The organism is Streptomyces erythrochromogenes (genome assembly GCF_040684695.1).
Lineage (GTDB): Bacteria > Actinomycetota > Actinomycetes > Streptomycetales > Streptomycetaceae > Streptomyces > Streptomyces erythrochromogenes_C.
In genome coordinates, this window is sequence record NZ_JBFBGM010000027.1 from 1 (window position 1) to 57671 (window position 57671).

At 71.2% G+C, this 57671-nt stretch carries 51 protein-coding genes (1 of these 51 running past the window's edge); 32 read left to right on the forward strand and 19 right to left on the reverse strand.

The window, feature by feature from the left end:
- Window positions 1–137 precede the first annotated feature (137 nt).
- The 5 genes from AB0O53_RS30390 to AB0O53_RS30410 form a co-directional block, all read right to left on the reverse strand.
- A complete protein-coding gene (locus AB0O53_RS30390; RefSeq protein WP_350998283.1) occupies window positions 138–1130 on the reverse strand; it encodes a PAC2 family protein in 993 nt (330 codons plus the stop codon).
- A gap of 126 nt (window positions 1131–1256) precedes the next feature.
- Complete coding sequence (locus AB0O53_RS30395) at window positions 1257–2864, reverse strand: glycerol-3-phosphate dehydrogenase/oxidase (protein WP_350998280.1); 1608 nt, start codon at window positions 2862–2864, stop codon at window positions 1257–1259.
- Between the two features lie 41 nt (window positions 2865–2905).
- Window positions 2906–4432: a glycerol kinase GlpK gene (glpK, locus tag AB0O53_RS30400; RefSeq protein WP_350998277.1), complete on the reverse strand. Its 1527-nt coding sequence runs from the start codon at window positions 4430–4432 to the stop codon at window positions 2906–2908.
- A gap of 79 nt (window positions 4433–4511) precedes the next feature.
- The gene (locus AB0O53_RS30405) at window positions 4512–5294 is read right to left on the reverse strand and encodes an MIP/aquaporin family protein (RefSeq protein ID WP_365199941.1); all 783 of its coding nucleotides are present in this window, start codon (window positions 5292–5294) and stop codon (window positions 4512–4514) included.
- Between the two features lie 314 nt (window positions 5295–5608).
- Window positions 5609–6376 carry an IclR family transcriptional regulator gene (locus tag AB0O53_RS30410; protein WP_350998271.1) on the reverse strand — a complete coding sequence of 256 codons (768 nt, stop codon included), beginning with the start codon at window positions 6374–6376 and terminating at the stop codon, window positions 5609–5611.
- A gap of 274 nt (window positions 6377–6650) precedes the next feature.
- Between AB0O53_RS30410 and metH the strand changes: the two genes are divergently transcribed.
- The 4 genes from metH (at window position 6651) to AB0O53_RS30430 (ending at window position 14836) form a co-directional block, all read left to right on the forward strand.
- The gene (metH, locus tag AB0O53_RS30415; RefSeq protein WP_365199944.1) at window positions 6651–10163 is read left to right on the forward strand and encodes a methionine synthase; all 3513 of its coding nucleotides are present in this window, start codon (window positions 6651–6653) and stop codon (window positions 10161–10163) included.
- A 110-nt stretch (window positions 10164–10273) separates the two neighbouring features.
- On the forward strand, window positions 10274–10975 hold the full coding sequence (locus AB0O53_RS30420) for an HAD family hydrolase (RefSeq protein WP_350998265.1): 702 nt from the start codon (window positions 10274–10276) through the stop codon (window positions 10973–10975).
- 601 nt (window positions 10976–11576) lie between these two features.
- On the forward strand, window positions 11577–13181 hold the full coding sequence (locus AB0O53_RS30425) for an ABC transporter substrate-binding protein (protein WP_350998262.1): 1605 nt from the start codon (window positions 11577–11579) through the stop codon (window positions 13179–13181).
- A 71-nt stretch (window positions 13182–13252) separates the two neighbouring features.
- A complete protein-coding gene (locus AB0O53_RS30430; RefSeq protein ID WP_350998259.1) occupies window positions 13253–14836 on the forward strand; it encodes an ABC transporter substrate-binding protein in 1584 nt (527 codons plus the stop codon).
- A gap of 117 nt (window positions 14837–14953) precedes the next feature.
- Here the strand turns inward: AB0O53_RS30430 and AB0O53_RS30435 are convergent, their stop codons facing one another.
- Both AB0O53_RS30435 and AB0O53_RS30440 read right to left on the reverse strand, forming a co-directional pair.
- Window positions 14954–15625, reverse strand: coding sequence for a response regulator (locus AB0O53_RS30435; RefSeq protein WP_350998256.1), 672 nt, complete (start codon window positions 15623–15625; stop codon window positions 14954–14956).
- A 101-nt stretch (window positions 15626–15726) separates the two neighbouring features.
- Window positions 15727–16614 (reverse strand): RecB family exonuclease, encoded by an 888-nt coding sequence (locus AB0O53_RS30440; RefSeq protein WP_350998253.1) that lies wholly within the window; start codon window positions 16612–16614, stop codon window positions 15727–15729.
- Window positions 16615–16837: 223 nt separating this feature from the next.
- On the opposite strand from AB0O53_RS30440, the gene AB0O53_RS30445 reads away from it, so the two are divergent.
- From AB0O53_RS30445 to AB0O53_RS30455, 3 genes are all read left to right on the forward strand, one after another.
- Entirely contained in the window at window positions 16838–17971 is a 1134-nt protein-coding gene (locus AB0O53_RS30445) for a site-2 protease family protein (protein ID WP_381895852.1), read from the forward strand.
- Between the two features lie 18 nt (window positions 17972–17989).
- Window positions 17990–18886 carry a tRNA (adenine-N1)-methyltransferase gene (locus AB0O53_RS30450; protein ID WP_030833375.1) on the forward strand — a complete coding sequence of 299 codons (897 nt, stop codon included), beginning with the start codon at window positions 17990–17992 and terminating at the stop codon, window positions 18884–18886.
- Between the two features lie 188 nt (window positions 18887–19074).
- Window positions 19075–19683, forward strand: coding sequence for a hypothetical protein (locus AB0O53_RS30455; RefSeq protein ID WP_350998247.1), 609 nt, complete (start codon window positions 19075–19077; stop codon window positions 19681–19683).
- Between the two features lie 4 nt (window positions 19684–19687).
- On the opposite strand, the gene AB0O53_RS30460 is transcribed toward AB0O53_RS30455, so the two are convergent.
- Window positions 19688–20008, reverse strand: coding sequence for a ferredoxin (locus AB0O53_RS30460; protein WP_030963772.1), 321 nt, complete (start codon window positions 20006–20008; stop codon window positions 19688–19690).
- A 264-nt stretch (window positions 20009–20272) separates the two neighbouring features.
- Between AB0O53_RS30460 and arc the strand changes: the two genes are divergently transcribed.
- From arc to prcA, 6 genes are all read left to right on the forward strand, one after another.
- A complete protein-coding gene (gene arc / locus AB0O53_RS30465; protein ID WP_030655926.1) occupies window positions 20273–22039 on the forward strand; it encodes a proteasome ATPase in 1767 nt (588 codons plus the stop codon).
- A gap of 262 nt (window positions 22040–22301) precedes the next feature.
- Window positions 22302–23813, forward strand: coding sequence for a depupylase/deamidase Dop (gene dop, locus AB0O53_RS30470; protein WP_364860051.1), 1512 nt, complete (start codon window positions 22302–22304; stop codon window positions 23811–23813).
- A gap of 172 nt (window positions 23814–23985) precedes the next feature.
- The gene (locus AB0O53_RS30475) at window positions 23986–24198 is read left to right on the forward strand and encodes a ubiquitin-like protein Pup (protein ID WP_030016348.1); all 213 of its coding nucleotides are present in this window, start codon (window positions 23986–23988) and stop codon (window positions 24196–24198) included.
- A 46-nt stretch (window positions 24199–24244) separates the two neighbouring features.
- On the forward strand, window positions 24245–24844 hold the full coding sequence (locus AB0O53_RS30480; protein WP_350998239.1) for an endonuclease VII domain-containing protein: 600 nt from the start codon (window positions 24245–24247) through the stop codon (window positions 24842–24844).
- Window positions 24796–25635: a proteasome subunit beta gene (gene prcB / locus AB0O53_RS30485; RefSeq protein ID WP_350998236.1), complete on the forward strand. Its 840-nt coding sequence runs from the start codon at window positions 24796–24798 to the stop codon at window positions 25633–25635. Before AB0O53_RS30480 ends, prcB begins: the two co-directional genes overlap by 49 nt.
- A 43-nt stretch (window positions 25636–25678) precedes the next feature.
- Complete coding sequence (gene prcA, locus AB0O53_RS30490) at window positions 25679–26443, forward strand: proteasome subunit alpha (RefSeq protein ID WP_350998234.1); 765 nt, start codon at window positions 25679–25681, stop codon at window positions 26441–26443.
- A 79-nt stretch (window positions 26444–26522) separates the two neighbouring features.
- Here prcA and AB0O53_RS30495 read toward each other — a convergent pair whose 3' ends face one another.
- Window positions 26523–27521: a LacI family DNA-binding transcriptional regulator gene (locus tag AB0O53_RS30495; protein WP_350998232.1), complete on the reverse strand. Its 999-nt coding sequence runs from the start codon at window positions 27519–27521 to the stop codon at window positions 26523–26525.
- 135 nt (window positions 27522–27656) lie between these two features.
- On the opposite strand from AB0O53_RS30495, the gene AB0O53_RS30500 reads away from it, so the two are divergent.
- The 12 genes from AB0O53_RS30500 to AB0O53_RS30555 all read left to right on the forward strand — a co-directional run bounded on the left by AB0O53_RS30500 (window position 27657) and on the right by AB0O53_RS30555 (window position 39878).
- Complete coding sequence (locus tag AB0O53_RS30500; protein WP_350998229.1) at window positions 27657–28919, forward strand: MFS transporter; 1263 nt, start codon at window positions 27657–27659, stop codon at window positions 28917–28919.
- 140 nt (window positions 28920–29059) lie between these two features.
- Window positions 29060–30421 (forward strand): Pup--protein ligase, encoded by a 1362-nt coding sequence (pafA, locus tag AB0O53_RS30505; protein WP_031153848.1) that lies wholly within the window; start codon window positions 29060–29062, stop codon window positions 30419–30421.
- A 114-nt stretch (window positions 30422–30535) separates the two neighbouring features.
- Window positions 30536–31477 (forward strand): FKBP-type peptidyl-prolyl cis-trans isomerase, encoded by a 942-nt coding sequence (locus AB0O53_RS30510; RefSeq protein WP_350998225.1) that lies wholly within the window; start codon window positions 30536–30538, stop codon window positions 31475–31477.
- Window positions 31478–31515: 38 nt separating this feature from the next.
- Window positions 31516–31893: an FKBP-type peptidyl-prolyl cis-trans isomerase gene (locus AB0O53_RS30515; RefSeq protein WP_350998223.1), complete on the forward strand. Its 378-nt coding sequence runs from the start codon at window positions 31516–31518 to the stop codon at window positions 31891–31893.
- Between the two features lie 123 nt (window positions 31894–32016).
- Window positions 32017–32973 (forward strand): helix-turn-helix transcriptional regulator, encoded by a 957-nt coding sequence (locus AB0O53_RS30520; RefSeq protein WP_350998220.1) that lies wholly within the window; start codon window positions 32017–32019, stop codon window positions 32971–32973.
- Between the two features lie 121 nt (window positions 32974–33094).
- The gene (locus AB0O53_RS30525; protein ID WP_350998217.1) at window positions 33095–34063 is read left to right on the forward strand and encodes a helix-turn-helix transcriptional regulator; all 969 of its coding nucleotides are present in this window, start codon (window positions 33095–33097) and stop codon (window positions 34061–34063) included.
- Window positions 34064–34075: 12 nt separating this feature from the next.
- Window positions 34076–34303 carry a CpXC domain-containing protein gene (locus AB0O53_RS30530; RefSeq protein ID WP_030025910.1) on the forward strand — a complete coding sequence of 76 codons (228 nt, stop codon included), beginning with the start codon at window positions 34076–34078 and terminating at the stop codon, window positions 34301–34303.
- Between the two features lie 27 nt (window positions 34304–34330).
- Window positions 34331–34531: a hypothetical protein gene (locus tag AB0O53_RS30535; RefSeq protein WP_350998214.1), complete on the forward strand. Its 201-nt coding sequence runs from the start codon at window positions 34331–34333 to the stop codon at window positions 34529–34531.
- A 191-nt stretch (window positions 34532–34722) separates the two neighbouring features.
- Window positions 34723–35016 (forward strand): Sec-independent protein translocase subunit TatA, encoded by a 294-nt coding sequence (gene tatA / locus AB0O53_RS30540; protein WP_350998212.1) that lies wholly within the window; start codon window positions 34723–34725, stop codon window positions 35014–35016.
- Window positions 35017–35063: 47 nt separating this feature from the next.
- Complete coding sequence (tatC, locus tag AB0O53_RS30545; protein WP_365199956.1) at window positions 35064–36029, forward strand: twin-arginine translocase subunit TatC; 966 nt, start codon at window positions 35064–35066, stop codon at window positions 36027–36029.
- Between the two features lie 74 nt (window positions 36030–36103).
- Complete coding sequence (locus AB0O53_RS30550) at window positions 36104–36991, forward strand: diacylglycerol kinase (RefSeq protein ID WP_365199958.1); 888 nt, start codon at window positions 36104–36106, stop codon at window positions 36989–36991.
- A 46-nt stretch (window positions 36992–37037) separates the two neighbouring features.
- The gene (locus AB0O53_RS30555; RefSeq protein ID WP_350998206.1) at window positions 37038–39878 is read left to right on the forward strand and encodes a DEAD/DEAH box helicase; all 2841 of its coding nucleotides are present in this window, start codon (window positions 37038–37040) and stop codon (window positions 39876–39878) included.
- 117 nt (window positions 39879–39995) lie between these two features.
- Here AB0O53_RS30555 and AB0O53_RS30560 read toward each other — a convergent pair whose 3' ends face one another.
- The 4 genes from AB0O53_RS30560 to AB0O53_RS30575 form a co-directional block, all read right to left on the reverse strand.
- Complete coding sequence (locus AB0O53_RS30560) at window positions 39996–40952, reverse strand: RluA family pseudouridine synthase (protein ID WP_365199961.1); 957 nt, start codon at window positions 40950–40952, stop codon at window positions 39996–39998.
- Window positions 40953–40971: 19 nt separating this feature from the next.
- Window positions 40972–42534 carry a serine hydrolase gene (locus tag AB0O53_RS30565; RefSeq protein WP_365199964.1) on the reverse strand — a complete coding sequence of 521 codons (1563 nt, stop codon included), beginning with the start codon at window positions 42532–42534 and terminating at the stop codon, window positions 40972–40974.
- Between the two features lie 290 nt (window positions 42535–42824).
- Window positions 42825–43664, reverse strand: coding sequence for a siderophore-interacting protein (locus tag AB0O53_RS30570; protein WP_350998193.1), 840 nt, complete (start codon window positions 43662–43664; stop codon window positions 42825–42827).
- A gap of 48 nt (window positions 43665–43712) precedes the next feature.
- Window positions 43713–44618 carry a 5'-3' exonuclease gene (locus AB0O53_RS30575; protein ID WP_350998448.1) on the reverse strand — a complete coding sequence of 302 codons (906 nt, stop codon included), beginning with the start codon at window positions 44616–44618 and terminating at the stop codon, window positions 43713–43715.
- A gap of 312 nt (window positions 44619–44930) precedes the next feature.
- Here AB0O53_RS30575 and AB0O53_RS30580 point away from each other — a divergent pair, with 312 nt between their 5' ends.
- Both AB0O53_RS30580 and AB0O53_RS30585 read left to right on the forward strand, forming a co-directional pair.
- Window positions 44931–45479 (forward strand): helix-turn-helix domain-containing protein, encoded by a 549-nt coding sequence (locus AB0O53_RS30580; RefSeq protein WP_381755629.1) that lies wholly within the window; start codon window positions 44931–44933, stop codon window positions 45477–45479.
- Between the two features lie 8 nt (window positions 45480–45487).
- A complete protein-coding gene (locus AB0O53_RS30585; protein WP_350998188.1) occupies window positions 45488–46210 on the forward strand; it encodes a helical backbone metal receptor in 723 nt (240 codons plus the stop codon).
- A gap of 583 nt (window positions 46211–46793) precedes the next feature.
- Here the strand turns inward: AB0O53_RS30585 and AB0O53_RS30590 are convergent.
- Window positions 46794–47909 carry a TDT family transporter gene (locus tag AB0O53_RS30590; RefSeq protein WP_365199968.1) on the reverse strand — a complete coding sequence of 372 codons (1116 nt, stop codon included), beginning with the start codon at window positions 47907–47909 and terminating at the stop codon, window positions 46794–46796.
- Window positions 47910–47979: 70 nt separating this feature from the next.
- Here AB0O53_RS30590 and AB0O53_RS30595 point away from each other — a divergent pair, with 70 nt between their 5' ends.
- Window positions 47980–48903 (forward strand): LysR family transcriptional regulator, encoded by a 924-nt coding sequence (locus AB0O53_RS30595; RefSeq protein WP_350998183.1) that lies wholly within the window; start codon window positions 47980–47982, stop codon window positions 48901–48903.
- Here AB0O53_RS30595 and AB0O53_RS30600 read toward each other — a convergent pair.
- Complete coding sequence (locus AB0O53_RS30600) at window positions 48900–49697, reverse strand: thioesterase family protein (RefSeq protein WP_350998180.1); 798 nt, start codon at window positions 49695–49697, stop codon at window positions 48900–48902. The two genes, AB0O53_RS30595 and AB0O53_RS30600, sit on opposite strands and share 4 nt — an antisense overlap.
- Before the next feature lie 211 nt (window positions 49698–49908).
- Between AB0O53_RS30600 and AB0O53_RS30605 the strand changes: the two genes are divergently transcribed.
- On the forward strand, window positions 49909–50256 hold the full coding sequence (locus AB0O53_RS30605) for a hypothetical protein (RefSeq protein ID WP_350998177.1): 348 nt from the start codon (window positions 49909–49911) through the stop codon (window positions 50254–50256).
- A 70-nt stretch (window positions 50257–50326) separates the two neighbouring features.
- On the opposite strand, the gene AB0O53_RS30610 is transcribed toward AB0O53_RS30605, so the two are convergent.
- The 4 genes from AB0O53_RS30610 to AB0O53_RS30625 all read right to left on the reverse strand — a co-directional run bounded on the left by AB0O53_RS30610 (window position 50327) and on the right by AB0O53_RS30625 (window position 54409).
- Window positions 50327–51151 (reverse strand): hypothetical protein, encoded by an 825-nt coding sequence (locus AB0O53_RS30610; protein ID WP_350998175.1) that lies wholly within the window; start codon window positions 51149–51151, stop codon window positions 50327–50329.
- 145 nt (window positions 51152–51296) lie between these two features.
- Window positions 51297–52004 carry a gamma-glutamyl-gamma-aminobutyrate hydrolase family protein gene (locus tag AB0O53_RS30615; RefSeq protein ID WP_365199972.1) on the reverse strand — a complete coding sequence of 236 codons (708 nt, stop codon included), beginning with the start codon at window positions 52002–52004 and terminating at the stop codon, window positions 51297–51299.
- A 44-nt stretch (window positions 52005–52048) separates the two neighbouring features.
- A complete protein-coding gene (eat, locus tag AB0O53_RS30620) occupies window positions 52049–53527 on the reverse strand; it encodes an ethanolamine permease (RefSeq protein WP_350998171.1) in 1479 nt (492 codons plus the stop codon).
- A 135-nt stretch (window positions 53528–53662) separates the two neighbouring features.
- Window positions 53663–54409 carry a FadR/GntR family transcriptional regulator gene (locus AB0O53_RS30625; RefSeq protein WP_350998168.1) on the reverse strand — a complete coding sequence of 249 codons (747 nt, stop codon included), beginning with the start codon at window positions 54407–54409 and terminating at the stop codon, window positions 53663–53665.
- A gap of 77 nt (window positions 54410–54486) precedes the next feature.
- On the opposite strand from AB0O53_RS30625, the gene AB0O53_RS30630 reads away from it, so the two are divergent.
- The 3 genes in view from AB0O53_RS30630 to AB0O53_RS30640 are tightly spaced (at most 37 nt apart) and all read left to right on the forward strand, a layout consistent with a single transcriptional unit that may run on beyond the window.
- A complete protein-coding gene (locus AB0O53_RS30630; RefSeq protein WP_350998165.1) occupies window positions 54487–55857 on the forward strand; it encodes a glutamine synthetase family protein in 1371 nt (456 codons plus the stop codon).
- A 37-nt stretch (window positions 55858–55894) separates the two neighbouring features.
- Window positions 55895–57259, forward strand: coding sequence for an aldehyde dehydrogenase family protein (locus tag AB0O53_RS30635; protein ID WP_350998162.1), 1365 nt, complete (start codon window positions 55895–55897; stop codon window positions 57257–57259).
- Between the two features lie 6 nt (window positions 57260–57265).
- Window positions 57266–57671: the 5' portion of a 3-oxoacyl-ACP reductase gene (locus AB0O53_RS30640; protein WP_350998159.1), read on the forward strand. 389 nt of this gene lie beyond the right edge of the window; only the first 406 of its 795 coding nucleotides appear in the window; it begins with the start codon at window positions 57266–57268; its stop codon lies beyond the right edge, outside the window.

Below are 57671 nucleotides of genomic sequence, written 5' to 3' on the forward strand. Positions count from 1 at the left end.
GCGCTGGTGGTGGTGCTGTTCATCGGGGTGTACCTCGACGGATGTCAGTCGTGCTGGCGGTCGCTGTGGGGTCCAGCCCCGCCGGCGTTCGGCGCGGGGTGTGGGGCGGAGCCCCACGAGGCCCCGGCCCCGCCCCGCTACGTTCCCGGGGTGTCCTCGCCCGGTTCCTCCGGCGGAGCCTCCGGCTGTGGCGGGGTCACCGGCGGCTGCGGCTTCGGCGGGCGGGGGAGGCCCCCGCTCGTGTCCCGCAGGTACGAGCCGTCGCCCGGATCCGCCGCCGGGCCCGCCGCCGGGTCACGGCGGCGCAGGTACCGCTCGAACTCCCGGGCGATCGCGTCGCCCGAGGCCTCGGGCAGGTCGGCGGTGTCCCGCGCCTCCTCCAGCGTCTGGACGTACTCCGCCACCTCGCTGTCCTCGGCGGCCAGTTGGTCCACGCCCAGCTGCCACGCCCGCGCGTCCTCCGGCAGTTCGCCCAGCGGGATCCTGATGTCGATCAGGTCCTCCAGCCGGTTCAGGAGGGCCAGCGTCGCCTTCGGGTTCGGCGGCTGCGACACGTAGTGCGGCACGGCCGCCCACAGCGACACCGCCGGCACCCCGGCGTGCGTACAGGCCTCCTGCAGAATGCCCACGATGCCCGTGGGGCCCTCGTACTTGGTCTCCTCCAGGTCCATGGTCCGCGCCAGGTCCGCGTCCGAGGTGACCCCGCTCACCGGCACCGGCCGGGTGTGCGGGGTGTCCCCCAGGAGCGCCCCGAGGATGACCACCATCTCGACGCCCAGCTCGTGCGCGAAGCCGAGGATCTCGTTGCAGAACGACCGCCACCGCATGGACGGTTCGATTCCGCGCACCAGCACCAGGTCGCGCGGCTTGGCCCCGCCGATCCGGACCACCGAGAGCCGGGTCGTCGGCCACGTGATCTTCCGTACCCCGTTGTCCAGCCACACCGTGGGCCGGTTGACCTGGAAGTCGTAGTAGTCCTCGGCGTCCAGAGCCGCGAAGACCTCGCCCTTCCACTCCCGGTCCAGGTGTGCGACCGCACCGGAGGCCGCGTCACCCGCGTCGTTCCAGCCCTCGAACGCGGCCACCATGACCGGGTCGATCAGCTCGGGCACGCCCTCAAGCTCGATCACCCAGGTCTCCTTCCGAAGTTCCTTGCGTACGTGGGCCAGCCTAAGCCTTGAGGGGACACCGGCCACAGCCCACGACAGAGGGGCGGTTCCCCTCGGAACCGCCCCTCTTCCCCACCTGCGCGAGAGCTATGCCTTGCGGGCCAGCATCTCCTCGACGCGGGCCTTGACGGAGTCGTCGTCCAGGCCGCGGATCGTCACCGTCGTGCGGCGGCGCAGCACGTCGTCGACGGTCTCGGCCCACTCGTGGTCGCGGGCGTAGGCGACCTGCGCCCAGATCTCCGGACCGTCCGGGTGGATGCGCTCGGCCAGCGCCGGGTCCTCGTTCGCCAGGCGGGCGATGTCGAAGGCCAGGGAGCCGTAGTGCGAGGCCAGGTGGCGGGCGGTCAGCGGGTCCATGCGGGTGCCGGGCTCACGGTCCACCAGCAGGCGGTGCGCGACCGCGTTCGGGTTGGCGACACCCGGCAGCGCGATCCGCCGCACGAGGGACTTCACCGGCTCCATGTCCTCGGTCAGCGGGCTGCCCGGGAGCTTGGCCAGCTTGTCCATGACGACGCGGCCGATGTGGCGGTACGTGGTCCACTTGCCGCCGGCGACCGACAGCATGCCGCCCGCACCCTCGGAGACGACGGTCTCGCGCTTGGCCTTCTCCACGCCGCCGGGGCCGCCGGGCAGCACGCGCAGGCCGGCGAAGGCGTACGTCATCAGCGAGCGGTCGAGGTCGGCGTCCTTCACCGAGAAGGCCGCCTCGTCCAGGATCTGCTGGATGTCGGACTCGGTGGCGCGCACGTCCGCCGGGTCGCCCTCGTACACCTCGTCGGTGGTGCCGAGCAGCAGCTGGTCCTCCCACGGGAGGGCGAAGGTGATGCGGTACTTGTCGATCGGGGTGGCCATGGCGGCCTTCCACGGCGACTTGCGCTTCATGACGATGTGCGCGCCCTTGGAGAGGCGGATCGACGGCATCGAGTGCTTGTCTTCCATGCGCCGCAGGTGGTCCACCCACGGGCCGGTGGCGTTGAGCACGACGCGGGCGTCGATCCCGAACTCGGTGCCGTCCAGGCGGTCCCTGAGCTCGGCGCCGGTGACGCGGCCGCCGGTCTTGCGCAGGCCAGTCACCTCGGCGTGGTTGAGGACGACCGCGCCCGACTCGACGGCCGCGCGGACCGTCATGACGGCGACGCGGGAGTCGTTCATCTGGTGGTCGTAGTAGACCGCGACGGCCTTGAGGTTGTCGGTCTTCAGACCGGGGTTGTCGGCGACGGCACGGGCGGGGGATATGACCTTGCCCATGCCGTCGCCGAAGGCCGAGAGGGCGGAGTAGGCGAAGACGCCCGCGCCCAGCTTGGCCGCACCCACCGGACCGCCCTTGTAGACCGGCAGGTAGAAGGTGAGCGGGTTGACCAGGTGCGGGGCCACGTCCTTGGCCAGCACCCGCCGCTCGTGGTGGTTCTCCGCCACCAGCTTGACCGCGCCGGTCTGCAGGTAGCGCAGGCCGCCGTGGACGAGCTTGGAGGAGGCCGAGGAGGTGGCGCCGGCGAAGTCGCCGGCGTCCACCATGGCAACCCGCAGACCCGACTGCGCGGCGTGCCAGGCCACCGAGGTGCCCAGGATTCCACCGCCGATGACCAGCAGGTCGTACGTGGCCTTCGCCAGCTGCTCGCGGGTCTCGGCACGGCTCGCGTTCGCGCCGGCGGTCGGGTGCGTACCCAGGGCGGGGACGCTCTGCAGGGTGCTCATATCTCTTTCAGCTCCTCGTCGATTGACTCAGCTGGTGCGGATCAGCTGGCGTCTTCGTCGTCGACCCAGCCCATGGAACGCTCCACGGCCTTGAGCCAGCTCTTGTACTCGCGGTCCCGCTGGTCGGCGGGCATCCGCGGGGTCCACTCCGCCGCGCGGCGCCAGTTGGCGCGCAGGGCGTCGGTGTCGGGCCAGAAGCCGACGGCCAGGCCGGCGGCGTAGGCGGCGCCGAGGCAGGTGGTCTCGGCGACCATCGGGCGCACCACGGGGGCGTCCAGGAAGTCCGAGAGCGTCTGCATCAGCAGGTTGTTGGAGGTCATGCCGCCGTCGACCTTGAGGGCGGCGAGCTCGACGCCCGAGTCCTTGGTCATGGCGTCGGTGATCTCGCGGGTCTGCCAGGCGGTGGCCTCCAGGACGGCACGGGCGATGTGCGCCTTGGTGACGTACCGGGTGAGGCCGGCGATGACACCGCGGGCGTCGGAGCGCCAGTACGGGGCGAACAGGCCGGAGAAGGCCGGCACGAAGTAGGCGCCGCCGTTGTCCTCCACGGAGGAGGCCAGGGTCTCGATCTCGGCCGCGGACTTGATCAGGCCCATCTGGTCGCGCATCCACTGGACGAGCGAGCCGGTGACGGCGATGGAGCCCTCCAGGGCGTAGACCGGCTTCTGGTCGCCGATCTGGTAGCCGACCGTGGTCAGCAGGCCGCTGTAGGAGTTGATGATCTTGTCGCCGGTGTTCATGAGCATGAACGTGCCGGTGCCGTACGTGGACTTGGCCTCGCCCTCGGCGAAACAGGTCTGGCCGAAGAGGGCGGCCTGCTGGTCGCCGAGCGCCGAGGCGACCGGGACGCCGGCGAGGACGCCGTCCTTGACGTGGCCGTAGACCTCGGCGGAGGACTTGATCTCGGGGAGCACGTTGAGCGGGACGCCCATCGACTCGGCGATCTTCTCGTCCCACGCCAGGGTGTGCAGGTTCATCAGCATGGTGCGCGAGGCGTTGGTGACGTCCGTGACGTGCGCACCGCCCTGGGCGCCACCGGTGAGGTTCCAGATGACCCAGGAGTCCATGGTGCCGAAGAGGATGTCGCCGGCCTCGGCGCGCTCGCGCAGGCCCTCGACGTTGTCGAGCAGCCAGCGGACCTTCGGGCCCGCGAAGTAGCTCGCCAGCGGCAGGCCCGTCTCGCGGCGGAAGCGGTCCTGGCCGACGTTGCGGCCGAGCTCCTTGCACAGGGCGTCGGTGCGGGTGTCCTGCCACACCAGCGCGTTGTGGACCGGCTCGCCGGTGTGGCGGTCCCACAGCAGGGTGGTCTCGCGCTGGTTGGTGATGCCGATCGCCTTGACGTCGGCGGCCGTGATCTCGGCCTTGGCGATGGCGCCGGCGACGACCTCCTGGACGTTGGTCCAGATCTCGGTGGCGTCGTGCTCCACCCAGCCCGGCTTCGGGAAGATCTGCTCGTGCTCCTTCTGGTCGACGGCGACGATGCGGCCGTCGCGGTCGAAGACGATGCAGCGGGAGGAGGTGGTGCCCTGGTCGATCGCGGCGATGAAGGGGCCGGTGCTGCTGGTCATGATGGCTGCTCCTGGCAGGTCTGGTGAGTAGGCGGAATCAGGAGTGCGATGCGGATCTTACGAGCGCTGCAGATGCTGATCAGGCGAACGCGATGTTGTAAAGACCGCCGGCGAGCACGGCACCGACGAGCGGGCCGACCACCGGGATCCAGGAGTACCCCCAGTCGGAGCCGCCCTTGTTGGGGAGCGGCAGCAGGGCGTGGACGATGCGGGGTCCGAGGTCGCGGACCGGGTTGATGGCGTAGCCGGTCGGGCCGCCGAGGGAGAGGCCGATGCCGACCACCACGAAGGACGTGATCAGGACGCCGATGACGCCGAGTCCCTTGCCGCCGTCCTGCAGGCCCTGGGTCAGGATCGCCAGGACCAGGACGGCGGTGCCTATGATCTCGGTCGCCAGGTTCTGGACGACGTTGCGGATCTCGGGGCCCGTGGAGAAGATGCCGAGCACGGGGCCGGCCACGTCGTGCGGGTGCGGGTCCTCCGGACCGAGCTTGGCGTCGCGGATGTGCTCGGGGTCCGCGAGGTGGACGCGGAACTGGCCGTAGTAGGTGATCCACATCAGGACCGCGCCGAGCATGGCGCCCAGGAGCTGGCCGGCGAAGTAGACGGGCGTGTCGCCCCACTCGCCGGTCTTGACGGCGATGCCGACGGTGACCGCCGGGTTGAGGTGCGCACCGGAGAGCGGCGCGGACACGTAGGCCGCGATCAGGACCGCGAAGCCCCAGCCGAAGGTGATCGCGAGCCAGCCCGCGTTGCGGGCCTTGGAGCTCTTGAGTGTCACTGCGGCGCAGACGCCACCGCCGAGCAGAGTGAGCAGGGCGGTACCGATGGTCTCGCCGATGAAGATGTCGGAGCTGGACACCCGCGACTCCTTACGTACGTCCAGGGGTGGGCGGACACCGGGTCCCTCCGGTGGTTCCGCGCACTCGGTGAGTGCTGCACCGGTCCTTGGCCTTGTCGCATCCTAGCGCGTATTGCCGGTAGGTGTTCGACAATGCCGACCGATGAACGGCAGTTTTCCGCCCAGGTGAAGAATGCGTCAAGGGTCGGCCAGGCCAATGTGTCGGATCGTTACCAGCAGGTGCGATCAGCCAAATCCAGCCATTCGAAGGCCGAGATGTGGCGAAAAATGGGCAGATTAGGGCCAGGTGATGGCCGAAGCCTGTTAAAGGGAGGTCAGAACCGGCCTGCGCCGAGATCGCGTGAAACGGAGCGCGCACAGTCGCGCACCGAGGCCACGAGGGACGCACGGGGCTCCCCGCCCTCGCCGCACACCCGTTCCACCGCGCCCGCCACCGCGACCGCGCCCACGGGCATCCGGCGCCGGTCGTGGATCGGCGCCGCCACCGAGGCGATGCCTTCCCACGTCTCCTCGACGTCCGCGGCCCAGCCGCGCGCCCGGGTCAGGCCCAGGATCTCCTCGAAGCCGACGGCGTCGGTGACCGTACGCGGGGTGAACGCGTCGCGTTCCGCCTCCAGGGCCTCGGTGTGCGCGACCGGGTCGTAGGCGGACAGCACCTTGCCCAGGGCGGTGGAGTGCAGCGGCTGCATGGCCCCGACCTCCAGCACCTGGCGGCTGTCGTCGGGCCGGAACACGTGGTGCATGATCAGCACCCCGCTCTGGTGCAGCACGCCCACGTACACGCTCTCGCCGCTCGCCCGGGCCAGGTCGTCCGTCCACACCAGGGCGCGGGCGCGCAGCTCGTGGACGTCGAGATAGCTGTTGCCCAGGCGCAGCAGCTCGGCGCCCAGCTGGTAGCGGCCGGAGGCCGGGTCCTGCTCCACGAAGCCCTCCGCCTGCAGGGTGCGCAGGATGCCGTGGGCCGTGCCCTTGGCCAGGCCCAGCGACGAGGCCACGTCGGAGAGCCCCAGCCGGCGCTCGCCGCCCGCCAGGAGTCGCAGCATCGCAGCGGCTCGTTCGAGCGACTGGATGTTCCGTGCCATCGCGCAGCCTCCTGCTGACCTTCGTGTCTACTGACCATCTTGACGCGGTTCGACAATGCTGAACAGTATCGGTCGATGCCGACCTCGCGCACCGTCGGAGATCTGTTCGCCGTACGGTCACCGGGACACCCGCGCCACGTTCCCGCCACAGAATGCAGTCCGCCACGTGGGACACCCACACCGGGGCCGGTGCCTCACGGTTACCCTGGCCGCGTGCACCCCTGACACAGCGGGGGTGCAAAGCCGACAGCCGTCGCATCCCAGGGAGCACTCCATGGCCTCGTTGCCGAACCCGCCCGCCGACACACAGACCCGGGCCGGCGCCCTCCGGGAGGCGCTCGCGACCCGCGTGGTCGTCGCCGACGGGGCCATGGGAACGATGCTCCAGGCGCAGGACCCCACCCTCGACGACTTCCAGCAGCTCGAAGGCTGCAACGAGGTCCTCAACGTCACCCGCCCCGACATCGTCCGCACGGTGCACGAGGCGTACTTCTCGGTGGGCGTGGACTGCGTCGAGACCAACACCTTCGGCGCGAACTACGCGGCCCTCGCCGAGTACGACATCGCCGAACGCAACTTCGAGCTCTCCGAGTCCGGCGCCCGCATCGCCCGCGAGGTCGCCGACGAGTTCACCGCGTCCACCGGACAGCAGCGCTGGGTCCTCGGCTCCATGGGCCCCGGCACCAAGCTGCCCACCCTCGGCCACATCACCTACGCGCAGATCCGCGACGCCTACCAGACCAACGCCGAGGGCCTGCTCGCCGGCGGCTCCGACGCGCTGCTCGTCGAGACCACCCAGGACCTCCTGCAGACCAAGTCCTCCATCATCGGCGCCCGCCGCGCCATGGAGGCGCTCGGCGTCAGCGTCCCGCTGATCTGCTCCGTCACCGTCGAGACCACCGGCACCATGCTCCTGGGATCCGAGATCGGCGCGGCCCTGACCGCGCTGGAGCCCCTCGGCATCGACATGATCGGCCTGAACTGCGCCACCGGCCCCGCCGAGATGAGCGAGCACCTGCGCTACCTCGCGCGCAACGCCCGCATCCCGCTCTCCTGCATGCCCAACGCCGGCCTGCCCGTCCTGACCAAGCAGGGCGCGCACTACCCGCTGACCGCCCCCGAGCTCGCCGACGCCCAGGAGACCTTCGTCCGCGAGTACGGCCTCTCCCTGGTCGGCGGCTGCTGCGGCACCACCCCCGAACACCTGCGCCAGGTCGTCGAGCGGGTCCGCGGCACGGCCGTCGTCCCGCGCGACCCCCGGCCCGAGCCCGGCGCCGCCTCCCTCTACCAGACCGTGCCCTTCCGCCAGGACACCTCGTACATGGCGATCGGCGAGCGCACCAACGCCAACGGCTCCAAGAAGTTCCGCGAGGCCATGCTGGAAGGCCGCTGGGACGACTGCGTCGAGATGGCCCGCGACCAGATCCGCGAGGGCGCGCACATGCTCGACCTCTGCGTGGACTACGTCGGCCGCGACGGCGTCGCCGACATGGAGGAGCTCGCCGGCCGCTTCGCCACCGCCTCCACCCTGCCGATCGTCCTGGACTCCACCGAGGTCCCCGTCATCAAGGCGGGCCTGGAGAAGCTCGGCGGCCGCGCCGTCATCAACTCGGTGAACTACGAGGACGGCGACGGCCCCGAGTCCCGCTTCGCCAAGGTCACCCGGCTGGCCCAGGAGCACGGCGCCGCGCTCATCGCGCTGACCATCGACGAGGAGGGCCAGGCCCGCACCGTCGAGCACAAGGTCGCCATCGCCGAGCGCCTCATCGAGGACCTCACGGCCAACTGGGGCATCCGCGAGTCCGACATCCTCATCGACACGCTGACCTTCACCATCTGCACCGGCCAGGAGGAGTCCCGCAGGGACGGCATCGCCACGATCGAGTCGATCCGCGAGCTCAAGCGCCGCCACCCCGACGTCCAGACCACCCTGGGCCTGTCGAACATCTCCTTCGGCCTCAACCCGGCGGCCCGCGTCCTGCTGAACTCCGTCTTCCTCGACGAGTGCGTCAAGGCGGGCCTGGACTCGGCCATCGTCCACGCGTCCAAGATCCTGCCGATCGCCCGGTTCGACGAGGAGCAGGTCACCACCGCCCTCGACCTGATCTACGACCGGCGCGAGGGCGACTACGACCCGCTGCAGAAGCTGATGGCCCTCTTCGAGGGCGTCAACACCAAGTCCCTCAAGGCCGGCCGCGCCGAGGAACTCCTCGCCCTGCCCCTGGAGGAGCGCCTGCAGCGCCGCATCATCGACGGCGAGAAGAACGGCCTGGAGGCCGACCTCGACGAGGCCCTGGTGACCCGGCCCGCCCTCGACATCGTCAACGACACCCTCCTGGAGGGCATGAAGGTCGTCGGCGAGCTCTTCGGCTCGGGCCAGATGCAGCTCCCCTTCGTCCTGCAGTCCGCCGAGGTCATGAAGACGGCCGTGGCCTACCTCGAACCGCACATGGAGAAGACCGACGACGAGGGCAAGGGCACCATCGTCCTCGCCACCGTCCGCGGCGACGTCCACGACATCGGCAAGAACCTCGTCGACATCATCCTCACCAACAACGGCTACAACGTCGTCAACATCGGCATCAAGCAGCCCGTCTCCGCGATCCTCGAAGCCGCCCAGGAGCACAAGGCCGACGTCATCGGCATGTCCGGCCTGCTCGTGAAGTCCACCGTGATCATGAAGGAGAACCTGGAGGAGCTGAACCAGCGCAAGCTGGCCGCCGACTACCCGGTGATCCTCGGCGGCGCCGCCCTCACCCGCGCCTACGTCGAGCAGGACCTCCACGAGATCTACGAGGGCGAGGTCCGCTACGCCCGCGACGCCTTCGAGGGCCTGCGCCTCATGGACGCCCTCATCGCCGTCAAGCGCGGCGTGCCGGGCGCCACCCTGCCCGAGCTCAAGCAGCGCCGCGTCGCCAAGCGCGACACGCCCGCCCTGCAGGTGGAGGAGCCCGAGGAGACCGGCGGCCGCTCCGACACGTCCGTGGACAACCCGGTGCCCACCCCGCCGTTCTGGGGCACCCGGGTGGTCAAGGGCATCCCGCTCAAGGACTACGCCTCCTGGCTGGACGAGGGCGCCCTCTTCAAGGGCCAGTGGGGCCTGAAGCAGGCCCGCGCCGGCGGGGCCACGTACGAGGAGCTCGTCGAGAGCGAGGGCCGCCCGCGGCTGCGCGGCCTGCTGGAGAAGCTGCACACCGAGAACCTGCTGGAGGCGGCCGTCGTCTACGGCTACTTCCCCTGCGTCTCCAAGGGCGAGGACCTGATCATCCTCGACGACGCCGGCAACGAGCGGACCCGCTTCACCTTCCCGCGCCAGCGCCGCGGCCGCCGCCTGTGCCTCGCGGACTTCTTCCGCCCGGAGGAGTCCGGCGAGACCGACGTCGTGGGACTCCAGGTGGTCACCGTCGGCTCGAAGATCGGCGAGGCCACGGCCAAGCTGTTCGAGTCCGACTCCTACCGCGAGTACCTGGAGCTGCACGGCCTGTCCGTCCAGCTCGCCGAGGCCATGGCCGAGTACTGGCACGCCCGCGTCCGCGCCGAGCTCGGATTCGGCGGCGAGGACCCGGCCGCGGTCGAGGACATGTTCGACCTGAAGTACCGCGGTGCCCGCTTCTCCCTCGGCTACGGCGCCTGCCCCGACCTGGAGGACCGCGCGAAGATCGCCGACCTCCTCCAGCCCGAGCGGATCGGCGTCCACCTCTCCGAGGAGTTCCAGCTCCACCCGGAGCAGTCCACGGACGCCATCGTCATCCACCACCCCGAAGCGAAGTATTTCAACGCACGCTGAGCTCCGGCGACGTACACTTGTCGGTCCCATACAGGCCGGTCGCCTGTTCCCCGGGGGATGCCCCGCGGGAAGAGGTGACCGGCCTTCTCGTCCCTTCGAGAGGTACGCGCATGACGAGCACCGTTCCCGCCCCCGTCACCCGCACGGCCGACGGCTCGGCCCTGCAGGCGGTGCTGCTCGACATGGACGGCACCCTGGTGGACACCGAGGGCTTCTGGTGGGAGATCGAGGCCGAGGTCTTCCACGAACTCGGCCACCGCCTGGAGGACGCCTGGCGCGACGTCGTCGTCGGCGGCCCCATGAGCCGCAGCGCGGGCTTCCTGATCGAGGCGACCGGCGCCGCCATCGGCCTCGCCGAGCTGAGCGTCCTGCTCAACGAGCGCTTCGAGGCCCGCATCGCCGACCAGGTCCCCCTGATGCCCGGCGCCGAGCGGCTGCTGGCCGAACTGGCCCGGCACAACGTGCCCACCGCCCTCGTCTCCGCCTCGCACCGCCGGGTCATCGACCAGGTCCTGCTCACCCTCGGCCGCGACCGCTTCACGATGACCGTCGCCGGCGACGAGGTCGCCCGTACCAAGCCGCACCCCGACCCGTACCTGCTCGCCGCCCGGACGCTGGGCGCGCACCCCTCGCGGTGCGCGGTCATCGAGGACACCCGCACCGGTGTGGCGGCCGCGGAGGCCGCCGGCTGCCGGGTCGTGGCCGTCCCCTCGGTCGGCGTGATCGAACCCGCCCCGGGGCGTACGGTCGTCCGCTCGCTGGAGGACGTCGACCTGGCGTTCCTGCGCTCCCTCGTCGCCCCCATGAACTGAGAGTGACGAGCGGGCCGGGCCGGCGCCCGGCCCGCTCCCGGCGGGGACCCCGCTCCGCCCAATGGGACACATCGGCATGCAGTGCCCTACATCGGTATGCATCGCCACGCGCTGGAATCCTCTGAGCACGCTCCGTGCCGAATGGAACCCCGTCGGGCGACGTCCTGACGGAAGGATCTTCCGTCGCAGGCTCCGGAGGCTGAAATTCCATCCCCTCCAGGGTCGTTGCGCAGGGTGACCTTGGTCACGCGCCACACCCCCGACGGGCCTGTCCGGACGCCCCGGCGGCTTCCAATGTGTCCACATTGATCAGCCCCTGACCGAATCTGCGGAGCCCTGCCTGTGAACAGGCAGTTCCCTCCGATCACGGTGCGATTACGCCCCAAGTCCGGCCAGTTCCAGCCATCCCGCCCCGGACCACTAGTGTCGAGCCGGGCACTGCGCCGCACCCAGCCGCGTCCCGGACACACACCCCTGTTCCGGACCGCGTGGACCGATCGTCACAACACCGGCCCGATCGTTCCGCCCTGAACGGGCGACCGCCGCGAAGTGCCCTTCACACCGCTTTGAGCAAGTGCCGGTTACAGGGAGTACTTCCAGCATGAACCGCAAGACCATGGTGCTGACGGCCGCGGCCGGACTGCTCACCCCCGCGCTGGCCGCATGCGGCACCGCGAGCGGCGGAGGAGCAGGATCCGCGGCGATCGTCGTCGGGACCACCGACCGGTTCGAGGCCGCAGACTTCGCTCCCGCCCCCTTCGACCCCGCCTACGCCTACGACGCCGGCGCCTGGAACATCCTGCGCCAGACCGTCCAGACGCTGATGCACACCCCCCGCGGCGGCGGCCAGCCCGTCCCCGAAGCCGCCTCCGCGTGCCGCTTCACCGACTCCGGCAACGAGAGCTACCGCTGCACCCTGCGCCCCGGGCTCAAGTTCGCCAGCGGCGACCCGCTCACCGCCAAGGACGTCAAGTTCTCCATCGACCGCGTCCTCGCCATCAAGGACGAGAACGGCCCCTCCTCCCTGCTCTCCACCCTCGACAGCGTCGAGGTCAAGGGCGAGGACACCGTCGTCTTCCACCTGAAGACCCCGGACGCGACCTTCCCCTTCAAGCTCTCCACCCCCGCCGCCGGCATCGTCAGCGAGAAGAACTACGACGCCAAGAAGCTCCGCGAGGGCTTCGAGGTGGACGGCTCCGGGCCCTACACCATGAAGGCCGAGGTCAAGGAGAACCGCCTCGTCCGCGCCGTCTTCAGCAAGAACCCCCACTACAAGGGCGACATCAAGCTGCAGAACGACAAGGTCGAGCTGCGGACCTACCCCGACGCCCCGGCCATGGGCAAGGCCCTCACGGACGGGAAGATCCACATGGTCTCCCGCACCCTGTCGCCCGCCCAGATCACCGAACTCAGCGCCAACCCGCCCAAGGGCGTCAAGCTGGTCCCGATGCCCGGCCTGGAGATCCGCTACCTCGGCTTCAACACCGACGCGCCCGTCGTCAAGGACAAGGCCGTGCGCCAGGCGCTCGCCGCCGCCGTCGACCGCGGCGCGCTGATCTCCAAGGTCTACGGCAAGTCCGCCCAGCCGCTCTACTCGCTGGTCCCCACCAGCGTGACCGGCCACGTCAACTCCTTCTACAACAAGTACGGCGACGGCAACACGCCCAAGGCCGCCGCACTGCTGAAGGAAGCCGGCATCAAGACCCCGGTCAAGCTGACGCTGCACTACACCAGCGACCACTACGGCGACGGCACGGCCGCCGAGTTCGAGGCCCTCAAGGCCCAGCTCAACGCCACCCAGCTGTTCGACATCACCGTCCAGGGCAGCGAGTGGGCGGAATTCCGCCCCGCCCAGAAGAAGGGCGACCACGCCGCCTACGGGCTCGGCTGGTTCCCCGACTACCCGGACGCCGACAACTTCCTCGCCCCGTTCCTGGAGCAGGACAACTTCCTGGGCACGCCGTACGCCAACAACGCGGTGCGCACCAGGCTCCTCCCCGAATCCCGGCGCGCGGTCGACCGTAACGTCGCCGCCCCCGCGATCACGGAGATGCAGGACATCGTCGCCGAGGACGTACCCGTCCTGCCCCTGTGGCAGGGCAAGCAGTACGTCGCCGCACGCGACGGGATCACCGGAGTGGAGTGGTCGGTCAACGCCATCTCCGACCTCCAGTTGTGGGAGCTCGGCCGTGGCGTAAGCGGCTGAGCAAGGCAGAGACCGGCAGCGGGTGTCGCGGGCCGGAGCAACGAAACAGTTCGACTGTGAAGGACGTTCGCGTGAATCGACGTAACCAGTGGCTCGCGGCCCCGCTCGGCGCGGCCACCGCCGCCGCGCTGCTCAGCGGTTGCGGTTCGACCGATGGCTCCAATGCCGGCAGCGGCAAGGGCGTGGTCATGGGCATATCCGACAAGGTGAAGTCCACCGACCCGGCGTCCGGCTACGACCCGGGCTCCTGGCTGCTCTTCAACAACGTCTTCCAGTCGCTGCTGAGCTTCCCCAAGGGCGGCACCACCCCCGAGCCCGACGCCGCTCAGAGCTGCGGCTTCGAGGGCGGCGACAGCAAGCTCTTCAAGTGCACGCTCAAGTCCGACCTGAAGTTCAGCAACGGCAACGAGCTCACCTCGAAGGACGTCAAGTACTCCTTCGAGCGCACCCTGAAGATCAACGACGAGAACGGCCCCGCCGTCATGCTCGCCTCGATCGCCGGCATCGACGCCCCCGACGACAAGACCGTCGTCTTCCGCCTGAAGACCTCCGACGCCACCTTCCCGAGCAAGATCGCCTCGGGTGCGGGCTCCATCGTCGACCACCGCGAGTACCCGGCCGACAAGCTCCGCACCGACAACAAGGCCGTCGGCTCCGGCGTCTACAAGCTCGACTCCTTCAGCGAGAAGAGCGCCTCCTTCTCGGTCAACGAGTCCTACACCGGCAAGGCCAAGGCCAAGAACACCGGCGTCACCCTGAAGTTCTTCAACGGCGACCAGGCCGGCCTCAAGACCGTCCTGGAGAGCGGAGACGTCGACTTCGCCTTCCGCGGCCTCGCCGCCAAGGACATCGCCGCCCTCGCCTCCAGCAAGACCGGCGACGAGAAGGTCGACGTCGTCCAGGGCACCGGTGCCGAGGTCGAGCACATGGTCTTCAACATGAACGACCCGGTCGTCGGCAAGCTCCCCGTCCGCAAGGCCATCGCCTACCTCGTGGACCGCGAAGCCCTCGTCAAGGACGTGTACGCCGGCACCGCCACCGCGCTGTACTCCATCGTCCCCACCGGCATCGCCGGCCACACCACGCCGTTCTTCGACCGCTACGGCGGCACCCCGCAGCCCGAGAAGGCCAAGGCCGTCCTCAAGGCCGCGAACATCACCGGCAAGGTCAAGGTCACCCTCTACTCCACCCCGTCCCGCTACGGTCCCTCCACCGACCAGCAGTTCGAGGTCATTGCCAAGCAGCTCAACGACAGCGGCCTCTTCGAGGCCGACGTCAAGTCCGTCGAGTACGAGCAGTACGAGCAGGACATCCAGGCGGGCAAGTACGGCATCTACGTCAAGGGCTGGGTCCCCGACTACCCGGACGCCGACAACTTCACCCAGCCGTTCTTCGGCCCGGGCAACGTCCTGAACAACAACTACGACAACAAGGAGATCACCGGGACCATCATCCCGTCGACCTCCGCGAAGTCCGACCGCACCGCGGCCAACACCGACTACAACCGGCTCCAGGACATCGTCGCCGACGAGCTCCCGCTCCTCCCGCTCTGGCAGGGCAAGCAGTACGCCGTCACCCGCCAGAACGTCAACGGCCTCCAGTGGTCCCTGGACGCCTCCACCGTCTTCCGCTTCTGGGAGATCAGCAAGGGCTGATCCGGGCCGCCCCCGGACACACCACGGGGCCGCACGCACGAGAGAACCTCGCGCGTGCGGCCCCGCGGCCGTTCCCGGCACGGACCCCGGCCGAGGACGGGGCCGCGACCGCTGCGGCTACTGTGCCCCCGGACGCACCAGACCGCTCTCGTACGCGTACACCGCGGCCTGCACCCGGTCACGCAGCCCCAGCTTCGTCAGGACGTGCCCCACGTGCGTCTTGACCGTCGTCTCGCTCACGAACAGGTCCGCCGCGATCTCCGCGTTCGACAGGCCCCGCGCCACCAGCTTCAGCACCTCCACCTCGCGCTCGGTCAGCGTCCCCAGCGTGTCCGGGACGCGCTCCTCACCCGACGGCAGATGCCCCGCGTACTTGTCCAGCAGCCGCCGCGTGATGCTCGGCGCGAGCATCGCCTCGCCCGCCGCCACCACCCGGATCGCCTGCACCAGCTCACCCGCCGGCGCGTCCTTCAGCAGGAACCCGCTCGCCCCCGCCCGCAGCGCCTCCACCACGTACTCGTCCAGATCGAACGTCGTCAGCACCAGCACCTTCGCCGGACCGTCCCGGCCCGGACCCGTGATCTGCCGCGTCGCCTCGACCCCGTCCATCCGCGGCATCCGGATGTCCATCAGCACCACGTCCGGCTGCAGCGCCCGCACCTGGTCCAGCGCCTGAAGACCGTCCCCGGCCTCGCCGACCACCGCCAGGTCCTCCTCCGCCTCCAGGATCATCCGGAAGCCCGTGCGCAAGAGTGGCTGGTCGTCGACCAGGAGAACGCGGATGGCCACGGGCGAAACCTCGTATTCGTCGGACGGCTGCGGCGGACACGCCCATTCTGCCCTGATCCGACGATCAAGCGGCCCGGGCCCCGCAGGCCCTCCCGGCCCCGCTAGCCCTCCGCACCATCGGCCGGCCGCGGCACCACCGGCAACGGATACACCGGGGGAGTACCACCGAACTCCGGACACGACGCCCGGTGGTCGCACCACCCGCACAGCTTCGTCGGCCGCGGCCGCCACTCACCCGTCGCCGTCGCCTCCCGGATCGCCTCCCACAGCGCCAGCAGCTTGCGCTCCACCCGCTCCAGATCCGCCACCACCGGGTCGTACGTCAGCACGTCCCCACTGCCCAGGTACACCAGCTGCAGCCGCCGCGGCACCACCTGCTTCAGCCGCCACACCACCAGCGCGTAGAACTTCATCTGGAACAGCGCACCCTCGGCGTACTCCGGCCGCGGCGCCTTCCCCGTCTTGTAGTCGACGATCCGCACCTCACCCGTCGGCGCCACGTCCACCCGGTCGATGATCCCGCGCAGCCGCAGCCCCGACTCCAGCTCCGTCTCCACGAAGAACTCCCGCTCCACCGGCTCCAGCCGCGTCGGGTCCTCCAGCGTGAACCAGCGCTCGACCAGCGCCTCCGCCTCCGTCAGCCACTGCGCCAGCGCCGCCCCCTCGTCACCCTCCGGGAACAGCTCCGTCAGCTCCGGCCGCGACTGCAGCAGCCGGTCCCACTGCCCCGGGACCAGCCCCTTCGCCCGAGGCGCCGTCCGCTCCTGCGCCGGATGATCGAAGAGCCGCTCCAGCACCGCGTGCACCAGCGTCCCCCGCGTGGCCGCCGCACTCGGCTTCTCCGGCAGCTTGTCGATCACCCGGAACCGGTAAAGCAGCGGGCACTGCATGAAATCGCTCGCCCGGGAAGGAGAGAGCGAGGAGGGCGCCACAGCGCCCGGGCTGGCGGCTTCCGCCGCACCGGGCACGGCACCGGGGCTCGTCGTCATGCACAAAACCCTACGACCCGCCACGGACAGCACGCGCATACCATCGACGCACAGCACCCTCGCACTGCATGATCGGAGCATCACCGGGCGCTACGCACACCGCGCCGTACACGACGAGAACCCCACCTGAACCCCCAGCACCGAACGAAGGACAGACGTGGCAGACACCGACCAGACCGGCGAGCGCGATAACCGGCGCTCGGGACCGGGCGGCGGACTCCTCATGGGCCGCCCCTTCGGCGTACCCGTCTACGTCTCACCCAGCTGGTTCCTCGTCGCAGCCCTCATCACCTGGGTCTTCGGAGACCAGCTCGACCGCGTCCTGCCCGACCTCGGACCCGTCCGCTACCTCGTCTCCCTCTTCTTCGCCGTCGCCTTCTACGCCTCCGTCCTCGTCCACGAACTCGCCCACACCGTCGCCGCCCTCCGCTTCAAACTCCCCGTCCGCCGCATCCAGCTCCAGTTCTTCGGCGGCGTCTCCGAGATCGAGAAGGAGTCCGAGACCCCCGGCCGCGAATTCGTCCTCGCCTTCGTCGGCCCCCTCCTCTCCCTCCTCCTCGCCGGCGGCTTCTACCTCGGCATGAAGGCCGTCGACCCGGCCACCGTCCCCGGCGTCCTCCTCGCCGGCCTCATGATCTCCAACCTCCTCGTCGCAGCCTTCAACCTGCTCCCCGGCCTCCCCCTCGACGGCGGCCGCATGCTCCGCGCCGTCATCTGGGGCATCACCGGCAAACCCATGGCCGGCACCGTCGCCGCCGCCTGGGCCGGCCGCGCCCTCGCCGTCGCCGTCCTCCTCGGCCTCCCGCTGCTCACCCACACCGGAGTCCTCGGCAACCGCCCCCAGGAGATCGGCGGCATGGACACCGTCATGGACGCCCTCCTCGCCGCGATCCTCGCCGCCATCATCTGGACCGGAGCCGGCAACAGCCTCCGCATGGCCCGACTGCGCGAACACCTCCCCGAACTGCGCGCCCGCAGCCTCACCCGCCGCGCCATCCCCGTCGAGAACGCCACCCCCCTCTCCGAAGCCCTCCGCCGCGCCAACGAAGCCGGAGCCCGCGCCCTCGTCGTCGTCGACGGCCACGGAGACCCCACCGCCATCGTCCGCGAGAGCGCCATCGCCTCCGTACCCGAACACCGCCGCCCCTGGGTCGCCGTCAGCACCCTCGCCCAGGACCTCACCGACGGCATGAAGGTTTCCGCGGAACTCACCGGCGAAGAACTCCTCGACCACCTCCGCGCCACCCCCGCCACCGAATACCTCGTCCTCGAACCCGGCGGCGCCATCTACGGCGTCCTGTCCACCCTCGACGTCGAGAAGGCCTTCGTGAAGGCCATGGCACGGCCCCAGTCCTGAAGCCAATACACTGGTCACATGTCCGAACCGACCGGTGCCGCCCGCCGACGCGGGCCCTTCAAGGTCGGGGACCAGGTTCAGCTCACCGACCCCAAGGGCCGCCACTACACGTTCACGCTCGAAGCCGGGAAGAATTTCCACACCCACAAGGGTTCCTTCCCCCACGACGAGCTGATCGGTGCTCCCGAAGGCAGTGTTGTCCGTACCACGGGGAACGTCGCGTACCTCGCGCTGCGCCCCCTGCTCCCCGACTACGTCCTGTCCATGCCCCGCGGCGCCGCCGTGGTCTACCCCAAGGACGCGGGCCAGATCCTGGCCTTCGCCGACATCTTCCCCGGCGCCCGCGTCGTGGAAGCGGGAGTGGGCTCCGGCTCCCTGAGCAGCTTCCTGCTGCGCGCCATCGGCGACCAGGGCATGCTCCACAGCTACGAGCGCCGCGCGGACTTCGCCGAGATCGCCACCGCCAACGTGGAACGCTACTTCGGCGGACCCCACCCGGCCTGGCAGCTCACCGTCGGCGACCTCCAGGACAACCTCTCCGACACCGACGTCGACCGCGTCATCCTGGACATGCTCGCCCCCTGGGAATGCCTGGAGGCCGTCTCCAAGGCCCTCGTCCCCGGCGGCATCCTCTGCTGCTACGTGGCCACCACCACCCAGCTGTCCAAGACCGTCGAGTCCATCCGCGAGATCGGCTGCTTCGCCGAGCCGCAGCCGTGGGAGTCGATGATCCGCAACTGGCACGTCGAAGGCCTCGCCGTCCGCCCGGACCACCGCATGATCGGCCACACCGGCTTCCTCGTCACCGCCCGCCGCCTCGCGGACGGCGTCGAGCCCCCCATGCGCCGCCGCCGCCCCGCCAAGGGCGCCTACGGCGAGGACTACGAGGGCCCCGGCAGCGACCGCTCCGCGTAGGGACCCCCACCCCCCTCCGCACACCCAACACGACGGCGCTGCGGCGCAGTTCCCCCCACCCCGGGGGAACTGCGCCGCAGCGCCTTTTCGTTGTCTGCGCACCGACCTCGGACCCTGCCGTTCCACCCCCGTGTGAGGTGTGGCACGATGCTGGCTCCCCGTCACCCTTCGCACAGGAGACACCCCGCGTGCTGCACACCCCCGCCACGCTGGCAACCCCGGACACCCTGGCCCACACCCGGACCAGGCCCCTCCACTGGCTCGCCACGGCCACCGCCATGGCCGCCGTCATAGCCGCCGCGGGACTCGTACAGCCGGCCACGGGCAGCCCTGCCACCGGCAGCCCGGCCGCCACCGAGGAACCCGCCGCGAAGGGGCCACAGGCCGCCGCCCCCGACCCGGCCGCCGTCACCTACCCCCTCGACTGCAAGGGCGCGCCCCAGGCCGTCACCGCCACCGCCCAGGGCGACCTCGACGGCGACGGCCGCCCCGAAACCGTGGCGGCCGTCCGCTGCGACGCGGGCTCAGGCACCCCGCCCCACGCCATCTACGTACTCACCCAGGACCCCGCCGGGGGCTCCGCCCCCCGCGTCGTGGCCACCCTCCTGGACACCCCGCAACGCCAGACCGCCACAGAACTGACCGTCCGCGACCGAACCGTCACCGCGAGCCTCCTCGGCTACTCCGGACCCGAGGTCCCGCGCTGCTGCCCCGACAAGAAGCAGCTCGCCAAGTGGCGCTGGAGCGACGGAAAATTCCGCCAGGAGCTGACGGACTCAGCCGCCAGGAGTGTTTGAAGCGTCACTCGGCGTCCGGACCGAAGACCTCCACGCCGTCCGAAACGCGCCTTACGTGAATGCAGTCACCCGGACATTCCTTCGCCGAGTCCACCACGTCCTGGAGCAGCGGCAGCGGCACCGGAGTGGTCGCCCCGACCTCCTGCAGCAGCTCGTCGTCCGCGCTCTTCACATACGCCAGACCGTCGATGTCCAGCTCGAACACCTCGGGCGCGTACTGCGCGCAGATGCCGTCGCCGGTGCAGAGGTCCTGGTCGATCCAGACCTCGAGCGGCTCGCCGGCCCCGCCCGCGCCGCCCGTCGGAGCGTCCTGCTGCACGGTCATATCTCCTGCCGTTCCCTGCGGTGAGTGATCCATCCCGGTCACAACCCGCGACAAGTCGCACGGGCCCTGACGGGTGTTGAACACTTCGACCTTACAACCGGCGGCTTCCCGAGTTTGATGGGTGGGTATTTCCTTGGCGTGAGGGAGTACGCAAGGGTGAAGATCGGACACACCTCTATCGTCTTTGTGATCTAGGGGTTTCAATCACCACCAGCCCAGGTAGGGTCAGGAAGCGTCCAGCTCCCCTTGGAGGAGGTGAGGACCGTGGCAGCCCACGACGACGACATCAACCGCGGCATCCGGCCCGCGCGAGGGTCCGAGGACCCCGCCGGCCAGGTTGCCTATCTCGAGCAGGAAATCGCCGTCCTGCGACGTAAGCTCGCCGACTCTCCGCGACACACGAGGATTCTCGAAGAGCGGATCGTCGAGCTCCAGACAAATCTGGCCGGCGTCTCCGCACAGAACGAACGACTGGCGAATACCCTCCGTGAGGCCCGCGACCAGATCGTGGCCCTCAAGGAAGAAGTCGACCGGCTCGCACAGCCGCCGGCAGGCTTCGGTGTCTTCCTCCAGGCGAACGAGGACGGCACCGTCGACATCTTCACCGGAGGCCGAAAGCTCCGCGTGAACGTCAGCCCCAGCGTCGACCCGGAAGACCTCCGGCGCGGCCAGGAGGTCATGCTCAACGAGGCCCTCAACGTGGTCGAGGCCATGGAATTCGAGCGGGCCGGGGACATCGTCACCCTCAAGGAGATCCTCGAGGACGGCGAGCGCGCCCTGGTGGTCGGGCACACCGACGAGGAACGGGTGGTGAGGCTCGCCGAGCCGCTCCTGGACATCACCATCCGTCCCGGCGACGCCCTCCTGCTCGAACCCCGCTCCGGCTACGTCTACGAGGTCGTCCCCAAGAGCGAGGTCGAGGACCTGGTCCTCGAAGAGGTCCCCGACATCGACTACGACAAGATCGGCGGCCTGGGCGACCAGATCGAGCTGATCCGCGACGCGGTCGAGCTCCCGTACCTCTACCCCGACCTGTTCAAGGAACACGAACTGCGGCCCCCGAAGGGCATCCTGCTCTACGGCCCGCCCGGCTGCGGCAAGACGCTCATCGCCAAGGCCGTCGCCAACTCCCTTGCCAAGAAGGTCGCCGAGGTGACCGGACAGGCCCAGGGGAAGTCGTACTTCCTGAACATCAAGGGCCCCGAGCTCCTCAACAAGTACGTCGGCGAGACCGAGCGGCACATCCGCCTGGTCTTCCAGCGGGCCCGCGAGAAGGCCAGCGAGGGCACCCCCGTCATCGTCTTCTTCGACGAGATGGAATCCCTCTTCCGCACCCGCGGATCCGGAGTCAGCTCCGACGTCGAGAACACCATCGTCCCGCAGCTCCTCGCCGAGATCGACGGCGTGGAGGGCCTGGAGAACGTCATCGTCATCGGCGCCTCCAACCGCGAGGACATGATCGACCCGGCCATCCTGCGCCCCGGCCGCCTCGACGTGAAGATCAAGATCGAGCGTCCGGACGCCGAGGCCGCGAAGGACATCTTCGCGAAGTACCTCAAGGCCTCGCTGCCCCTGCACACGGACGACCTGTCCGAACACCAGGGCTCCACGGCCGGCACCGTCCACAGCATGATCCAGACCGTCGTCGAGCAGATGTACGCCGAAACCGAGGAGAACCGCTTCCTCGAGGTCACGTACGCCAACGGCGACAAGGAAGTCCTGTACTTCAAGGACTTCAACTCGGGCGCGATGATCCAGAACATCGTCGACCGAGCCAAGAAGATGGCCATCAAGGCCTTCCTCGAACACAACCAGAAGGGCCTCCGGGTCTCCCACCTCCTCCAGGCGTGCGTGGACGAGTTCAAGGAGAACGAGGACCTGCCCAACACCACCAACCCGGACGACTGGGCCCGAATCTCCGGCAAGAAGGGCGAGCGGATCGTATTCATCCGCACCCTCGTCACCGGAAAGCAAGGCGCGGACACCGGACGCTCCATCGACACGGTGGCCAACACCGGTCAGTACCTCTGAAGCGGAGCGGCTGCGGATGCCCTCCCCGGGCATCCGCAGCCGACTGCTTTACCCGACCGCTTTACCGGCCGCATTCCAGCCGGTGACAGGGCAGATTCAATGACGGAAATGATCTCCCCACGAGCGCGCAGTGGTTCTAGGCTCTTCCGTACCGCCGGACGCGCAGTGCGGGGACGGGCACCGCACAGTCACACGCACCGGAGCACCAGCGGTACTTGAGCGCCGCCCCCGGAGGGGGGCGCCGCCGGGCAAGGAGGGCCGCATGACCGTACGGCGAGTAATGGGGATCGAGACGGAGTACGGGATCTCCGTCCCCGGTCACCCGAACGCCAATGCCATGCTCACCTCGTCCCAGATCGTCAACGCCTACGCGGCGGCGATGCACCGGGCGCGACGCGCCCGCTGGGACTTCGAGGAGGAGAACCCGCTGCGGGACGCCCGCGGCTTCGACCTCGCCCGCGAGGCCGCCGACAGCAGCCAGCTGACCGACGAGGACATCGGCCTCGCCAACGTCATCCTGACGAACGGCGCACGGCTCTACGTCGACCACGCCCACCCCGAGTACAGCTCCCCGGAGATCACCAACCCGCTGGACGCCGTGCTCTGGGACAAGGCCGGCGAGCGGATCATGGCCGAGGCGGCCGTACGGGCCGCCCAGCTCCCCGGGGCCCAGCCGATCCACCTCTACAAGAACAACACCGACAACAAGGGCGCCTCCTACGGCACGCACGAGAACTACCTGATGAAGCGGGAGACCCCCTTCTCGGAGATCGTGCGCCACCTGACCCCCTTCTTCGTCTCGCGACAGGTCGTGACCGGCGCGGGACGCGTGGGCATCGGCCAGGACGGCCGCGAGCACGGCTTCCAGATCAGCCAGCGCGCGGACTACTTCGAGGTCGAGGTCGGCCTGGAGACCACTCTCAAGCGGCCCATCATCAACACCCGGGACGAGCCGCACTCCGACGCCGAGAAGTACCGCCGCCTCCACGTGATCATCGGCGACGCGAACCTCTCGGAGATCTCCACCTACCTCAAGCTCGGCACCACCGCGCTCGTCCTGTCCATGATCGAGGACGGGTTCATCGGCGTCGACCTGGCCGTCGACCAGCCCGTACGCACCCTCCACCACGTCTCCCACGACCCCTCGCTGAAGTACCTGCTCACGCTGCGCAGCGGCCGGACACTGACCGCAGTGCAGCTCCAGATGGAGTACTTCGAGCTGGCCAGGAAGTACGTGGACGAGCGTTTCGGTTCGGACGCGGACGAGCAGACCAAGGATGTGCTGGCCCGCTGGGAGGACGTGCTGGGCCGGCTGGAGAGCGACCCCATGAGCCTGTCGGGGGAGCTGGACTGGATCGCCAAGCGGGAGATCCTGGAGGGCTACCGGCGCCGGGACGGCCTCGACTGGGACGCGGCGCGGCTGCACCTGGTGGACCTCCAGTACTCGGACGTACGGCCCGAGAAGGGCCTGTACAACCGTCTGGTGGCCCGCGGCAAGATGAAGCGGCTGGTGGAGGAGTCCGCGGTGGAGCGGGCTCAGAGCAAGCCCCCGGAGGACACCAGGGCGTACTTCCGCGGCCGCTGCCTGGAGCAGTACGCGGACGACGTGGCGGCGGCCTCCTGGGACTCGGTGATCTTCGACCTCCCGGGCCGGGACTCGCTCCAGCGCGTCCCCACGCTGGAACCCCTGCGGGGGACCCGCAACCACGTCAAGGAGCTCCTGGACCGCTGCCGCACGGCGGAGGACCTGGTCCGGGTGCTTTCGGGGCAGTGAACGCGGCTGAAAGGGCGCCGGTCCGGGAATCATGAGAAGAACCGGACCGTGAAAGTACGGGGACGAATGTCGGACCATCCCTATAAGGTCCGACGTAGGGTCTGATCTTGAGAGATCCCGAATCCCGGGGTCTCTCGACATGAGCGTGCGAACCGAGCGGGGTGAGGTAGACATGGCGACCAAGGACACCGGCGGCGGACAGCAGAAGGCGACGCGCTCGACCGAGGAGGTCGAGGAGGCCGCGGTCGAAGAATCGACCGACCTCAAGGAGCGCCAGGAAAAGCTCTCCGACGACGTCGACTCCGTACTCGACGAAATCGATGATGTGCTCGAAGAGAACGCTGAGGATTTTGTTCGAAGCTTCGTTCAAAAGGGTGGCCAGTAAGGGCATTCCGCCTTCGAAATGAAGGTGGCCCTGATGTGCTGGGGCCATGTCGACGGAATCGAAACTATGTCGTGGATGCGGCCTGCAGCACCCGCTCAGTGCGTTTGCCGCGAACCGCTCCACGAAGGACGGCCTGCAGGCCCGGTGTCGCCCATGCGTCGCGTCGTACGGGGCGGAGTACTACCGGCGCCGGCAGGCCGCCAAGGGCAAGACGGTATGGGTGCGGGCGGAAGTCCAGCCGGGCTGGAAGCAATGCCGCTCCTGCGGGGAGGTCAAGCCCCATAGCGAGTGGCACAAGAACGCAACAGCACCTGACGGGCTCGCCACTTGCTGCAAGCCGTGTAAGGCGGCGCGCGGAAGGGCGGGCCACCTCAAGCGCTCCTACGGGATGACCGAGGCCCAGCGTGACGAGATGGTTGCCGCACAGAACGGAGTCTGCGTGATCTGCCAAGAAGGTCTGGCCGAGCACGTGGATCACGATCATCAGACGGGTAAGGTCCGAGGCGTACTGTGCTTCAGCTGTAACGCAGCCCTGGGGCAGTTCAAGGATCGGCCGGACGTCATGAGGCGTGCAGCCGCTTACGTGGAAGGAAACCTGTGGAACCCAACACTCGTAGCACAGGGCGTCTACCGGCAGCCTTCCTGACGCCGGGGTCCTCGTCCTTCATGGACTTCCTGGGCGCGCACTCGCCCGAGATGTTGCCCGGCAACCGCAGGCTGCCGGAAGGTGTCGTCGAGGCGCCGCACGGGACGACCATCGTGGCCGTCACCTTCCCCGGCGGGGTCGTGCTCGCCGGTGACCGGCGGGCGACCATGGGGAACATGATCGCGCAGCGGGACATCGAGAAGGTGTTCCCGGCCGACGAGTACTCCGCGGTCGGCATCGCCGGTACGGCCGGCCTGGCCGTGGAGATGGTGAAGCTGTTCCAGCTGGAGCTGGAGCACTTCGAGAAGGTGGAGGGGGCGACCCTCTCCCTGGAGGGCAAGGCCAACCGGCTCTCCACCATGATCCGCAGCAACCTCGGCATGGCGATGCAGGGCCTGGCCGTGGTGCCGCTGTTCGCGGGCTACGACGAGGCCAAGGAGAAGGGCCGGATCTTCTCCTACGACGTCACCGGCGGCCGCTCCGAGGAGCACGGCTACGCGGCGACCGGTTCGGGTTCGATCTTCGCGCGGGGCTCCATGAAGAAGCTCTACCGCCCGGACCTGACCGAGGACCAGGCCACCACGCTGGTGGTGCAGGCGCTGTACGACGCCGCCGACGACGACTCGGCGACCGGCGGGCCGGACCTGTACCGCCACATCTATCCGATCGTCACCGTCATCACCGACGAGGGCTTCCGCCGGCTGAGCGAGGACGAGTCGCAGGCGCTCGCCCGCTCGGTCACCGATCGTCGTCTCGAGCAGCCCGACGGCCCGCGCGCCGCACTGCTCTGATCGTCCGTCACCTCGTCGCCCAGAAGAAAGGGACGGAAAGCCGGTGTCGACTCCGTTCTATGTGTCACCCCAGCAGGCCATGGCCGACCGGGCGGAATACGCCCGGAAGGGCATCGCCCGCGGTCGCAGCCTTGTCGTGCTGCAGTACGCCGACGGCATCGTGTTCGTCGGCGAGAACCCGTCCCGTGCGCTGCACAAGTTCAGCGAGATCTACGACCGGATCGGCTTCGCGGCCGCCGGCAAGTACAACGAGTACGAGAACCTGCGGATCGGCGGTGTGCGGTACGCGGACCTGCGCGGGTACACCTACGACCGTGACGATGTGACGGCCCGTGGGCTGGCCAACGTGTACGCGCAGACCCTCGGCACGATCTTCTCCTCGGCCGGTGAGAAGCCGTACGAGGTGGAGCTGGTGGTGGCCGAGGTCGGTACGACGGCCGCCGGCGACCAGATCTACCGGCTGCCGCACGACGGTTCGATCGTGGACGAGCACGGCTCGGTCGCGGTCGGCGGCAACGCCGAGCAGATCAGCACCTACCTGGACCAGCGTCACCAGGACGGGATGACGCTGTCGGAGGCGCTGAAGCTGGCGGTGGCGGCGCTGTCCAGCCAGGCCAACGGCGCCGACAAGGCGATTCCTGCCGAGCGGCTGGAGGTGGCGGTGCTGGACCGGACCCGGTCGCAGCAGCGCAAGTTCAAGCGGATCCGTGGCCGGCAGCTGTCGCGGCTGCTGGAGGCGGACGTGCCGGCGGCCGCGCAGGCGGACGCCGTGTCGAACGACGAGGCTCCGGAGGACGACGCGGAGTAGGCGGTAGGCAAGCAGGATTCCGGTGCGTGGCCCCGGTCGCCCCTCCTGGGGTGGCCGGGGCTTCGTAGTGTCCGGGCGGCTACGGGGTGGGGGCCGGGCCCGTGGAGTCGCGGACGACGAGGGTGACGGGGATGTCGGGGGCGGTCCAGGGGGTGCCTTCGAGGACGGCGAGGAGGGCGGTCATGCCCTGTTCGCCGACGCGTTCGGCGGGGAGGTGGACCGTGGTGAGCTCGGGTTCGACGGCGGTGGCGAGGGCCAGGTCGTCGAAGCCGGTGACGGAGAGGTCCTCGGGGACGCGCAGGCCGAGGCGGCGGGCGGCCTTGCAGGCGCCGGCGGCGAGGATGTCGTCGTCGCAGACGATGGCGGTGGGCCGGCCCTGTGGGGCCGCGAGGGCGGCCTCCATGGCCGTACGGGCGTCGTCGGCGGTGAGGGGGGACCGTACGGTGCGCAGCTCGGTTCCGGGGCCCAGGAGGGTCGTGAGGGCTTCGGCGCGGGTGTCGAAGGTCCAGGAGTCGACGGCTGAGGCGAGGTGGAGGAAGCGGCGGTGGCCGAGGGCGAGGAGGTGCTCGGTGACCTGGCGCATGCCGTCGGCCATGGCGAGGTTGACGTGGGCGGCGGAGCCGGTGGCGCGGGGGTCGCTGTCGAGCATGACGAGGGGGAGGGTGTCACCGCCGATGGCGTGGAGGGCGTGGGCGGCCATGGAGGAGGCGATGACGCCGTCGAGGGCGGCGCGGGCGGAGGCGAAGGGGTCGCGGGCGGGTCCGGTGCCGTCGGGGGAGGGGTAGAGGACGACGCCGAAGCCGTGTTCGGCGGCGACGCGGGCGGCGCCGGTGTAGACGCGGGCGAAGAACTCGTTGGTGAGGGCGGGGACGACGAGGAGGGCGGTGCGGGTGGAGCCGAGGCGGAGGTTGCGGGCGGCGAGGTTGGGCCGGTAGCCGAGGCGGGTGGCGGTCTCGCGGACGAGGGCGGCGGTGCGTTCGGAGACGCGGCCGGGCCATTTGTCGCCGAGGACGAGGGAGACGGTGGCCTGGGAGACCCCGGCGGCGGTGGCCACGTCCCGGCTGGTGGGTCTCGTCACACGGGGCTCCTGTCGTGCGAGGTCAGGGGTGGTGGGGTGGTCCGTGGGGTGGACCCGCGGACTGTGGCCATGGTACGTATGACGCGTCAAGTTATACGTATTACCCCGGCTGGGGCCGGGCAGAAGGGGGCCGTCATGGCCGCGGGATACGCGGAGCTGCTCCGGACCCGGCACGCTGCGAGGCTGCTGGCGGGCACGCTCGTCGGCAGGCTGCCGAACGCCACCGCGCCGATCGCGATCGTGCTGTTCACGCGCGCGGAGGGCGGCAGCTACAGCCTGGCGGGGGCGCTGGCCGCCGTGTACGGGCTGGCGAACGCGGTGGGCCAGCCGCTGCTGGGGCGGGCCGTGGACCTGTTCGGGCAGCCGCGGGTGCAGCTGCCGGCGGCGCTGCTGTCCGCGCTCGGCATGGTGTGGCTGGCGCTCGCGGGCACCGGGTCGGTGGTCGCGGCGTACGCCGCGGTGGTGGTCGGCGGGCTCTTCACGCCGCCGCTGGAGGGCGGGCTGCGGGCCCTGTGGCCGAGCGTGCTGGGGGGCCGCGAGGAGAAGGTGCACGCGGCGTACGCGATGGACGCGGTGGCCCAGGAGGTCATGTTCACCGTCGGTCCGCTGCTGGTGACGCTGTTCGTGGCGGTGTGGTCGCCGGCCGGGGCGCTGCTGGCGCTGAACGCGATCGGGCTGCTGGGTGCGCTGTCGGTGGTGGTCAGCGAGCCGTCGCGGACGTGGCGCTCGGAGCCGCGGGAGGCCCACTGGCTGGGCGCCCTGCGCTCGCGCGGGCTGCTGGCGCTGCTGGGCGCGTTCTTCTTCGTGGGCATGGCGCTGGGTTCGATCACGGTGGCCGGCGTGGCGTACGCGGACGACAACGGGGGCCAGGCGGTGTACGGCTGGCTGATGGCGGCGCTGGGGCTGGGCGCGCTGATCGGCGGCGTGTTCTACGGTGCGCGCCAGTGGGCGGGTGCGCCCGAGCGGCGGCTGCGGCTGCTGGTGGCGCTGCTCGCGGTCGGCTACCTGCCGCTGCTGCTGATCCCGGGGCCGGTGGCGATGACGGCGCTGGCGGCGCTGTCGGGCGTGTTCCTGGCGCCGTCCCTGGCGTGCGCGTTCATCGTGGTGGACCGGCACGCGCCGGCGGGCACGGTGACCGAGGCGTTCTCGTGGCTGGTGACGTTCTTCGGTGTGGGTGCGGCGATCGGCACGGCGGCCGCGGGGCCGGCGGTGGAGCTGGGCGGTACCGCGTGGGGCTTCGGGGTGGCGTGCGCCGCGGGCGGTGCGGCGCTGCTGGTTCTGATGGTGACTCAGGGGGCCCTGTCAACTGCGGGGCACAGCCGTGCGGTGGCGGGTTCGGCGCAGGGAGTGCCGGGCGGAGCCGATGAGGTGGCCCCGCAGGCCCGGTCGGCGCAGTGACGGGCGGGCGCGTCGGTGCGGCGCGCCCGCGGCTTTCACCGGGCGCCCGCCGGGTGTCCGGCGGGCTGCTCGGGGGAACTGATCGAAACGGCGGCTCCGAACCCGGTTTCAGAAGAGGGCAGAAGGCGTAATGTTCAGTCATGGACCGCCGCATTTTCGGGCTGGAGAACGAGTACGGCGTCACGTGCACGTTCAGGGGACAGCGCCGACTGTCTCCTGACGAAGTGGCGCGCTACCTCTTCCGCCGTGTCGTGTCATGGGGCCGCAGCAGCAATGTCTTCCTGCGGAACGGCGCCCGCCTCTACCTCGACGTGGGTTCGCATCCGGAATATGCAACTCCCGAATGCGACAACGTGACCGAGCTGGTCACGCACGACAAAGCAGGCGAGCGCATTCTCGAAGGACTGCTCGTCGACGCCGAACGCCGCCTGCACGAGGAGGGAATCGCGGGCGACGTCTATCTCTTCAAGAACAACACCGACTCGGCGGGCAACTCGTACGGCTGCCACGAGAACTACCTGGTGGCCCGGCACGGGGAATTCTCCCGCCTGGCGGACATTCTCATCCCGTTCCTCGTCACGCGGCAGCTGATCTGCGGTGCCGGCAAGGTGCTGCAGACCCCTCGGGGTGCCGTCTACTGCGTGAGCCAGCGGGCCGAGCACATCTGGGAGGGCGTCAGCTCCGCGACGACGCGCTCGCGCCCGATCATCAACACGCGCGACGAGCCGCACGCGGACGCGGAGCGGTACCGCCGCCTCCACGTGATCGTGGGCGACTCGAACATGTCCGAGACGACCATGCTGCTGAAGGTCGGGGCGACCGACCTGGTGCTGCGCATGATCGAGGCGGGCACGGTGATGCGGGACCTGACCCTGGAGAACCCGATCCGGGCGATCCGCGAGGTCAGCCACGACATCACGGGCCAGCGCAAGGTGCGCCTGGCGAGCGGCCGGGAGGCCTCCGCGCTGGAGATCCAGCGGGAGTACTACGACAAGGCCGTGGACTTCGCCGAGCGCCGGGGCATCCGTACCGGCGTGGTGGACCAGGTGCTGGAGCTGTGGGGCCGCACGCTGGACGCGATCGACGCCGAGGACCTGGACCGGATCGGCACCGAGATCGACTGGGTCATGAAGTACCAGCTGATCGAGCGGTACCGGGGCAAGCACAACATGACCATGTCGAATCCGCGGGTGGCTCAGATAGACCTCGCCTACCACGACATCCACCGCCGGCGCGGGCTGTACTACCTGCTGGAGCGCAAGGGGCAGGCGGCACGGATCTGCAACGACCTCAAGATCTTCGAGGGCAAGTCGGTGCCTCCGCAGACGACGAGGGCGCGGCTGCGCGGCGACTTCATCCGGCGGGCGCAGGAGCAGCGGCGGGACTTCACGGTCGACTGGGTGCACCTGAAGCTCAATGACCAGGCGCAGCGCACGGTGCTGTGCAAGGACCCGTTCCGGTCGGTCGACGACCGCGTGGAGAAGCTGATCGCCGGCATGTAGCGGCCGGTGTGACGTCCCACTTCTCACCAGGGCCCCGTACGTTTCTCGTACGGGGCCCTGCTCACGGCTTAGAGTGGCGGGCGACCGTCTTGCCGTCTGAGATCTGAGGAACCCGTGCGCCGAATTGCCGGCCTGCTTGTCGTACCCCTCCTGCTGCTGTCGACTGCGGCGTGTGGCGACGACAGCGGCTCCGACTCCGCCCAGATGAAGAACGGAGCGCCCGCGATCACCAAGGGTGCCGAGTTCGGGGAGACTCCCACCCTGTCGAAGGGGAAGGGCGAGCCGCCCAAGGAGCTGAAGGTGGTGACCGTCAAGGAGGGCACCGGCCCGGCGCTGAAGAAGGGCGACATCGCCCAGGTCAACTACTACGGTCAGGTGTGGGACGGCACCGAGCCGTTCGACCAGAGCTTCGGCAAGGGCCAGCCGTTCGACGTGACGATCGGCGCGGGCGCCGTCATCAAGGGCTGGGACCAGGGCCTGGAGGGCCAGAAGGTCGGCAGCCGTGTCGAGCTGGTGATCCCGCCGGAGCTCGGTTACGGGGAGCAGGGCTCGCCCCCGAAGATCAAGGGCAACGCCACGCTGGTGTTCGTGGTGGACATCGTCAAGGGCGCCACGGTCCCGGCCTCGGCCACGGGCAAGGAAGTGGCCCAGGACAACAAGGACCTGCCGAAGGTCGGTACGAACACGGACGGCAAGGAAGTCTCCGTGGCCGTCCCGAAGGACGTCACCCCGCCGGCGAAGCTGGTCTCCAACTACGTCCTGGAGGGCGACGGTCCGGCCGTGACGGACAAGAACAGCGTCGTCGTCAAGTTCCACGGCAAGACGTGGAAGGACGACAAGACGTTCGAGAGCACCTACACCTCGGGCCAGTCGGTGACCTGGCCGCTGGAGCAGCTGCAGGTGAAGGGCCTCAAGGACGGCATCGTCGGCAAGAAGGTCGGCAGCCGCATCCTGCTGGTGATCCCGCCGGACATGGGCTTCGGCGACAAGGAGCAGGGGACCATCCCGGCGAACTCGACGCTGGTCTTCAGCCTCGACATCCTCGCGGTGATGTAAGACTGTCCCGGTTGTCCCATAGTTTGAGGAGCAGTTCCGTGAGCGACAAGCTCGAGAAGCCCGAGATCGACTTCCCCGAGGGCCCGGTCCCCACCGACCTCGTCATCGAGGACATCTGGGTGGGTGACGGCGCCGAGGCCAAGGCCGGCTCGCGCGTCTCCGTCCACTACGTGGGCGTGGCGTTCTCCACCGGCGAGGAGTTCGACGCCTCCTGGAACCGCGGTTCCGCGCTGCAGTTCCAGCTCGGTGTCGGCCAGGTCATCGCGGGCTGGGACCAGGGTGTCCAGGGCATGAAGGTCGGCGGCCGCCGCAAGCTGACGATCCCCGCCCACCTCGCCTACGGCGACCGTGGCGCGGGCGGTGCGATCGCCCCGGGCGAGACGCTGATCTTCGTCTGCGACCTGATGGCCGCCTGATACCGGGCCGCCGACAGCACGAGGGCCCCCGCCGTGAGGCGGGGGCCCTCGCTTTTGTCCGGGACCGCCGGGGCGGTACGGTCAACGGTCACGAGTGTGTCGAGAAACGGGGGATGGGCTTCGATGGCGATTGCCAAGGCCGAGCGTCTGATGAATCTGGCGCTGTGTCTGCTGGGGACCCGCCGGCCGCTGAGCAAGCGCGAGCTGCGCGGTTCCATCGAGGCCTACATGGAAGCCGGCAACGACGAGTCCTTCAACCGCATGTTCGAGCGGGACAAGGACGACCTGCGCGAGCTCGGTCTGGTGATCGAGACGGTGGAGAACCTGGAGGGGGAGACGGGCTACCTGGCCCGCCGGGACAGCAACCGGCTGCCCCCGGTCTCCCTGGACGCCGAGGAGGCCGCCGCCCTGGGGCTGGCGGCCAAGGTCTGGCAGCAGGCCCGCCTCGCGGGAGCCGCCAGCGGCGCCCTGCAGAAGCTGCGGGCGGGCGGGATGCCGGAGGCGGACAACCCGTACGAGGGACAGCACAGCGCCATCGAGCCGCGCATCCCGGTCCACGAGGCGGCCTTCGAGCCGCTGATGCTGGCCTGCCGGGACCGCCGCCCGGTGGTCTTCGACTACCGCAAGTCCACCGCGGCCCGGCCCGAGACCCGTCAGGTGGAGCCCTGGGCGCTGGAGTGCTGGCGCGGGCACTGGTACCTGGCCGGCTACGACCGTGACCGCGGGGCGGAGCGGGTGTTCCGGCTGTCGCGGATCACCGGGAAGGTCCGCTCGCGCGCGGCGAAGTACACCGCGGAGGTGCCGGACACGGTGACCGTGCGGGAGACCGTGGCGAGCTGGGCCGGGGAGAGCGCGGACCGCTCCGCGCTGATCCGGCTGCGGGCCGGGGCGGGCTACCCGCTGCGGGCCAAGGCCACGGCGGTGCACGAGGGCACGGACGGCTGGGACGAGCTGGAGATCCCCTACGGGCACGGGCTCGACGCCTGGCTGGTGGAGTTCGGGCCCGACGTCGTCGTGGTCGGGCCCTCCGATCTCCGGTCGGACGTGGTGGACCGGCTGCGAGCCGTCGCCGGCGCCTGACACGCTGTCCGGGGGGCGCCCGCCGTGCGGGTCCCGCCCGAGGTGCGGGGCCGGTCCGTCCGCCGCACCACTTCGAATCCGCGACATCCACAGACGTGCCCTGAGGGGGAGACGTACCAGCATGGCTGCCAACGCCATCGACCAGACCCGCCGGATGCTGTCCCTGGTGACGTACCTGCGCGAGCGCCCGGGGGCGCACGTCGCCGACGTCGCGCGTGCCTTCGGCATCACCGAGGACGAGCTGATCTCGGACCTCGACGTGCTGCCCATGTGCGGGACCAGCTTCCGGGGCGGGGACCTGCTCGACATCGACACCGACGGGGAGCGCATCTGGTGGCGCAATCCCGACGCTTCGGGGGAGTCCACCGCCGAGCCGCTGCGGCTGGCCGCCGACGAGGCGACCGCGCTGCTGGTCGCCGCCCGCGCCGTGGCGACGCTGCCGGGGCTGCGCGAGAGCGACCGGGACGCCCTGCTGCGGGCGACCGCCAAACTGGAGGCGGCCGCGGGCGAGGCGGCCGGGGCCAGCTCCCGGCTGTCGGTGACCTTCGAGTCCGAGGGCGGGGTGTTCGCGGACGTCGACCGGGCCATCGCGGAACGCCGGCGGCTGTGGCTGCGCTACTACTCGCCGGCCCGGGACGAGCTCACCGAGCGCGAGGTCGACCCGATCCGGCTCTTCGCGGTGGGTCACACCTACATGGAGGGCTGGTGCCACCTTTCCGAGGCCCGGCGCACCTTCCGCCTCGACCGGGTGGCCGAAATTCGACTCCTGGACGAGCGGGCCGAGCCGCCCGCCATCGAGCCGCGCGACCTGTCCGTGGGCCTCGTCCAGCCGGCCGCCGAGGACCCGGAGGTCGTGGTCGAGGTCGGACCGGGCGGCCGCTGGGTCGCCGAGTACTACCCGCACGACAGCGCCGAGGAGCTCGCGGACGGTGGCCTGCGCATCACGCTGCGCAGCCCGGACCCGGCCTCCCTGCGGCGCCTCGCGCTGCGGCTGGGCCGCGAGGGGCGGATCGTGGCCCCCGCCGAGCTGGCGGACAGCGCGCGCAGCGCCGCCCGGGAGGCACTCGCGGGGTACGGGGAACAGGTCTGAGGGGCGCGGTCGATGTCGCCAACGTCCGGGCCGGTCGCCTTCAAGGCCTCCTGTCCCGAGTGCCGCGCCCGCTTCGAGCTGGACGCGGGCGCCCTGCGGCTGGCCATCGGCGGCAGCCGCAGGGCCACCTTCTACTCCTTCACGTGTCCTGAATGCGGCGCCGCCGTCCGCAAACCGGCCGGGGACCGCATCGTGGAACTGCTGACCGGTGGCGGCGTGAGCACCCTGCGCAGCATCTGAGGCGGCCGGTGGCCTAGGCTCGGCCCCATGCTGTGGCCGATGTTCGCAATTGTCCTGGGCTTCCTCGGGGTCGCCGTGCTCGCCGTGCTGGCCGTGCGCGTGTACGCGGAGGTGCGCAGGCTCTCCGCGGAGGTCGCGCTGGCCAGCCGCCGGATCACCGCCGCGTCGGCCGACCTGGAGCGGGAGGCCGTGGGGCTGGCACGAGCGGGCGGCGACGTACGGCCGTGAACGGGCGCGACGGTCGTACGTCGCGCACGCGACAGGCCCGTGACCGGGGGATTGACAACCGGCCAGGACGCAAGACCGGGTACGCCGGGGGATTGCCGGGCGTTAACCCCCTGGGGTTACGATCCTGGGTAGAGACAGTCCCAGGCGCCTGTGCCGGTGTGCTGTGAACCTCGGAGAAAAGGAAGATACCTATGTTCGGCAACCTCAGGGGTTGGGAAATCTTCGTCATTCTCGGAGTCATCATCCTGCTGTTCGGCGCCAAGAAGCTCCCCGACATGGCCCGCTCCCTCGGCAAGTCGGCCCGCATCCTCAAGAGCGAGGCCAAGGCCATGAAGAAGGACGGCGAGGCCGACGACGCGGCCGCGGCCCCGGCCGCCGACCAGTCCGCGCAGGCGCCGGTCGCCCCGCGCACCATCCAGGCCGCGCCCGGTGACGTCACCAGCTCCCGGCCGGTCAGCGAGCCGAACCGCACCGCCCAGGGCTGACGAACGCCCTTCACGCCAGTCATCTGCAACGAGACAAGGGACGTGGGTTGCTCAAGTCTGCCCGCAAGCAGGGGAAACAAGAACGAAAGGCAAAGGACGCCGAAGGGCGCATGCCTCTCGTCGAGCACCTGCGCGAACTGCGTAACCGCCTGCTGAAGTCGGTCCTGGCGATCCTCGTCATCACGATCGTCGCGGCCTTCTTCTACCGGGACATCATCAACTTCCTGCTGAAGCCGATGCTGGACTCCGTCGGCTGCACGAACGGCGTGGTGACCCAGCGCAACGGACGGCCCTGCGCCGACATGACCGTGAACGGCCTGATCTCGGCGTTCTCGATCGCCCTCAAGGTCTCGCTGATGGCCGGTGTGGTGCTCTCCGCGCCGGTGTGGCTGTACCAGCTGTGGGCGTTCGCCGCGCCCGGGCTGCACAGCCACGAGAAGAAGTACGCGCGGAGCTTCGTCGCGGTCGGCGCGCCGCTGTTCATGGCCGGCGCCGTCCTCGCGTACAAGATCCTCCCGCAGACCGCGATGATCATGCTCGAGTTCACGCCCGACCACGCGCGCAACCTGCTCCCGGTCGACGACTACCTCGACCTGGTCACCCGCATGGTGATCGTCTTCGGTCTGGCTTTCGAGCTGCCGCTGCTGCTGATCCTGCTGAACTTCACCGGCGTCCTCAGCGGCAAGCGCCTGGCCGGCTGGTGGCGGGGCATGGTCCTCGGCATCACGATCTTCGCCGCCTTCGCCACGCCCACCGGTGACCCGCCGACCATGCTCGCGCTGGCCCTGCCCATCGTGGCCCTCTACTTCGCGGCCGTCGGGCTCTGCCTCCTCAACGACCGCCGCCGCCGGCGCAACAACCCCGACGCGGAACTGAGCGACGACGAGGCCTCGCAGCTCGACCTGACCCCGGCCCCCATAGGCGAGGTCGAATCGGCGCCGGCCCCCGCCGCGCTGCCCGGACAGGCCGACGGCGGACGCCAGCGGATCAACGGCTACGACGACGCCACCTGACGGCCGCACCCCGGTGGCCGCCGGGGCCCCCGGGGCGCCCCGGGCCCGTCACAGGGCTCCGGTACATTCCCCGGGTGAGCTACGAGGTCACCCTCTTCGTCAATCCCACCGCGGGACGCGGCCGGGGCGCGCACGCCGCGCAGCCGGCCGCTTCCGCTCTGCGGGCGGCAGGCTTCTCCGTACGGACCCTGGTGGGCGCCGACGCCCCGGACGCGCTGGCCCGGCTGACGGCCGCCGTGCGCGAGGGCACCGGCGCCGTGGTCGCGGTGGGCGGGGACGGCATGGTCTCCCTGGCGCTCCAGGCCCTCGCGGGCACCCCGGTGCCGTTCGGGGTCGTCGCGGTGGGCACCGGCAACGACTTCGCCCGGGCCACGGGACTGCCCGTCCGGGAGCCCGCGCTCGCCGGGCGGATGGCCGCCGAGGCGCTCAAGGAGGGCCGGATCCGCGAGACCGACCTCGGGCGGGTCGGCGCCACCTGGTACGGGACCGTGCTGTGCTCCGGCTTCGACTCGAAGGTCAACGACCGCGGCAACCGGATGCGGCTGCCGGCGGGCCGCTTCAAGTACGACCTCGCGATGATCGCGGAACTGGCCGCCTTCCGGCCCTTCCCGTACCGCATCACCCTCGACGACGGCCCCGTCATCGAGACCGAGGCCACCCTGGTCGCCGTGGGCAACGGCTCCTCCTACGGCGGCGGCATGCGCATCTGCCCGGACGCCGTGCCCGACGACGGCCTCTTCGACGTCACGGTCGTCGGCGACTGCAGCCGGACCACCCTGCTGAAGGTGTTCCCGCAGGTCTACCGGGGCGGCCACCTCTCCCACCCGAAGGTGAGCGTCCACCGCGCCCGGAAGATCACCCTGGAGGCGCCCGGCCTGACCGCGTACGCGGACGGGGAGCCGCTGGGGCCCCTCCCGGTGACCGCCGAGTGCGTGCCCGGGGCGGTCCGGCTCCTCACATAAATGATCGCGACTGTTGTCAGACCCGGCGGGTAGGCTCGACAGCAAGATGACCGAAGAACTCTCACCCGCCGAGCGGTACGCCGCTTCCCGGATCCGCGCCGCCGAAGAGGCCTCCGCCCTGGCCCCCTTCCGCGAGATGTACGACTTCGACCTGGATCCGTACCAGGTGGAGGCCTGCAAGGCGCTGGAGGCCGGCAAGGGCGTCCTCGTCGCCGCCCCGACCGGCTCGGGCAAGACCATTGTCGGCGAGTTCGCCGTGCACCTGGCCCTCGCGCAGGGCCGCAAGTGCTTCTACACCACGCCGATCAAGGCGCTCTCGAACCAGAAGTACGCCGACCTCGTCAAGCGCTACGGCGCCGACAAGGTGGGCCTGCTGACGGGCGACAACAGCGTCAACTCCGAGGCGCCGGTGGTCGTGATGACCACCGAGGTGCTCCGCAACATGCTCTACGCGGGCTCCCAGTCCCTGCGCGGCCTCGGCCACGTCGTGATGGACGAGGTCCACTACCTCTCCGACCGGTTCCGCGGGGCCGTGTGGGAGGAAGTGATCATCCACCTCCCCGCATCGGTGACCCTGGTGTCCCTGTCGGCCACCGTCTCCAACGCCGAGGAGTTCGGCGACTGGCTGGACACCGTGCGCGGCGACACCGAGGTCATCGTCTCCGAGGAGCGGCCCGTTCCGCTGTGGCAGCACGTCATGGCCGGCCGCCGGATCTACGACCTCTTCGAGGAGGAGTCCGACCACGGAGGCCGCGGCTCCGCGCGCCGGGAGGTCAACCCCGACCTGCTGCGCATGGCCCGCGAGGAGAACAGCCGCACCTACAGCCCGAAGGACCGCCGGCGCGGCAAGATGGTCCGCGAGGCCGACCGCGAGCGCGAGCGGCGCTCCCGCGGCCGGATCTGGACCCCGTCCCGCCCCGAGGTCATCGCCCGCCTCGACAACGACGGGCTGCTGCCCGCCATCAACTTCATCTTCAGCCGGGCCGGCTGCGAGGCCGCCGTCCAGCAGTGCCTGTACGCGGGCCTGCGCCTCAACGACGAGTCCGCCCGCCTCAGGGTCCGCGAGATCGTGGAGGCGCGCACCGCCGCCATCCCCACCGAGGACCTGCACGTCCTGGGCTACTACGAGTGGCTCGAAGGCCTGGAGCGGGGCATCGCCGCGCACCACGCGGGCATGCTGCCCACCTTCAAGGAGGTCGTGGAGGAGCTCTTCGTCCGCGGCCTGGTGAAGGCCGTCTTCGCCACGGAGACCCTGGCGCTGGGCATCAACATGCCCGCGCGCACGGTGATCCTGGAGAAGCTGGTCAAGTGGAACGGCGAGCAGCACGCCGACATCACCCCCGGCGAGTACACGCAGCTGACCGGCCGGGCCGGCCGCCGCGGCATCGACGTCGAGGGCCACGCGGTCGTGCTCTGGCAGCGGGGCATGGACCCGGCGGGACTCGCCGGGCTCGCGGGTACCCGTACGTATCCGCTGCGTTCCAGCTTCAAGCCGTCGTACAACATGGCCGTCAACCTGGTCAGCCAGTTCGGGCGGCACCGCTCGCGCGAGCTGCTGGAGACCTCCTTCGCGCAGTTCCAGGCGGACCGCTCGGTCGTCGGGATCTCCCGGCAGGTGCAGCGCAACGAGGAGGGCCTGGAGGGCTACCGGGAGGGCATGACCTGCCACCTGGGGAACTTCGAGGAGTACGCGCAGCTGCGCCGCGACCTCAAGGACCGCGAGACGGAACTGGCCAAGCAGGGCGCCGCCCAGCGGCGGGTGCAGGCGGCCAGTTCGCTGGAGAAGCTCAAGCCGGGTGACATCATCCACGTGCCGACGGGCAAGTTCGCCGGGCTCGCGCTGGTCCTGGACCCGGGCGTGCCGGCCGGACGGGTCCACGGCAGCCGCGGGTACGAGTACGCCGAGGGCCCGCGCCCGCTGGTGCTCACCGCGGAGCGGCAGGTCAAGCGGCTCGCCGCGATCGACTTCCCGGTCCCGGTCGAGGCGCTGGACCGGATGCGGATCCCCAAGACCTTCAACGCGCGCTCGCCGCAGTCCCGTCGGGACCTCGCCTCCCAGCTGCGCAGCAAGGCCGGGCACATCACCCCCGAGCGGCGCTCCCGCGGCCGGGCCGCGGCCGCCGACGACCGTGAGATCGCCAGGCTGCGCACCGAACTGCGGGCGCACCCCTGCCACGGCTGCGACGAGCGCGAGGACCACGCCCGCTGGGCGGAGCGCTACCACCGGCTCAAGCGGGACACGCAGGCGCTGGAGCGGCGGATCGAGGGCCGGACGAACACGATCGCCCGCACCTTCGACCGGATCCACGCCCTGCTGACCGAGCTGGACTACCTGCGCGAGGACGAGGTCACCGTGCACGGCAAGCGGCTCGCCCGCCTGTACGGAGAGCTCGACCTGCTGGCGTCCGAATGCCTGCGCGCCGGGATCTGGGAGGGCCTGAGCCCGGCGGAACTGGCCGCCTGCGTCTCGGCATTGGTCTTCGAGGCCCGGCAGTCCGACGACGCGGTCGCGCCGAAGGTGCCGGGCGGAGCGGCGAAGGCGGCGCTCGGCGAGATGGTCCGCATCTGGGGCCGGCTCGACGCGCTGGAGGAGGAGCACCGCATCAACCAGGCGGAGGGCGTGGGCCAGCGCGAGCCGGACCTCGGCTTCGCGTGGGCGGCGTACCAGTGGGCCTCCGACAAGAGCCTGGACGAGGTGCTGCGCGAGGCGGAGATGCCGGCCGGCGACTTCGTGCGCTGGTGCAAGCAGGTCATCGACGTGCTCGGGCAGATCGCGGCGGCGGCCCCCTCGGCCGGCGGCGACAGCGGCAGCACGGTCGCGAAGAACGCCCGCAAGGCCGTGGACGCACTCCTTCGGGGCGTCGTGGCCTACAGCTCCGTCAGCTAGGGGGACGAGGGTCCCAGACGGGTCGGCCGGCCGCCGCGCGAGGAACTCCTGGGCGCGGCGGCCGCGTCGTTCTCGGTCCGGGGACGCGCGGCCACCACCACGCGGGCCTGCCGTCGTCTAGGGTCCGGATTCCCAGCCGGGGCGGTCGTGCCAGGCCCGGAGGGCGCGGGTGCTCTCGAAGCGGTGGGCGGAGCCGGTGACCGGGTCGGTGAACGCCAGTACGCGGGCCAGGAGTTGCAGGGGCCTGCGGTAGTCGTCCGGAGCCGGATCGGTGACTTCCGGGTACACCGGATCGCCCAGGAGGGGCAGACCCAGGCCGTTCATGTGCACGCGCAGCTGGTGGGTGCGGCCGGTGTGCGGGGTCAGCCGATAGCGGCCCAGGCCGCCGCGTACGCCGACGAGCTCGACCAGGGTCTCGGCGTTGGGCGGGCCGGGCACCTCGGTCGCGGCGATCACCCCGCGGAGCTTCTCGATCCGGCTGCGCACGGTACGGGGGAGGGCGAGCGCCGGGTCGTGGGGCGCGAGGGCCTCGTACTCCTTGTGCACCTCGCGCCGCTGGAAGAGGAGCTGGTAGGCGCCGCGGTCCTCGGGCCGGACGCTGAACATCACCAGGCCGGCGGTGAGCCGGTCCAGGCGGTGCGCGGGGCTGAGCCCGGGCAGGCCGAGCTCCTCGCGCAGCCGGGCCAGGGCGGTCTCGGTGATGTGGCTGCCGCGCGGGGTGGTCGCCAGGAAGTGCGGTTTGTCCACCACCAGCAGGTGCTCGTCGCGGTGGACCACGCGGACCGCGAACGGCACCCGGGGTTCCGGTTCCATGTCGCGGTGGAACCACAGGTAGGCGCCGGGCTCGTACGGGTCGTGCGCGTGCAGGACCCGGCCGCCGGGGCCCAGGACCCGGCCCGCGGCCAGCAGCCGCGCCATGGACTCCTCGCCGCGGGTGCCGGCGTAGCGGGCGGCGAGGTGGCTGCCGAGGTCCGGCCAGGCGCCGTCCGGGTCGGGCGGCAGCCGGAGCCGGACCGGGTCGATGCCGGCCCGCTGGGGGAGGGGCGAGGGGGGTGGCTGGGCTCTGCGTCTCATCGGGGGACAGGCTATGCGGCTACTGCCGGGTGAAGGTGCCCAGGTGGTCGGCGTCGAGGTACTCCACGCGGAGGGTGCCGTCGGCGAAGGTGACCCCGGTGCGGCCGACGGCGTTCTCGCCCGTGGTCACGAAGCTGAAGGTGTCGCCGTCGTAGTGGGTCAGCGGGAAGCGCAGTGGCTTCGGGCCGAGGGCGAGGGTGAGCGTGCCGTCGTCGCCGGCGGTCACGGTGGCCCTGCCGTAGAACGGGTTGTCGTAGGTGCCGGTGTACGCGGCGCTGTCGCGGGCCGGCTTCGCACCGGCGGGCGGGTGGGCGTAGTCGGTGGGGGAGCGGCCCGCGGCGTCCATCTGCGCGTAGAGGGATCCGGCGAGGGCCAGCCAGTCGGCGGTGGCCCTGCCGTGCTCGGCGAAGTCGAAGAAGTCGAGGGCGACGGCGTCGGCCAGGCCCACGGGGGCGCCGTTGGTGAGGACGACGATGCCGAGCTGCTCCAGCGGGAGCATGGTGACGTTGGTGTTCGCGCCGAGTTCGAAGGCTCCGGAGTGGCTCAGGCGCAGCCGGCCCGCGTCGTCGTAGGAGACGTTCCAGCCGAGGCCGTAGAAGCCGGTGCGGGCGGTGGGGGTCGCGGGCGGCTGCGAGACGACCGCGGGAACGTGGGTACGGGCCAGGGTGTCGGCGGGGATGATCCGCTTGCCGTCGAGGGTGCCTCCGGCGAGCTGGAGCCGCAGCCAGCGGGACATGTCGCGGGCGGTGGAGCTCACTCCGCCGGCCGGGGCCTGGGCGTCCGGGTCGCGGACGTAGCGGGGGCTCCAGGTGCCGTCCGGGTTCTTGACGTGGGTGGCGGCGCGGTCCGGGGAGTCGGCGAAGGCGGAGAACTCGGTGCTGGTGTCGGTCATTCCGGCGGGCTTGAAGAGGGTGTCGTCGGCGAGCTTCTGCCAGCTGGTGCCCTTGGCCCGGGCGACGGCCTCGGCGGCGGCCGTGAAGCCGAAGTTGGTGTAGGCGTAGCTCGCCCGGAAGGGGGTGAGGGGCTCCAGGCGCAGGTGGTCGAGGATGTACGACTGGTCGTAGCCGAGGTCTTCGAGGAGGTCGCCGGCGTGGTCGGGCAGGCCGCTGCGGTGGGAGAACAGGTCGGCGGTGGTGACGTGCCCGGTCACCCAGGGGTCCTTGAGGGAGAACCCGGGGAGGGCGGTGTGCCGGTCCCACGCGTCGGGGTCGGTGAGGGTGCCGGCGACGACGGTGGAGGAGACGGGCTTGGAGAGCGAGGCGATCTGGAAGACGGTGTCGGGGTCGACGGCGGCGCTCGCGCCGGTGCGGCGGAGGCCGAAGCCCTTGAGGTGGACCACCTCGTCGTCGTGGACGACGGCCACCGCGACGCCGGGGACGCCGGTGCGGCGCATCATGTCCGTGACCGTGGCATCGAGGCGGGCGACGGCCTTGTCGACGGCGGCGTCGGTGAGTTGGGGGCGGGGAGCCGGGGGCGGGCTCGGCGCGGCCGTGGCGGCCGTGGCCGCCGTGGCCGCTGTGGCGGCGGATGCGGTGAGGAGGGCGGCGGCTCCTGCCGCCCCGAGGGCGCGGAGCGTACGCATGGGCACATTGTCCCGCCGTACGCCGTTCGGCGCGCGCCGTGGCTGCCGGGGCCTCCGGCGGGGCGGGTGCGGGTGCCTGCGGGTGCCTTGACGGGTGCGGCGCCGCTGCGGGGGCGCCGCCCCCGGACCCCCGCGCCTCAAACGCCGGCGGGGCTGAGACAGCGGGCGCGTCGAACTGCCCCGGCCACGGCGGGGAAGGCGGGGCGCTGCCCCCGGACCCCGCGCCTCAAACGCCGGCGGGGCTGAGATGGCGGGGGCGGTCCCTGATATTGCGGACCGCCCCGGAGGGGTCAGGCTGCGGCGCGGTGTTCCTGCTCGGCCTCGACCGTGGCGTTCCAGTCGCGCTTGATCGCGCGCCAGCCCTCGTCCGTCTCGCCCAGGCGCCAGTAGCCCGAGATCGACAGGCGCTCGCGTGCGATGCCGCGCTCCAGGCGGAGGTGGCGGCGCAGGTCCTTGACGAAGCCGGCCTCACCGTGGACGAACGCGTGGACGTCCGTCGAGGGGAACTCCATGGCCTGGACCGCCTCGACGATGGCCTGGCCGACCGGGCGGTCGCCGCGGTGGAGCCAGACCGGGGTGATGCCGTCGGGGGTGGCGATCTTCAGCTCGTCGGCGGGGCCGTCGATCTCCACGATGGCGTGGACCCGCGCACCCACCGGCATCCGCTCCATCGCCGCGGCGATCGCCGGCAGGGCGCTCTCGTCGCCGATCAGGAGGTGCCAGCCGGCTGCCGGGTCCGGGGCGTAGGCGCCGCCCGGCCCGAGGAACCGTACGAGTTCGCCCGGCTGGGCCCGGGCCGCCCAGGGGCCGGCCAGGCCCTCGTCGCCGTGGACGACGAAGTCGAGGGTCAGCTCCAGGTGGACCGGGTCCCAGTGCCGCACGGTGTAGGCGCGCTGGCGCGGCCACTGCGCCCGGGGAAAGTCGCCGCGGATGCGTTCCAGGTCCCACGGGGCGGGGTAAGTGACACCCTCGGGAGCGAAAAGGAGTTTCACGTAATGGTCGGTGTAGTCGCCCGCACCGAAGTCGGCCAGCCCCTCACCGCCCAGCACGAGCCGCACCATGTGCGGCGACAGCCGTTCGGTGCGTACGACAACGGCGGTGCCGACAGTGCGGCCGCGTCCTTCTGCCACGGTGACTCCCTGACTCCCATGAAACTTAGCCTTACCTAAGTTAGCACCTCAGGAGTGCAGGGCGCCGCTCAGACGGGACACAGCGCCGCCCAATCCCCACCGATGGGCTAGTGCGTCGACCAGTTCGGGCTGCGCCGGGACCGCCGGAAGCGCCGCGTCGAACTCCGGAAGCGGCACGTCAGAGGCCACGTGGACCACCTTCGGGGCCACCGCGAGGTACGGACGGGACTCGTCCAGCCGCTTGCGCTGGGTGGGTGTCAGTTTCGACTTCGGGTCGCCGACCGCCGCGATGATCCCGGCCAGGTCGCCATAGGCGTCGAGGAGTTTCGCCGCCGTCTTCTCGCCGATGCCCGGAACGCCCGGCAGGCCGTCGCTCGGGTCGCCCCGCAGCAGGGCGAGGTCGGCGTAACCGGGGCCGTCCACCCCGTACTTCTCCCGCAGCCACGCCTCGTCCGTCACCTGGAGGGTGCCCACGCCCTTGAGCGGGTACAGCACCCGCCGCTGCCGGGCGTCGTCCACGAGCTGGTACAGGTCCCGGTCGCCGGTGACGATGTCGACCGGTCCCGTCGCGCGGCCGGTGAGCGTCCCGATCACGTCGTCCGCCTCGTACCCGGCGACGCCGACCCGGGCGATGCCGAAGGCGTCCAGGGCCGCCTCGATGATCGGCACCTGCGGGGCGAGCGTGTCCGGGGTCTCCTCCACGTCGGGACCCGCCTCCGTCTCGACGGCGACCCGGTGGGCCTTGTAGGAGGGGATCAGCTCCACCCGCCAGTGCGGCCGCCAGTCGGCGTCCATGCACGCCACCAGGTCGTCCGGCCGGTGGTCCTGGACGAGCCGGGCGATGAAGTCGAGGAGCCCGCGCACGGCGTTGACCGGGGTGCCGTCGGGTGCCTTCACGGAGTCCGGCACGCCGAAGTAGGCGCGGTAGTAGAGGGAGGCGGTGTCCAGGAGCATCAGGCGTCGTGTCGTCACGCAGACGATGATGCCGCAACGCGGCGCACCGCCGTCCCGGCCGCCGGGACGCCCCGGCGTGCTCCCGTCCGCCCCCCGAGCACCACGCACGGTGAGTGGACGGGTACGGGAAGGTCGGTGCGGGCGAAACCGGAGCCCGTTGCTGCGTAAGGTGCTTACAGCACACCGATGTGCCACGGACATGGGGAGGGCAGCCCCGACATGAACGACAGGGACGGCAGGGACGGCCTGAACGGCAAACTGGACGACAGGGACGACAAGAGCAAGGACAAGGACGGCAAGGAACCGCTGCGGGTGGGGGTGGCCGTGCGCAAGCGCCGCCGCGCGCTCCACCTCACGCTCGCCGCCGTGTCGGCGCGCAGCGGCCTGTCGGTGCCCTTCCTGAGTCAGATAGAGAACGAGCGGGCCCGGCCCAGCATGCGGTCCCTGGAACGCGTCGCCGACGCCCTGGAGACCACGGCCGTCGAGCTGCTCGCCGCCTCCGACACCGCCCGCACGGTGGACCTCGTACGCGCCGGCGACGAGTCCGGGCTCACCCCGATCCCCGGCGTACGGCCCCTCGTGCGCGGGCACCACCAGCTCCACGCCATGGAGTTCACCGGGGACCAGGACGCCGGTCGCGAGTACCAGCACCGCAACGACGAACTGATGTACGTGGTCGAGGGTGCCTGCCAGGTCGAGGCCGAGGGACGGGCGTACCGGCTGGAGAGCGGGGACGCGCTGTTCCTGTCCGGAGGCGTGCGCCACCGCTGGCGGGCCGTCACCGAGGACACCCGGATCCTGGTGGTGGCGGTGGGGGACCACATCCACGCCACGTCCGAGCCCCCGTCACCCGGGCAGTGAGCGGCGGCGTGCGGCGCGTCGTGTCGCTGGTGCCGTCGCTGACCGAGGCGGTGGCGGTGAGCGCGCCGGGGCGGCTGGTCGGGGTGACCGACTGGTGCACGCACCCCGGCGACCTCGGGGCGGCGGAGCGGATCGGGGGGACGAAGAACCCCGACGTGCGCCGGATCGCGGAACTCCGCCCCGACCTGGTGATCGCCAACGAGGAGGAGAACCGGGCGCCGGACCTGGCCGCGCTGCGCGCGGCGGGGGTGGAGGTGCTCGTCACCGAGGTCCGGGACCTGCCGCAGGCGCTGCGGGAGCTGGACCGGGTGCTCGTGGGGGCGCTGGGGCTGGCGAGGCCGGCGTGGCTGGCGGACGCGGAGGCGGCGTGGGCCCGCGCGGAGCCGGTGGGGGAGCTCACGGCCTTCGTACCGGTGTGGCGGCGGCCGTGGATGGTGCTGGGGCGGGACACCTTCGCGGGTGACCTGCTGGCGCGGCTCGGCGTGCGCAACGTGTACGCCGGGCACGCGGAGCGGTACCCGAGGGTCCCGGTGGAGGAGCTGGCCGCGGCCGGCTGCGATCTGGTGGTGCTGCCGGACGAGCCGTACCGCTTCACCGCGGAGGACGGCCCGGAAGCCTTTCCCGGTCTGCCGGCGGCCTTGGTCGACGGGCGGCACCTGACCTGGTACGGGCCGTCGCTGGCGGACGCGCCGAGGGTACTGGCGGAGGCCCTTCGGCTCCCGCCGGGGTAGCGGGTCTGGTCTGCTTCGGCCGGGCCGGGCGGTCCTGCTCGGCCGGTGTTCCCGGGGCTCCGCCCAGGACCCCGCGCCTCAATCGCCGGCGAGGCTGAATGGGGCCGGGTTTCCGCGGGGCGGGATGGCGCTGGTGGGGCGGTGCCCCGGCGGAGTGTCTCCTCGGCTCGGCGCGTGCGGGTACCTCGCGGTCAGGCGGCCCGGGTTGCGCGCTCGTCCTGCGGGGACACTCCGCCGTGTCCCCACCCCACACCGGTGCTTCGGCGCTCGCGGAACCGGGCTCGCGCTGTCGGAGTGGGGACGGTGAGGGGTGTCCCCGCAGGACGAGGCGCGACCACCTTGCACAGCCGCGAAGTGGCCGCACGCGCCGAGCCGAGGAGACATCCCTCGGCGGCACCGCGACTCGGCCGCACGAAATCGGATTCCGCCCGGCCTCCTGCGAGGGACCCCGCACCGCGACCCGGCCGCACGATGCCGGATTCCGCCCCGCCTCCCGCGAGGGAACCCGCACCGCGAGCCCGGATCCCGCCCCGCCCCCCCCGCGAGGGGACTCGTACCGGGTGCGGGTCTGTTGGGCTCCCCGCTAGGGGAGGAGGCGGCCCGTGAAGAGGCCTCGCAGGGTGTGGGTGGCCGCCAGGAGCCAGGCCGTCAGCAGGGCGAGGAAGAGGGCCGCGGCGAGCCAGCCGAGGGCGGTGAGGCCGGTGTGGCGGGCCAGGCCGGCGGCGCCGGTGACGCAGGTGCCGACGGGGAAGGTCAGCGCCCACCAGGTCATCGCGAAGCCCATGCCGGCGCGGGCCGCCCGGACCAGCATGCACACGGCGAGGGCCAGCCACAGCAGGGCGAATCCCATCACGGGGACCCCGTAGACGACCGCGAAGGCGCCGAGCGCACCGGCGTAGGGGGCGCCGATGGACCGGGGCGCCATGTCGGCGAGCTGGTTCACGGCGGTGGTGGACTGCCCGAGGGGGCCGAGGACCAGGAACAGGGTCGGGGTCAGGGCCAGGGGGAGGGGGCCGCCCACGATCAGCCGGCCGAAGATCAGCGGGAGCATCAGCAGGGTGGCGAGCAGGCTGATGCCGAACATGGCGTAGCAGGCGAGCAGCATGGCCTCGCGGGGCTGGCCGGCGGGCAGGTGGGGTATCAGCAGCGGGCCGAGCGCGGCCGAGACCATGGGGGAGACGAGGGGGAGCAGCCAGACGGGGCTGGCCTGCTTCGGCTCGACCTTGTGGCGCACCACCATCAGGTAGGGCACGGCCACGGCCGCGACCAGGCCGATCGCGGTGCCCGCGGTGAACAGCACGGCGTCCACGGCCACGGCGGCGCCGGTTCCGATGAGGTCCTTGCCGACGATGAGGGTGCCGCCGCCGACGGCCAGCAGGGCCATCGCGAGGCAGCCGTAGAAGGGGGCGACGGCCGGGTCGAGGAGGTGGGCGCGGGCCTGGTCGCGGTGGTGGAGCCAGTGCCCGGCCCGGGCGGTCAGCAGGACGGCGAGGGCGGCGGCGGACAGCGCCCAGACGATCTGGCAGGCCACGCGCTGGCCGGGGAGCTGGTACGGGAGGGTCGCGCCCGCGTTGGCGACGATCGCGGTGCCCATGACGGAGGCGTACCAGTTGGGGCCGAGGTGTCGCAGCGCCGGTGCCTTGTGGGCGGTGGGTGCGGTGTCGGTGAGGGTGCGGGGTCGCACGAGGGTGGTGGCCATGGGTCCAGCGTCATGCCGGGGCGGGCCGAACGGCAGGGATCATCTTTCTATAAGGCCATAAACTGATGTTATGGGTGATGAGAACACGGTTCCGCTGGCACACCGCGTACCGGACCTGGGTGCGCTGGAGCTGCTGCTCGCGGTCGCCCGCGTCGGGAGCCTGAGCGGCGCCGCCCGGCGGCTGGGCATCACCCAGCCCGCGGCGAGCAGCCGGATCCGGGCGATGGAGGCGCGGCTGGGTGTGGCGCTGGTGGACCGTTCGCCGCGGGGTTCGACGCTGACGGCCGAGGGCGCGCTGGTCACCGACTGGGCCCGGCGGGTGGTGGAGGCGGCGGAGGCCTTCGACGCGGGCGCGCAGGCGCTGCGCGGTCGGCGTGACTCCCGGCTGCGGGTGGCGGCCAGCATGACGATCGCCGAGTACCTGCTGCCGGGGTGGCTGATCGCGCTGCGCGGGCAGCGGCCGGACACGGCGGTGTCCCTGCACGCGGGCAACTCGGCGGTGGTCGTGCAGCGGGTGCTCGCGCACGAGGCCGACCTCGGGTTCGTGGAGGGCCTGACGGTGCCCGAGGGGCTGGACTCGGCGGTGATCGCGCAGGACCGGCTGGTCGTGGCGGTGGCACCGGTGCACCCGTGGGCGCGGCGCACGCGGGGTGTGGAGGCGGCGGAACTCGCGGCGACTCCGCTGATCCTGCGCGAGCGCGGTTCGGGCACGCGGCAGGTGCTGGACGCGGCGCTCGCCGGGCACGGCGGGCTGGCCGCGCCGCTGCTGGAGCTGGCGTCCACGACGGCGGTGAAGGCGGCCGCACTGGGCGGCGCCGGGCCGTGCGTGCTGTCGGAGCTGGCCGTGGTGGACGAGCTGGCGGCCCGCCGGCTGGTGGAGGTGCCGGTGACGGGCGCCGGGCTCGGCCGGGCCCTGCGGGCGGTCTGGCCTGCGGGCGCCCGCCCGGCCGGCCCGGCCCGCGACCTGCTGTCCCTGACCCGGGGTACGGCTTAGGGCATCGGGCGGACGGTGAGGATCTGTTCGGCGTGGCCTACGGGGCCGTCGGCGTCGTGCAGGACGCTGCTGGTGAGCCCCTGCCCGGACGGGCCGAAGGTGACGGTGGTGTCCAGGCCGGTCCACGGGCCGCGCGGCTGACGGTGCAGGTGGATCGTCAGGTCCAGGTTCGGGAACATCCACGCGGTGGGGTCCTGCTGCACCGCGATCCCGTTCGCGGTGTCCACGAGCGCGATGTATGAGGCCAGGGCGCTGCTCGGCTCGCCCGCGACCAGGGTGAGGGGCGAGGACACCCAGGCCGCGGTGCGGCCCCGGCGGGTGGGCGGCGTGCGGCGGACCTCGATGGAGGTGACGTAGCCGCCGTCCCACACGTCGTCCATCGCCCAGACGCCGAGCTCCTCGGGGGCGGGGAGGCGGTCGTGCGGGCTGTCGGCCACGGCGGATGAGTCCAGGGTGGCCAGCAGCCAGGCACGGGCGCGGACCACCGGACGCCCGCCGATGGCCACGGTCGCTTCCAGGAGTTCGATCGTCCGGCCCGGGCGGACGGTCTCGACGGTGATCTCGCACTCGTCGAGGGCGATGCGGCCGAGGATGTCGTAGCTGATCCGCGCGAGCGCCAACGGCTCGGGCCGCCGCGCGAGGTGTCCGTCGATCGCGTGGACCACGAGGCCGGCGAGCGGGCTGAAGTGCTGCTCCTCGGTGCTCCACGCACCGCCCGCGTGGGCCGTGGGCTTGTAGCGGTGCTCGCCCGTCCGCTCGTAGTAGCTCTCGGGTGCGGCGTCGCCGGTGGTCACGGGATCGGTCTCCTCGGGCGGGGCAGGAAGGCACGGGAACGGTGTATCGATCACGCATCGTAGGAGGCGTCGCCGCGTACGGACGGGCGGGGGTCGTGCGCCCGTTCGGGCGAGGGCGGAACGATTCGCCGCCGCGCGGAGGGTGACCTCGGGCGGACCCGCCGCAAGGGTGGCTCCCGCACGTGTCACACCCCACGAGGAGAACCCCCTGATGCGTCTTCGCCATGCCGCCGTCGCCGCCTTCGGCGCCTTCACGCTCCTGCTGACCGTCCCGACCTCGGCCTCGGCCGCCACGGGAGAGTTCCAGTACACGGTCACGGGCCTCGACGGCCGCCCGCTGCGGGTGGTCCTGGAGGACCCCCGGAGCGAGCAGTGCATCACGCTGCCCGAGGTGGCCGACCCCGGTGCCAGCTCGCCGGCGCACTCGCCGCGCAACAGGACCACCTCCACGGCGACGGTCTTCACCGAACCCGGATGCGAGGGCGACTTCTTCACGCTGCGGCCGGTCACCGGCTACGGCTCGGCCCGCCTGCAGCTGCGGTCGGTCGTCTTCAGCTGAACCGCGCCGCGACGCCGGCCGGGCCCCCGCCGCGACGCCGGCCGGGCCCCCGCCACGGGCCCGGCCGGCGTCAGCCCGTGGCTCGGGACTCGGACTCGGCCTGGGACTGGGACTGCAGGCGCTTCGTCAGGAGGGAGCCGATGACGATCAGGCCGACGCCGAGCCACCACATGTTGTCGAAGATCAGGACGGCGATGCCGATCGGTACGAGCAGGCCCGCCAGCGGCACCAGGAAGCCGGCCCACCGCGTGGGCTCGGGAGGTAGTCCGGAGGCTTCGCGGACCGCCCGGGCACGGGCGACGTCCGGGTACCAGACGGTGAACTTCACCGCGGCGACGATCGCCAGGATCTGGATGATCCAGCCGGTCCAGATGTTGTTCGGGTTGTGCAGGACCAGGTCCCCGTACGCTCCCGCCACCGCCGCGATCAGGAAGGCGATGCCCCACGCCCCGGTGATCATGTAGTTGGTGCGCAGGAAGCCACGGGTGTGCCAGAGGGACGGATCGACCTGTTCACGGGCGTACTGGACGGTGAACGGCATCCGCACGGCCATCGACCCGAAGGCGATGACCGCCAGGGCGATGTTGGCGACCTCGCCGGCGTACGTCTCCAGCCAGCGCAGGGTTCCGTCGTTGACCAGGGCGCCGATGACGGCCATCGATGCGAAGAAGACCACGTCGGCCAGTTCCAGCAGTTTCCAGGAGCTGCCGCGGTTGACCAGGTGGCCCACGGCGATCAGGGCGACCGCCGTGGCGAGGGCCAGTCCGACGGCCAGTTCGAACCGCCCGGGTCCGACCAGCAGCGAGAAGATGATCCACGGCGCCATGCCCACGACCGGGTTGTCCAGGAACCCGGCCACCGGCCCCTTCGCCGTGCGGTGCGCGTCGGTGCTCACCCATCCAGCGTGCGCGCCCGTCGGCCGGAGGGCCATTCGTGACGGTCGCGCCGGGTGCGAGGGCGGGGGCGAGGGTGGGGCGGGAGCCGGCCGCGGGCCCCCGGCGCCGGGGAAGGTGCGCCGGAGTCCCGCGGGCGGCGGCCGGTCAGGCCACGGGGACCGCGCTGCGGACGGCGGCCGCCTCGATCAGCGACGCCATCACCCGGGTGTCCTTGTCGCGCTCCGGGTGCCACTGGACGCCCAGCACCCAGCGCGCCGGATCGGGCAGCTCGATCGCCTCCACCGTGCCGTCGAGCGCGTGCGCCGAGACGACCAGGCCGCTGCCGAGGCGCTCGACCGCCTGGTGGTGGTAGGTCGGGACCTGTGCCTCCTCCGGCACGAGGTCCGCGTACCGGGTGCCCGGGACCGGGCGCACCGGGTGCCAGGACATGACGCCCGGGGTGTCGACGTGGCCGTCGATGTGCTGGACCAGCGTGCCCCCCAGGGCCACGTTCAGGGCCTGCATCCCGCGGCAGATGCCGAGCACGGGCACGTCCGCCTCCAGCGCCGCGTTGATCAGGGCCAGCTCCCAGTGGTCGCGGACCGTCGCGGGGGCGCCGGTACGGGGGTCGCGCGCGGCCCCGTAGTGGACCGGGTCCACGTCCGGGCCGCCCGCGACGACCAGTCCGTCCAGCCGGCTCAGCACCTCCGCCGCCGAGCCGGGTTCGTCCGGGGGCAGCAGCACGGCCGCGCCGCCCGCCGCCTGGACGAGTTCGTGGTACCCGGTCGGTACGAGGGACGTCGGGAGGTCCCACACCCCGTAGCGGGTGGATTCCTCGACATAGGTGGTGATGCCGATGAGCGGCCTGGGCACGTTCGATACCTCCGGGACGGGGCGGGGCTGAGGGGAGCAGGATTTCAGTCGCGGGCCAGCTCCGCCTCGGCTTCCGCGAGGGCCGCGAACTCCTCCTCCGGGGCCGATGCCACGAGGCGGTGGCGGCTGTAGAAGGCGAAGTAGGCCAGGGCGACGGCGTACACGGCCAGGGCGATGAACGCCGCGTCCTTGTCCACCAGGAAGGTGGCGACCAGGGCCGACAGGGCGAGTACGAAGGCCACCGAGGAGGTCAGGACGCCTCCCGGGGTGCGGTAGGGACGCTCCAGCTGCGGCTCCCGGCGGCGCAGCACGATGTGCGAGAGCGCCATCAGGGCGTAGGAGATGGTGGCGCCGAAGACGGCGATGTTGAGCATGCGGGCGCCGTTGCCGGTGGACGCGGCCAGGGCGAAGCCGATCGCGCCGGGGATGATCAGGCCCAGGTACGGGGCCTTGCGCTTCGAGGTCAGGGACAGGAAGCGGGGCAGGTAGCCGGCGCGCGAGAGGGCGAAGAGCTGGCGCGAGCCCGCGTAGATGAGGGAGAAGAAGGATGCCACCAGGCCCGCCAGGCCCGCGTAGTTCACGAAGCGGCTCAGCGCGGTCGGGCCGCCGTCCCCCTCCAGGGCCACGACCAGCGGGTTGCCGGCCGTCTTGACGGCGTCCGCGCCCTGCGCGCCGGTCGCCGCGAAGAAGGTGATCAGGGCCAGCAGGGCGAGGATGCCCATGGAGATCGACAGGGCCCTCGGCATGGAGCGGACCGGGTCCTTCGCCTCCTCGGCCGCCAGCGGCACGCCCTCCACGCCGAGGAAGAACCACATGCCGAAGGGGAACGCGGCCCAGATGCCGAGCACGCCGAGCGGCAGCCAGGAGTTCGAGCCGAATGCGCTCGGGTCGACCGGGATGTCGTTCAGGCCGTCGGCGCTGAACTCGGTGAACGCGCCCACCGCGAAGATCAGCAGGGCGGCGACGGCGACGGCGGTCACGACGAGGCTGAAGCGCAGCGCCTCGCCGACGCCCCACAGGTGCACCCCGATGAAGATGACGAAGCAGCCGAGGTAGACGGGCCAGCTGGAGGTGAGGCCGAAGAGCCCGAGGGACTCCACGTAGTCGCCGATGAAGATGACGATCGCCGCCGGGGCCAGGATGTATTCGATGAGGATCGCGGTGCCGGTGCAGAAGCCGCCCCAGGGGCCCAGGGCGCGGCGGGCGAAGCCGTAGCCGCCGCCCGCCGTCGGCAGGATGGTGGACAGCTCCGCGAGGGAGAAGACCAGGCAGGCGTACATGGCGCCCATCAGGACGGTGGCGATGGCGAGACCGCCGAAGCCGCCCTTGTCGAGGCCGACGTTCCAGCCGGAGAAGTCCCCGGAGACGACGTACGCGACGCCGAGGCCGGTCAGGAGCAGCCAGCCGGCGCTGCCGCGGCGCAGGGTGCGGCGCTCCAGGTAGTCGTCCGGGCCGTCGCCCCCGGCGGGTGACGTGGTGGGTGCGGGTACGGCTGCCAGCCGTGCCTCGATGTCGTCGGCCATCGTGCGCTCCTGCCTCAGGGCAATGGTTGTGGGGCGTACCTTTGTCCTAATGGAGCGGAGCGCGCAAGACCTCTGCGTAAAACAGAAGTTACGAAAACCTCTCGGGCGCCCCGCGAACCCCCCTCCCCGCCCGGCTCAGGCGAGGAACCCCCGCAGCAGCGCCGCCGTGCCGCAGCAGTGCTCGCGCATGGTCTCGCGGGCCCCCGCCGCGTCCCCCTCCAGCACCGACTCCACCAGCGCGCTGTGCTGCTGCTGCGAGTGCTCCAGGTTGCGCACCAGCAGCGGGATGCAGTCGAGCAGGTCGTTGACCGTGGCCCGGACGGCCGCGTACTGGGCCGTCAGGGTGGCCGACCCGGCGAGCTCGCACAGGGTGAGGTGGAAGAGCGTGTCCTGGCGGCGGTAGTCCGCGAGCGGGGCGTCGTGGGTCGCCCCCAGCGCGGCGAGCAGCCGTTCGGTGCCCTCCTCGGTGAGCCCCTGGGAGGCGCACAGCCCGGCCGCGCCCACCTCCAGGACCTCCCGGAAGCGCAGGACGTCCTCGATGTCCACGCCCGCCACCCGCCTGCGCAGCTCCTCCTCGGTGCCGCCGGCCGGGGTGTCGGGGCGGGGCCGCACGAACGTCCCGCCGTACCGGCCGCGCCGCGCCTCCACCAGGCCCTGGTCCTGCAGTACTTTCAGGACCTCGCGCAGGGTGACCCGGCTGATCCCCATCCGCTCCGCCAGCTCGCGCTCGGGCGGGAGCCTCTCGCCGCCGGGCACCAGACCCAGGCGGACCACCTGGAGGATCTGCTCCAGCGCCTCCTCGAACCCGTTGCCCGCCCGCACCTGGCGCAGCACCGGGTTCAGGCGCCGGGCGGCGTCGCCTTCGCTCGCCGTATCGGTCATCTCGGCTCCTCCCCTTCCCAAGCAATGGTTCTATTCAATACCTTAGGCCTCCTCGGCTCACCGAAGGAGAGATTCCCGTGGTAGACCGCAAGCCGCCGCTCGCGCCCGAGGAGCTCCGCGCCCTCGTCGCCAGCGGTGAGATCGACACAGTCGTCCTGGCCTTCCCCGACATGCAGGGGCGGCTCCAGGGCAAGCGGTTCGCCGCACAGTTCTTCCTGGACGAGGTCCTCGCGCACGGCACCGAGGGCTGCAACTACCTCCTGGCCGTCGACACCGACATGAACACCGTCGACGGCTACGAGATGTCCTCCTGGGACCGGGGCTACGGCGACTTCGCCATGCACCCCGACCTCGCCACCCTGCGCCGCATCCCCTGGAACCCCGGCAGCGCCTTCCTCCTGGCCGACCTGGCCTGGAACGACGGCACCCCCGTCGTGGCCGCACCCCGGCAGATCCTGCGCCGCCAGCTGGAACGGCTCGCCGAGCACGGATACACCGCGATGGTCGGCACCGAGCTGGAGTTCATGGTCTTCCAGGACACCTACGAGCAGGCCTGGAACGCCAACTACCGGGGCCTGACGCCCGCCAACCAATACAACATCGACTACTCGGTCCTCGGGACCGGCCGCGTCGAACCCCTGCTGCGCCGGATCCGCAACGAGATGCAGGCCGCCGGCCTGATCGTCGAATCGGCCAAGGGCGAGTGCAACCTCGGCCAGCACGAGATCGCCTTCCGCTACGACGAGGCGCTCACCACCTGCGACCAGCACTCCGTCTACAAGACCGGCGCCAAGGAGATCGCCGCCCAGGAAGGCGTCTCGCTCACCTTCATGGCCAAGTACGACGAGCGCGAGGGCAACTCCTGTCACATCCACCTCTCGCTCACCGACGCCGACGGACGCAACGCGATGGCCGGAGAAGGCCACGAGGAACACGGCATGTCCCCCGTGATGCGCCACTTCCTGGCCGGCCAGCTCGCCGCGCTGCGCGACTTCTCCCTTCTCTACGCCCCGAACATCAACTCGTACAAGCGTTTCCGGCCGGGATCCTTCGCACCGACCGCCGTCGCCTGGGGCCTCGACAACCGCACCTGCGCCCTGCGCGTCGTCGGCCACGGCCGCTCCATGCGCTTCGAGAACCGCCTCCCCGGCGGCGACGTCAACCCCTACCTCGCCGTCGCCGGCCTGGTCGCGGCCGGGCTCTACGGCATCGAGAACCGCCTGGAGCTGCCCCCGATCTGCACCGGCAACGCCTACACCGGCGACTACGCACACGTACCGGCCACCCTGCGCGAGGCCGCCGAGCTCTGGGAGAACAGCGAGATCGCCAAGGCCGCCTTCGGCCCCGAGGTCGTCGCCCACTACCGCAACATGGCCCGCGTGGAACTCGACGCCTACGACTCCGCGGTGACCGACTGGGAGCTGCGCCGCTCCTTCGAACGCCTGTAGCCACCGCACGCCACCGAACGAAACTGTGAGGCACCACGTGTCCGATGCGCTGGAAGTGCTCAATCCGGCCACCGAGGAAACCGTCGCCGTCGTCCCGGCCGCCACACGGGACGACGTCGACGCCGCCGTCGCCCGGGCCGCCGCGGCCCAGCGCGCCTGGGCCGCGGCCGCCCCCGCCGACCGCGCCCGCCTGCTGCGGCGCTTCGCCGCCGTCGTCGACGGGCACATCGAGGAACTGGCACAGCTGGAGGTCCGCGAAGCCGGCCACACCATCGGCAACGCCCGCTGGGAAGCCGGCAACGTACGCGACCTCCTCGACTTCGCCGCCGGGGGAGTGGAACGGCTCTCCGGCCGCCAGATCCCCGTCGCCGGCGGCATCGACGTCACCTTCCTCGAACCCCTCGGCGTCATCGGCGTGATCGCCCCCTGGAACTTCCCCATGCCGATCGCCGCCTGGGGCCTGGCCCCGGCCCTCGCCGCCGGCAACGCCGTCATCCTCAAGCCCGCCGAGACCACCCCGCTGACCGCGCTGCGCCTCGCCGAACTCGCCCTCGAAGCCGGGATCCCCGAACACCTCTTCCAGGTGCTCCCCGGCCGCGGGGACACCGCGGGCGACGCGCTCGTCGAACACCCCGGCGTCGCGAAGATCGTCTTCACCGGCTCCACGCGCGTCGGCAAGCAGATCATGGCCAAGTGCGCCGACCGGGTGAAGCGCGTCACCCTCGAACTCGGCGGCAAGAGCCCCAACATCGTCTTCGCCGACGCCGACCTGGAAGCCGCGGCGGCCGCCGCCCCCATGGCCTTCCTCGACAACACCGGCCAGGACTGCTGCGCCCGCACCCGCATCCTCGTCCAGCGCTCCGTCTACGACCGCTTCCTCGACCTCGTCGCCCCCGGCATCGCGGCCGTGACCGTCGGCGACCCGCTCGACGAGAAGACGCAGATGGGGCCGCTGATCTCACGGACCCAGCTGGACCGCGTACGGTCCTTCGTCACCGACGACCTCACCGCGATCCGCGGCACCGCCCCCGAGGGCCCCGGCTTCTGGTACCCGCCCACCCTCGTCACGGACGTCGCCCCCACCGCGCCCGTCGCCGCCGAGGAGGTCTTCGGCCCCGTCGCCGTCGTCCTGCCCTTCGAGGACGAGGAGGACGCCGTACGCCTGGCCAACGCCACCGAATACGGCCTCTCCGGCTCCCTCTGGACCCGCGACATCGGCCGCGCGCTGCGCGTCTCGCGCGCCGTCGCCGCCGGCAACCTGTCCGTCAACTCCCACAGCAGCGTCCGCTACTGGACCCCCTTCGGCGGCTACAAGCAGTCCGGACTCGGCCGCGAGCTCGGACCCGACGCCCTCACCGCTTTCACCGAGACCAAGAACGTCTTCATCAGCACGGAGGCCTGAGAACCCATGTCCAGCCAGACCAACGAAGAGATCGTCTGCCGCCGCCTCGTCGGCCGCACCGCCGTCATCACGGGAGCCGGCAGCGGCATCGGCCTCGCCACCGCCCGCCGACTGGCCTCCGAAGGCGCCAACGTCGTCTGCGCCGACATCGACGAGACGGCCGGCAAGGCCGCCGCCGAGGAGGTCGGAGGCCTCTTCGTGAAGGTCGACGTCACCGACCAGGAGGACGTCGAGGCCCTGTTCAAGACCGCCTTCGACACCTACGGCTCCGTCGACATCGCCTTCAACAACGCAGGCATCTCGCCCCCGGACGACGACTCCATCCTCACTACCGGGCTCGACGCCTGGCGCCGGGTCCAGGACGTCAACCTCACCTCCGTCTACCTCTGCTGCAAGGCCGCCCTGCCCTACA

What these genes read in the sequence shown, in the direction of transcription:
- AB0O53_RS30395 (WP_350998280.1), bottom strand. Translation starts at nt 2,864, where the DNA reads ATGAGCACCCTGCAGAGCGTCCCCGCCCTGGGTACGCACCCGACCGCC.
- glpK (WP_350998277.1), bottom strand. Translation starts at nt 4,432, where the DNA reads ATGACCAGCAGCACCGGCCCCTTCATCGCCGCGATCGACCAGGGCACC.
- AB0O53_RS30410 (WP_350998271.1), bottom strand. Translation starts at nt 6,376, where the DNA reads ATGGCACGGAACATCCAGTCGCTCGAACGAGCCGCTGCGATGCTGCGA.
- metH (WP_365199944.1), top strand. Translation starts at nt 6,651, where the DNA reads ATGGCCTCGTTGCCGAACCCGCCCGCCGACACACAGACCCGGGCCGGC.
- AB0O53_RS30420 (WP_350998265.1), top strand. Translation starts at nt 10,274, where the DNA reads ATGACGAGCACCGTTCCCGCCCCCGTCACCCGCACGGCCGACGGCTCG.
- AB0O53_RS30425 (WP_350998262.1), top strand. Translation starts at nt 11,577, where the DNA reads ATGAACCGCAAGACCATGGTGCTGACGGCCGCGGCCGGACTGCTCACC.
- AB0O53_RS30440 (WP_350998253.1), bottom strand. Translation starts at nt 16,614, where the DNA reads ATGACGACGAGCCCCGGTGCCGTGCCCGGTGCGGCGGAAGCCGCCAGC.
- AB0O53_RS30445 (WP_381895852.1), top strand. Translation starts at nt 16,838, where the DNA reads ATGGGCCGCCCCTTCGGCGTACCCGTCTACGTCTCACCCAGCTGGTTC.
- AB0O53_RS30450 (WP_030833375.1), top strand. Translation starts at nt 17,990, where the DNA reads ATGTCCGAACCGACCGGTGCCGCCCGCCGACGCGGGCCCTTCAAGGTC.
- AB0O53_RS30460 (WP_030963772.1), bottom strand. Translation starts at nt 20,008, where the DNA reads ATGACCGTGCAGCAGGACGCTCCGACGGGCGGCGCGGGCGGGGCCGGC.
- dop (WP_364860051.1), top strand. Translation starts at nt 22,302, where the DNA reads ATGACCGTACGGCGAGTAATGGGGATCGAGACGGAGTACGGGATCTCC.
- AB0O53_RS30475 (WP_030016348.1), top strand. Translation starts at nt 23,986, where the DNA reads ATGGCGACCAAGGACACCGGCGGCGGACAGCAGAAGGCGACGCGCTCG.
- AB0O53_RS30480 (WP_350998239.1), top strand. Translation starts at nt 24,245, where the DNA reads ATGTCGACGGAATCGAAACTATGTCGTGGATGCGGCCTGCAGCACCCG.
- AB0O53_RS30500 (WP_350998229.1), top strand. Translation starts at nt 27,657, where the DNA reads ATGGCCGCGGGATACGCGGAGCTGCTCCGGACCCGGCACGCTGCGAGG.
- pafA (WP_031153848.1), top strand. Translation starts at nt 29,060, where the DNA reads ATGGACCGCCGCATTTTCGGGCTGGAGAACGAGTACGGCGTCACGTGC.
- AB0O53_RS30520 (WP_350998220.1), top strand. Translation starts at nt 32,017, where the DNA reads ATGGCGATTGCCAAGGCCGAGCGTCTGATGAATCTGGCGCTGTGTCTG.
- AB0O53_RS30525 (WP_350998217.1), top strand. Translation starts at nt 33,095, where the DNA reads ATGGCTGCCAACGCCATCGACCAGACCCGCCGGATGCTGTCCCTGGTG.
- AB0O53_RS30530 (WP_030025910.1), top strand. Translation starts at nt 34,076, where the DNA reads ATGTCGCCAACGTCCGGGCCGGTCGCCTTCAAGGCCTCCTGTCCCGAG.
- AB0O53_RS30535 (WP_350998214.1), top strand. Translation starts at nt 34,331, where the DNA reads ATGCTGTGGCCGATGTTCGCAATTGTCCTGGGCTTCCTCGGGGTCGCC.
- tatA (WP_350998212.1), top strand. Translation starts at nt 34,723, where the DNA reads ATGTTCGGCAACCTCAGGGGTTGGGAAATCTTCGTCATTCTCGGAGTC.
- AB0O53_RS30555 (WP_350998206.1), top strand. Translation starts at nt 37,038, where the DNA reads ATGACCGAAGAACTCTCACCCGCCGAGCGGTACGCCGCTTCCCGGATC.
- AB0O53_RS30560 (WP_365199961.1), bottom strand. Translation starts at nt 40,952, where the DNA reads ATGAGACGCAGAGCCCAGCCACCCCCCTCGCCCCTCCCCCAGCGGGCC.
- AB0O53_RS30565 (WP_365199964.1), bottom strand. Translation starts at nt 42,534, where the DNA reads ATGCGTACGCTCCGCGCCCTCGGGGCGGCAGGAGCCGCCGCCCTCCTC.
- AB0O53_RS30575 (WP_350998448.1), bottom strand. Translation starts at nt 44,618, where the DNA reads ATGCTCCTGGACACCGCCTCCCTCTACTACCGCGCCTACTTCGGCGTG.
- AB0O53_RS30590 (WP_365199968.1), bottom strand. Translation starts at nt 47,909, where the DNA reads ATGGCCACCACCCTCGTGCGACCCCGCACCCTCACCGACACCGCACCC.
- AB0O53_RS30595 (WP_350998183.1), top strand. Translation starts at nt 47,980, where the DNA reads ATGGGTGATGAGAACACGGTTCCGCTGGCACACCGCGTACCGGACCTG.
- AB0O53_RS30605 (WP_350998177.1), top strand. Translation starts at nt 49,909, where the DNA reads ATGCGTCTTCGCCATGCCGCCGTCGCCGCCTTCGGCGCCTTCACGCTC.
- eat (WP_350998171.1), bottom strand. Translation starts at nt 53,527, where the DNA reads ATGGCCGACGACATCGAGGCACGGCTGGCAGCCGTACCCGCACCCACC.
- AB0O53_RS30625 (WP_350998168.1), bottom strand. Translation starts at nt 54,409, where the DNA reads ATGACCGATACGGCGAGCGAAGGCGACGCCGCCCGGCGCCTGAACCCG.